The sequence below is a fragment of the Chrysiogenes arsenatis DSM 11915 genome (assembly GCF_000469585.1).
GTDB classification, from domain to species: domain Bacteria; phylum Chrysiogenota; class Chrysiogenetes; order Chrysiogenales; family Chrysiogenaceae; genus Chrysiogenes; species Chrysiogenes arsenatis.
In genome coordinates, this window is sequence record NZ_AWNK01000013.1 from 1 (window position 1) to 41772 (window position 41772).

Genomic DNA, 41772 nt, shown 5'->3' on the forward strand with positions numbered 1-41772 from the left:
ACTAACGGAGTTGGAATTACGCATCCGCTCCGAAAACAACGAGAAACGACGAATTAAAGAGGCGAAATTCCCTCTGCTCAAGACACTGGAAAATTTCGACTTTGAAGCTGTACCCGAACTCGACAAGCGTCTAATGCGAGATCTGGCCGTGGGAGACTACCTTAATGAATGCCGCAACGTGATCCTGATGGGTAAAAGCGGTGCAGGCAAAACGCACCTAGCAACCGCTCTCGGTATCGAGGCTTGCCGTCAAAGCAAGCGAGTACGCTTCGTTACCGGCTACACTCTTGCTAATGATCTTGTGGAAGCCCGCACCGAGAGAGATTTAAATCGCCTACTCGGTAAATATACCCGGCTTGACCTGCTCATTCTCGATGAACTCGGATACGTGCCGTTCTCAAAAGAAGGAGCGGAATTACTCTTCCAGATCCTCGCTGAACGCCATGAACGCGGTTCGGTGATCATTACCACCAACCTTGGCTTTGCTGATTGGACGCAGATATTTGGTGATCACAATATGACCGCTGCGCTCCTCGATCGGCTAACTCATCGCGCCCATATCATCGAATGCACTTGGGACAGCTATCGCCTCAAGCAGTCTCTGAAAGGAGGAAAAAAGAAAACCCTTTAGCTGTACGATTAATTTACTAACCACCGAGGGTGGTCAAAATTCGGTGATCACAGGTGGTCAATTTTCGGTTGTCATAACGACGGCTTAATGGTGCGCATAAGGGAGCGCCATGGCTTGACTCGTAGCACCAGCTGCAGGAGGCGGATCAGTTTTTTACTTCCTGCATGGAGAAATCCATACGATCTTGCTCGCCGGAATCTTCGGGGGAGTACGTGGAGCGTGAGTAGATAAAGAAAGTACTCGCCTTTGACGGTTCTGGTGCGGTCTTCTCCACTTTTTGCATGGCGATAGCGGAAGGTGATCATGCCGTTTTGGCTGTGCAGAATATCTTTTTCACGGATCACACCACGATACAAATAGCGGCCAAGGTAGATTAATGCTTTTTCGCCGTTGCCCGCATCTTTGCAGTCAACCACCCACTGTTTTGGGCAATCATATGGAACGGGTAGTTTGTTTTCGACCAAACTTTGAAGCAGCTTTGCTCGGAATACGTTGGCCAATGCTTTATGGCAAAAAAGGTAGTTCCCAGACTTCTTGTTCCTCCAGTTGATGTCTAAAGAGTTCGCGACGGAGTTGACAACCGTTCTGGTGTTGTTGGCTGTTGTGGCGGTCAAGTGGGTATATCTGGCAGTGGTTAGAATGCTGACATGGCCAAGAATCTGCTGCAGCTCGAGCAGGTCGACTCCAGCTTCCAGCATATGGGTGGCATAACTGTGGCGCAGGGAATGGCATGTGATCCTTTTTAGGCCAAGGTGCCGAACCACGCCTTGCATAGCGGTTTGGATGCCTCCCCTGTCCAGAGGCAAATCAACCAAGTGGGCATTCTTCAGGCCTCGTTTTCTACTGGGGAAAAGAAAGCGGGGATGCTGGTGCACCGCCCAGAACTCCCGCAACAGCTGCAATGTTTTATTAGGCAAAGGCACCAGTCGATCCTTGTTCCCCTTGGCATCGCGAATATGCACCCGCATATTGCCAGCGTCGATATCGTCTACTGTAAGCCGGATACCCTCACCAAGGCGTAAACCCATGCTATAGCAGGTAAAGAAGAAAACCTTGTAGCTCAAGATACTGGTTGCGGCGAATAATCGTCCAGCCTGCTCCACCGACAAAATATCAGGAATTCTTGATGCCTTGGGCGGTTTGATCAGGAGAATGTTATCCCAAGGCTTGCGCAACACTTCAGAGTAGAAGAATTTCAGCCCGTAGAGGTCAAGCTTGACCGCACTCCAAGAGTGCGTATCCAACAGCTCAGTGAAATAATCAAGCAACTGATCGGATGAGAGATCGCCAACATTGCCATCGAAATAATTGCCGATGCGCCGAATCGCCCGAGCATAAGCATCAATGGTCTTCGGTTGCAAACCGCCAAGTTTGAGGCATTTGAGATGTTTCTGATACAGTTTGCCAAAATTAGGATTTTGCAGCATGGTGGTGTTCATTGTAATCTCCTCGGCAATTGATAGAGAGCGGCAACCGCTCTGCTGCTACCTATTACCGAATAAATTGAGATTACAACTGGTTAATCGTGCTTAGATGGGTTTATTCTGGATTTTACCTGCCGCGTAGCGGCTTCGTCCAACGAGTCGTTGAACCCGACAAATTATTGCGGGTTAACTAAGCGTTCGATTTTAAAAATGAGGTGACTGTGACTGCTAGAATCGTCGAATTTCTCAGAAAAAAAGATCTCGTATTTGTCAAAGAGCTTGGCCAAGGCGCTTGCGGAAAAACAGTTATTTTGCATGACGAAGTTATTGACGAAAGATTTGTTTGCAAAAAATACGCTCCTATTTATGAGCCTCTGAAAGAGGAATTGTTCGAGAATTTTGTCAGAGAAATAAAGCTATTGCACTTACTTAACCATCCAAATGTTGTACGTGTATTTAATTATTATCTGTATCCGGATAGGCTTACTGGCTACATACTAATGGAATTGATCGAGGGAAATGATATCGAGGAGTATTTGCTGTTGAACCCTGAGAAAGCAAATCAAGTTTTTTTGCAAACAGTCGATGGCTTTCAACATCTTGAGAAAAATGGAATTTTACACAGAGACATCAGGCCACAGAATATCTTGGTTTCAGAAGATGGCGTAGTTAAAATCATCGACTTTGGCTTTGGCAAGCGAATAGCGACGAAAAGTGACTTCGATAAAAGCATTACACTGAACTGGTGGTGCGAACCCCCACTTGATTTTGTTAGTCACACATACAACTTTAAAACAGAAGTGTATTTCATTGGTAGATTGTTCGAAAAAATAATTTTGGAATCAGGTGTTGAGCAGTTTGCCTATAAAAATCTGCTATCGCGAATGTGTGCAAGCGATCCTTCACAGAGAATTGAATCATTTGACAAAATAAAGCAAGAAATCTTGGCTGGAAAATTTAATGAAATTAAGTTCTCCAATTATGAGCTTTCTGCATATAGATCTTTTGCAAATGATTTGTCGAGGGTTATCTCCAAAGTTGAGCAGAGTACGAAATATCATCGTGAAGCTCAAGATGTGGAACGTAAGTTAGAAGATGCTTACCGCCTTGTAATGCTTGAAGAGGTATTGCCTAACAACTCTCTTGTCATTCAATGTTTTCTCAATGGGGCCTATTATTACTCTAATAAAATATTTATTGAGGTAGAAAATCTTAGAAAATTTGTTGAGTTATTGAGGTCTAGTTCTCGGGAAAAGAAGAATATAATCTTAAGCAACATATATACTCGCCTAGATAATATTCAAAGGTATATGGAAAGCAACAACTTTGATGACGATATTCCATTTTAGCCAGTCGATGAAGTAGATGCATGTGGACCTCAGTAGAAAAGCAAAAATCGAACCAGCGCATCCACCGGACATGGGTACAGCAGTGGTTTTCGAAATATTTCTACTTGGCGTTTGGCCTCTACGCTGCCGGTGATGCTTTGCGTTATGTGCAAAAAAGGAGTCCTGAGCTTTGTCAGACAATGCATTGCTAGCGCTATACATCGGCTTTGGGACTGTCCTTGGCCTCTCATTGGTGCATTTATTTCAACCTTTCTTGGCCGTTCGCAAAAAATATCTACATTCAGGCAAGAATGGATAAATTCACTTCGAGACGTATTTTTGAACATTATTTTTCGGGCAGAGGTTTTTACCGACGTTGCGCACAAAGATGATGAGGAAGCATATCGGGAAAAAGTGAAGCTCCTTGAAGCAATATCCAAAGCAAAGGTTCTTCTGAATCTCAGAGAAGAAGAATCTCGAAATCTCGTTCAAGCCCTAGAAGTCATCCCCGCCGAATATATGGGGAAAACAGGCGGATCAAAAAAATTTAAGGCACTTCAACCACGGATTGAAGAAACCATGCGGGATATTTTGAAAGAAGAGTGGAATCGAGTTAGGGATGGCGAAGTTCTTTGGAAGTTTAAAAAGCTCTTTAAACCAGGTGGCTTTCTACAAGAGTTCCATTGCTCACGGCTGGCAACCATTTTGTTGCTTCTAGTTTCAATGGTCGTGTTTGTGAAGTGGGTGAAATGCTCATAACACGGCGCTCCAGCCGACGCGCCAAAGGCGCGCGCGGCTGAGCTCGGCGTTAGGTGTAAGGAGGATTACTATGAGCCGCAATATCAAACTGGTCTTAACTGGATGCACACTCGTCTTGTTGGCTGGGTGCGCGTCAAATCCATCTGTATCCTCCCTTTCCTCTCTTGAGAGGCAAAGGGTTGCTCAGATGGTGGTTTTCGAAGCCGGTTCTATTCCAAGAGACAGCTACCAAATACTTGGGGCAGTTGAAGGAATAGCCTGAAACACAATCTGTATGCAAGCGGTTCACCGAGCCTGGATGAAGCCAAACAAGGCATTCGCATCCGTGCAGCTCAATTAGGGGCTGATGCGGTAATAAATATGATTTGCGAGGACAAACAGGAAGTCGATTGGGGAAGGAATTGTTGGCAAACAGTGGTGTGTGTAGGAGATGCGATCGTTTTACATGATAAATCGTCGCTTTCCCGACCGCCGAGGCAATAATTTTGTATGCGAGCGAAAGAAATACCAATCACGGCTGGGCGCACCTAGCGAAAAGCGATGCTGGCATGCGCAATGGGGTCAATATTGCGTGGGAAGCCGTAACACATCACGCGGTGGCCGAAGCGTTCGGCCTGCCGTTTCTTCGGTGGAAGCGGTCGTCAATACGCTACTCCCTTTGGGGAGCTGAAGACCTGAAACGGCTTGCACCGCGAAGGGGGAGCATCAAAGCATTCTCTATTCTTTGACGAGATCCCGAATAACTTCTTTGGTTCCTTCAACGGCAGCGTTGACTTTTTGGCCAGCCTTCTCTGCGGCGCTTTCAAGCTTTTCATTGGTTTTTTCGGCAGCTTCCTGAATTGCCGCGCCGGTTTTTTTCGCGGCATCGTCAATCGCAGCACCGGTCTTTTCCAATGAGGCGTCAATTTTTTGCCCTGCCGTTTGGGCGGGGCCGGCTTTTTCAATGACGTTGTCAATTTTCTGACCGAGCTTTTCCGCAGGCCCTTTTTCGCTACAGCCAATGACACCGAAAGGGAGAGAAAAAAGAAACAGAAAGAGAGATATTTTTGCGGTAGACTTCATCATTCGCTCCTTGATACAAATTCATCAAACACGCTGCAGGGTACCATTCTCTTTGACCTTTTAACAATCTCTAACCGAACTCTAAGGAGGCCGCCCATGGAACGTGCAAACTTTCGCGCCACACTGACCGTTAATCAACAAGAGTATACGTATTACAGCCTTGAGCTTCTTCATCAGCGAGAAGGGTATTACCTTGACCGACTGCCGTTTTCGATTCGGATATTGGTGGAAAATGCGCTGCGCAAGTTGGATGGAAAAGCCGTAACGGCCGATACGGTGCGGGAAATTAGCAATTGGCAACCGCGCTATGAGCAACCTCAGGAAATTGCCTATTACCCCGCGCGGGTTTTGATGCAGGATTTCACCGGCGTTCCCGGCGTCGTCGACCTTGCTTCCATGCGCGATGCGGTGGCCGAAATGGGGCTTGACCCGAAAAAGATCAATCCCGTCGTTCCCGTCGACCTGGTCATCGACCACTCCGTGCAAATTGATTATTATGGCACCGCCGATGCGCTTGAAAAAAACGTGGCACTGGAATACGAGCGTAACAGTGAACGATATATGCTTCTCAAGTGGGCGCAGAAGGCTTTTCACAATATGCGGATTGTGCCGCCAAATTCCGGTATCTGCCATCAGGTTAACCTTGAGTATCTTTCGCAAGGGGTAATGACGCAAAGCGTTGGTGGCGAAACGGTGGCGTTCCCCGACACCCTCGTTGGCACTGATTCCCACACCACGATGATCAACGGCCTTGGTGTGATGGCGTGGGGTGTTGGTGGGATTGAAGCGGAAGCGGTGATGCTCGGCCAGCCGTATTATATGTCGATTCCTGAAGTTATCGGCGTGCATTTGACTGGACGTTTGCGCGAAGGGGTGACCGCAACCGACCTTGTGTTGACACTGACGCAACTCCTCCGCAAGCATAAAGTTGTCGAAAAATTCGTGGAGTTCTTTGGCCCCGGCATGAAAGAACTGCCGCTGACCGATCGCGCGACGATTGCCAATATGGCTCCCGAATACGGCGCGACGATGGGATTTTTCCCTGTGGACGAAAAAACTATCGAGTATCTGCGCAACACCAATCGCACTGAAGCTGCGGCATTGACCGAAGCCTACTGTAAGGCGCAGAAACTTTTCTACCATAGTGACGAAATGCCGGAATACACCGCAGTGCTGGACTTCAATTTGAGTTCGGTCGAGCCTTCACTCGCAGGGCCAGCACGTCCACAGGATCGCGTGGCGTTGGGCGATATGCGCACCGCATTTCAGGCCGCTTTCGGCGAAAGCGATGTGACAGGCATTCCTGTGGAAATCGGGGGAAAAGCGGAAACCATCCGCGACGGTTCGGTCGTCATTGCGGCGATTACGTCGTGTACCAACACATCGAACCCATTCGTGATGGTGGGTGCGGGGTTAATCGCCAAAAAGGCGGCTGCGCTGGGGATGCAGGTTCCAGGCTATGTCAAAACATCACTGGCACCCGGTTCACGTGTCGTGCAGGATTATTTAGAACGGGCGGGGCTTTTGGAGTCCTTTGAAAAGCTTCGTTTTCACCTTGCTGGTTTTGGCTGTACGACGTGCATTGGTAACAGCGGGCCTTTGCATCCGTCGATTGAAGAGGCGATTGAGCGTCATAAACTGGTGGTCGCATCTGTGTTGTCGGGCAACCGCAACTTTGAGGCGCGTATTCATGGCTCAATTCGCGCCAACTATCTGGCATCACCCATGCTTGTCGTCATTTTTGCCCTTGCTGGACGGGTGGATATCGACCTTTACCACGATCCGATTGGGAGCAATGCGTTCGGCATGCCGGTCTTCTTGAAGGATTTGTGGCCGTCAAGCGAGGAAATTTATACCACGCTGAAAACCGCGCTGACACCAGCGGCATTCGCGCAGGAGTACGGCCATATCCTTGACGGTGATACCTTTTGGCAGCAGCTGCCGGTTCCCGAGGGGGAAACCTTTGCATGGGATCCACAGTCGACGTACATTCGCCGTCCACCGTTTTTTGAAAACTTCTCACTGCAGGCCGACACCGTCACCGATCTGCGTAACGCACGGGCATTGTTAGTGTTAGGCGATTCGGTGACGACGGATCATATTTCACCTGCCGGTACTATCCCCAAGGCGTATCCCGCTGGGCAATACCTGCAAGGGCAGGGGGTAAAGCCGAGTGACTTTAATTCGTATGGTTCACGCCGTGGCAGTCACGAAGTAATGATGCGGGGAACCTTTGGCAATGTGCGGATCAAAAATGCGCTGTGCGCTCCAGCAGAAGGGGGTATTACGCGCAAACTCCCTGAGGGCGATACGTGTTATATCTACGATGCTTCTGTGGCGTATCGCCAGCAAAATACCCCGCTGATTATCCTTGCGGGCAAAGAGTACGGCACTGGCTCATCGCGTGACTGGGCGGCCAAAGGGACGGCTTTACTGGGCGTCAAAGGGGTGATTGCCGAGTCCTTTGAGCGGATTCACCGCAGTAATTTGATTGGCATGGGCGTGTTGCCGATGGTGTTCCAAGCGGGGCAAAGCTGGCGTCAACTTGGACTGACGGGGGAAGAAGAATTTAGTATCGAAGGGATCGCATCGTTGACACCGGGGAAACTCCTGAACATTATGGTGAAAACAACTGATGGTCAGGTGAAGTCATTTAAAGTTATTGCCAAGTTAAACACCGATATTGAAGTGGAGTACTTCCAGAGCGGGGGGATTCTGGCGCAGGTGTTGCGGCAGTTGGCAGCAGAGTAAGCGGAGTATGCCTGAAAGGGACAGAAATCGCATGTTCCTCTTAATATTTTCCGGTTAACGCCAAAAACGTATCCTCTAAACTGATCTCATAAGGCTGAATCGTTATTTCCCCTTGGGCATAACGGTTTAGCCTTTTCGTTGCTTCTCGCGCGTCCAAGGTGCAAATCACCTGATAGCCACTGGCTGTATGTGAGATATCTTGTACTGTGGGGTCGCATTCGATTTCTGCCAACGCTATTTTTCCCTGAATATAATAGCCGTACCATCCATCGTGCAGCTCCGTCAGCGGTGCATGTTTCACCACGCGTCCCTTATCGATAACCAGCGCTTCATCAATAAAACGCTCCAAGTCCTGCATAATATGGGAGGTTATCAGAACAGTTTTCTTCCGTTCGGTAACATACCGGTTGAGATACTCAAGGAAAAGGCGGCGATACCCCGCGTCCAGCCCCATCGAAAAGTCGTCAAGAATCAGCAGGTCGGCGTTCTGCGCCATCAACACCGCGAGCGCAATCTGCGAACGTTGTCCGCATGACATATGGCCTATTTTGTGCCGCAGCGACAAGCCGAGTTTGGCGACAAGCGTGTGGTAGGTCTCGCTTTCCCATTTCGGATAGAAGTGACGGTAGAAGGATTCGGTCTGTTGAATATCAAAAAATTCGTACGATAAATGCCCTTCATGTAGCAGCGCAATCCGCTGTTTTGTTGCTGGTAACAGCGCATGTGCCGGCTCGCCAAAGAGCGTACATTGACCGTGTTGCGGTTGTAAAAACCCCATGATGATATTGATGGCGGTGGTTTTCCCCGCGCCGTTTTTGCCAAGCAGACCAAAAATTTTCCCCGCCGTTACGGTAAAGGAAATATCGTGCAGCACGGTTTCTTGCTCGTAGGCATGGCAGAGATGGTCGGCGCGAATGATGACCTCAGAAGTCATAACTCACCCCCGCCCAGATCTGCCGCCCGAGCTCATAGGTTTCGGTCGCATTGGTGGTATTTTGCTGGTCATTGCCGATGCGGTTTTTGGCATTCAGCAGATTGAAAATATCCAGACGAAACGTGACACGATGCGTTGCTTTGATGGCCTGCTCCCACGCGAACGACAGGTCAAACGTGGTTGCGGGGGCATATTTGACCACACGGTACGCACTGGTGGTGTGGCGTTCATACTCGCCCGTTGCGGTATTGTAATCGCCAAACCCGAGGAAGTAGGCGTTGTCATACTGTTCGATATGGCGATAGCCGGAACGGTAGCGCACGGCGGGAGCAACTGTAAGGGCATCAAAGTAGCGTCCGACATACGCGAGGTTGACAATAATCGGGCGGTTAAAGTTCCCACGCGGCAATTCGCTGCGCCGGATTACGTTTCCTTCGTACACCACCCGCTGCTCCAACTCCTCCAATCCGAACGTGTCGCTGTAGTTTTCGTTTGTTGTCTTTGCGTGTTGCCACATGGCGTTGGTGATAACCGTGTGGCGATTCCATGAGCGTTCCCACTTGATCTGCGCTGAGCGGTACTCGCTCTCTCCCTGATTGTTCAGGTGATAGCTGACCGCGTTATTGGCAGCTACCGCGCGCACGGTGGCAAACTCATCGCGCCCTTCACGGATGATATATTTCAGGGTGAGGTTGCCGTCCAGCACGGTTTGATCGATCCCGACCATGTATTCATCACTATATGGCGTTGCTAAGTCCTGAAAATTGTACGTTATTTTGACGCCATCGGTGGTTGGTTGCCACGGCTGGACGACATTTTGAAACGTCCAGCGTTTTTCCACATAGGTAGGAAGTCGCCCTTCGCGGAGTTTGTTGCTTAGGAGATTGCTCCCGTAATAACGGTGATAGCCAGCGGAAAGCACGGTGTTATTCGTACCAAAGAGGTCAAACTGTGACAAAAGTCTTGGGGCAAGGGTATGATTTTGCATAAAATCGTCGTAGGTGTAGCGCAGGCCAAGTCGGAGGCGAAGACGTTCGAAACGATAATCATCTTCGACATACATGCCGTAGTCATTGACGGTTGCGCGTACGTCAGATGCTGGTGATACCGTGCGGCTGCTGAAGTACTGTTCACCATCAACGCAGGTGTCGTTGGCTCCGCCGCAGATGACATTGGTCGCGCTGCCGATCACGCCCATATACGAAACTGCATTGACTGGACGGTGGAAACGCCCTTCGTTCATCCCGATAGTTGCGCCGTAGCTCAGGCGATGTTTCCCAAAAGCGTCAAACACGCCCACGGTATGGTCGACAGCCAGAGTGATTGATTCTTCAGTTTTTTTCAAATCGCCCCAACCGCCTTCAAAGCTTTTCTGTGGTGAGCCGTCGGCCATTGCGGGGAGCGAATAGCCCCACGGTTTATTCGGGGACGCTTCCCAGGCACGAAAAATATGCGGTGCGCGGCGGCTGTTTTCGGAAAAGGCGTAATCGGCATGCAGGCGGAATTTGCTTTCGCCGTGTTCACGGTGGTAGTTAAGAGCGCCCAGATAGCCGCCGCCATCGATAGCAAAATTACTTCGTTCCGTGTTGCGCATAAAGTAGCGCCCTTCGTAGGGGCTGTAGGCGAGTGTGGCATCCACGTAGCTTGAGCCATCAATATTGTGAATCCCTTTTAAGGAAATCGTTTGCGCTAGGCGATACTGTTCTTTCCACTCGCCGAAATAGCGCAACGGAATGGTGGAATCTGTCTGTTGATAACTGGTCAGCAGTCGGGTATCCGCCGTAATTGGCACGTGGAGCGTGGCGCTATATTGATCTTTCTGGAAGCGCGGTTGCATCTCCGCATGGTCGGAGTTGGCGAAGGCGGTGTGCGTATCATCGTCGATATGAAACTCTGTCCATTGCGAACGGGTTGTACGGTAGCTGAGGTTGCCGCTCAGGGTAGTGGCGGGGAGTTTGGTTGTAACCTCAATAACGCCGCCGGTAAAGCGGTCGTAAGCGGCGGGAACCGTGCTGTCGTGCAGCACAATATCTTCTACCAGTGCGGTATTGAAAAAGAACTTCTGCGCGTGACCCGGTACGTCGGTGGCGCTGTACGGGTTGGTGAAGGCAGGGTCGATGAGGCTGCTGTTGTTCATGCCATCCAGTAAGAATAAATTCTGGTAGCTTTTGCCGCCGGAAATCGAAAGTTGTGGTGGAAGGATTTCGCCGCCGCTCAGTGAGCTGCGGAACGCTTCGTCCATTTGCACAGCGGGAGCGATGCGCAGCAGTTCGGTGATGTCACCCTGCCCTGTTGGAAGGTGGCGGATCACTTCGCGGGGTAGTGGCGTTTGCCCCGATTCGGCGCGGTCGTGAATTTTCCGTTTCACTTCGATTTCATCAAGTAAAAATACATTTTCGGCATCGCTTGTATCAACAAGCGTTGTCATTGATTGAGCGGGAAGAGTGAGTGCGATAGACACCAGTGCGAGCCGGATGGTTGCCATACGTGGTTTCATTCGTATTTTCCTGGGTCAGCGTACAAAGGGGTTGGATCATTCGCGTCAGGTTTGCCGTCGCCATCAGAGTCGTCGTCCAGCTCCAAGCCGCAGGCGGCAATATGGGCAGGTGTTGCCCACGGCAGGAAAAAGTCCGGTTTGCCATCTTTGTCGGTGTCGACGAATGCCACCGCACAAGAAGGGAAGGCGTCGCGCGTCGTCACAGCATGTGCCAGTTGCTTCAGGGCGCGGTTGCGTTCTGTGGACATGGAGAAGATCTCCCACGCCGCACGGTATCCCGCTTCAATCAAGTCGAGCTCTGCAAAGGCCTGAGCGATGTTTTCGTACGCGGCTATTTTTACGCTTTCCAGAACAATCGTTTGGGCATAATCGTAGGCCAGTGCAAGCAGTTCCTGACTTTTTTCGGCCTGCGGCGTGTGTTGGTACAAGTTGGCGATATGGCGCAAGGCGACAACTTGGTTGTTGTCGCTGTTCATGGCGCGAGCACTTTCGGTAGCGCGGGAAAGAAGGGTATCGGTAATGTGGAGTGTGTCACCGACGAGCAGATGATCATTGGCCTGCCCAATAATGAAGTTGGCAGCGTACAAAGGCTCTAGTCCTTCGATGGTCTGATGCGCTTTGCTGAAGAGTGTTCTGGCGCGTGCCGTATGATTCAGGGCAACGTGCTGCGCTCCCACGGCAGCATACGCTTTGGAGCGGGCAAATGAATGAGGCAGCGTGTCGAGATACGCTTCGGCACTGTCAAGTATGGCATCGGACTTTTCTGGTCGTCCGATCAGTCGATATTCTTTGGCGAGTTTTAAATACCCTTTTTCGAGGTAACGGTTGCTCAATAAGTGACTAAATTCAGTGATTAGTTCGTGAGGCGTAAGTTCTGTCTGCTGCCGCACTTGTTCGATTTGTGTTGCAAGGTAATCTAAGGCGGCTTCAGCGAGGGCAAAGTCACCCGACAGGCGGGCGTGGGATGCGATCCCTTGGGCGGTACTGTTAAAGTAGCTCCACGAACTGACGATTTCATCAAAGGTGAGTTGTCCTTTGATCGTGTCGTCGTTGTAGAACGTTTGCGCCGACTGGAATCCTTCGGTACTCCCTTTCGCAATAAGTATCCCTCGGATGGCGGCGGCGCGTCCGGCAGGGGTCAGGAGTGTCAGTATGTCAGTGGCGCTCGTTGTGTCGCCTGCCCAGTAGAGATGACCGGCCAACAGGCCATAGCCTGTCGCCCCTTGCCATGTGGTGCCGGTAGTGGCATTGCGCCACACTTCCAGTTGGGTGAACGCATCGAGAATCTTTTGTTTCATCGTGTTTCTATCGGCACCTTGTTCGGCCAAGGTGCGGTAAATAGCGACCGCCTGCACGGTCGATGAGATATGCGAGTTGTAGTTCGGCCCGGCGAGCGGGGAGAGTTGGTGAATCAGGGTGAAGTAGTAGTCAAGCGCTTGGAGCGCTTCTGGGAGTGCCCCTTCTGTTGCCAGTTGAGCCGCAAAATCGCGCTGCCCGTTGGCAATGCGTGCCCAGCGTGTCCATTTTGCAGTTTGATTAAAGCTTGGCGTATTGTCGATGGCGTGCCAAAGCTGATTGCGCAGGGCATGCGCTTCGTCAAGCCGAGCAATCTGGCTGTAGTTTTTAGAAAGCTCGATTAGCTCGCTGATGAGGAAATCCGTCAATGTCCCTTCGGCCCAGAAGAGCGATTCTGCTTCTTGAAGGTAGGTGAGCGCGGCAGCACTATCGGAAAGGCGAAGTGCCTGGCCGATAAGACGATACCCTTTGGCACGGTTGGCGCTCCCGATAATAGAGCTTCTGACGAGATTTTCTGCCCGCTGGTGTTGCCCTGCTGTGGCGTACGACGCGACAATCGACAAATAAATATCGTCATTGACACTATCATCCCGCACGCGGTTAATCAGCGTGCGAGCGACCATGTTGCGGTCAAGATCGGACGAAAAATAGTACGCGGCGCGGCGGGCATTATCATCGCCGGGCATGAGATCGGGATGAACCGGAAAGCGGCTCAGATGAATACGCCCTTCGCTGGCAAGGAGTCGAATCGCCTCGCGCTCGGTAGCGAAGGTGTTTGACGATGATAATGCCGTGAGTTGAGCTGCAAACACCTCATCGTTCAGGTAGCTATTGTAGTCAGCAAAGTACGTGGAATCGAGCCCATTGACATTGAACGTGATGTAGGTGATGTACCGTGCCAGCTGCATCACGCGAAAGGTATCGACGGGGATGTCGATACCGGTGGCAATGGTTTCGATGGCGTCGTAGAGTCGACTGACATTGGCGATATAGGCCGGAGCAAGTTCTGCGGCGGGATAATTATCCAGTAACCCTTCGAGTGCGTTGTGCAGCAACTGCAGTGTATTGGTACGGGCGATTTGCTTCATCGTCGCGGAACCGCTGAACTGCGTGACGTTTTTGAGCTGTTCCGCCGTTGCGTACGCTCGTGCGACCACGGCTGCGTCAATTCCCTGGAGCGCCGCAGCAACTAAGGTTCCGTTGCTCTCTAAAAGTATTTGCGTCCGTAAGGCGTTGCCAAGATCGCTCAGAATTTCCGTCCCTCCCCCTTGCGCACTCTGCTCACTGGCAATACGTACCAGAAGATAGGCCACTTTCAACAGTTCACTGGAGTGGGTCGGGTCGCTAAGGGGATCAACATGCGCGGGCAAACCCAGAACGTGGCGCGTACGTGCTTGCAGGGTAGGGATATCGGTAATGGTTTCTGAAAGGCTCTGCATAATGGTGGTCACGGGAGAAATAATGACGGTATCAAGACTGCCAGCATATGGTCGCAGTGGGCTTTTCAGCGTAATCGATTCGAAAGAGGTGCCATATACGGTATCTACTCCACCGAGGGTTGAGAGATGGTAGGCTGACATGTCAATAGTGCGCGGAAAGATGAACGTGAAGCGACCAGCTTCGTCACTCCACGTCGTGCACGACTGATTGCCACCGACGCCGCAAAAAGAAGCAAGAGTGTGATCGCTGTTATGACGGAGCCATACGGCAGCGTTTCGGATGGGTGGATCAACAACTATGCCGCTCAGTGTTACCGTTGTGCCGCTGGGGAGTGCCCCCGTTGTGCCACCCGTCGATGAGTCGCTGACCCAACTTGATCCGCCACCACCGCCACAACCAACTATTATAAGGAGCAGTACGGCAACGAGGGCACTACAGCGCCAGTAGTAGCGTATTCGCATTAGAAATCACCTCGTTTTATCGGAATGGTGCGTGCGATACGGAAACCGACAATGCGACTATTCGCATCTTCCGTTGCCGACCCACGATAGGCCGAACGAGCCATTTTCGGAAAGCTGCTCCACGCACCACCACGCGTTATCCGCTTGTTCAGCAGGCACTGTTCTGTGCCCCACACGCTGCCATCAGTCGGCGCACCAACGTAGTCGCTGTGCCAACAGTCGGCTACAAATTCCCATACGTTCCCATGAACATCGTACAGTCCCCACGGATTTGGCGGGTAACTGCCAACGGCTACGGTTCCCTGTGAGCACCCTCTCGCCATGCTTTCAGCTTCAGAATCAGACGCGGGATAGCAGAAGTTTGCTCGACTTGCCGTAATGACTCCGCCAAAACTGAAATGGCCGGTGGTGCCGGCGCGGGCGGCATATTCCCACTCTGCTTCGCTCAGAAGGCGATATTGGTAAGCGGCGGGAGCATCGGCCAGTCCCGCTACACGGTTGAGCCACGGGAGATATTCGGTGGTAATCTGAATCCAACTTGCTCCGATCAGCGGTTGATTGCCGCGACCCCACAGGTCTTCGAGGCGCTGAGTGCAGCCACCACTGGCGTAACACGCATCCCATTCGTCAAAAGTGATAGCATATTTGCCGACCAGTAACGGGTGGGCGATAGTGACGGTGTGTTGCGGACGTTCGGCATTGCTGCCCATTTCTGACGCAGGGGAACCCATGGTGTAGCTTCCTGTCGGTATAACGCGAACTTCAGGGCACTCAGGGCATTCGCGGATCTCTACCGGAATCCCCAATGCTTGCGCCGTTGCTTCTTGTCGCGCCCTGACATTCGTGCCGCTCCAGCCATCAATAACGGGAAATGTATTTGATTGAATCGTGACGAATGCCGCTTCGTCAGGCACATCACTCGATTCCACTCGTTCGGGAAAGGTAAATTGGATAGGTGTGACGGCTTCCGCTGTTGGAACACTATTGCGCCCCAATAAATAGCCTCCAAATGTGCTGACCACAGCAACAAGGACAAGTGTTGTCCAGTGGTAACGGTACGGTGCAGAGGTTTGACTCAAGCATCTTCTCCGGCAAGTGGCAGTGTCAGGATAAAGCAGGCACCTTCATGGGTATTCGTGGCAGCAATGGTGCCGTCCATGCGCGTGATGATTTGTTTGGCGAGCGAAAGGCCAATGCCGGTCCCTTTCTCCCCTTTGGTGGTTTCAAAAGGGTCAAAGAGTTTTTCAGGGAGGAGGTCTTCTGAAATACCGCCACCGTTATCACATACCATGACGCGTGCGGACGATGCGATGGCTTCAATGGTGACGCTCACCCGTGGGTCAGTGCATTTCCGCTCGCTTAGGGCGTCTCGCGCATTATTCAGGAGGTTGAGCACCACTTGTTTGACTTCATTCGGATAGCCGATAACGCGCACTTTTCGCGGACAGTGTACGTCGAGCGCTATATCGCGCAACTCAAACTCCTTCCCGATCAGTGCGATGATTTCCTGTACGCTTGTAAGAAGGTTGAAAACCACTTTTTCTTTGCTTGGTACAAGAAAACGGCGGAAGTCTTCTACGGTTTTTGCCATAAAGCGAATTTGTTGCAGAACGCTTTCCGTGGTCTCTTTCAGATATGCTTCATCAAGAAGCTTATTTTGGTGAGCGCAGAGCACCGATTCTGTCAGGATTGAAACGGTACACAGTGGCTGCTGCCACTGGTGAGCGATGGCACCAAGCATCGAACCCATTTCTGCCATTTTGCTTTGTTGAATAAGCAGTTGGCGACTTAGTTCGTGCTCTTGTTGCGCCGTCATGCGCAAGGCGACTTCCTGTTCAACCTGCTGCTTGAGTTGGCGATTGAGTTGTTGGAGTTTCAAATGGTTTTTGAGGCGCGAAAGGATAATTGCTGGATGAAATGGCTTGGTAATATAGTCAACGGCGCCAAGTTCAAGTCCACGCTGCTCGTCATCTTTTTCGTGCATAGCTGTTACAAAAACTATGGGAACGGAACGGGTCGCTTCGTCTGCCATGAGGCGGCGGCATACTTCGTAGCCGTCCATACCCGGCATTTGGATGTCGAGTAAGATAAGATCTGGCACAACAATGCGTACTACTTCAAGTGCTTCTTCACCGCTCAGGGCTACGCTCACTTCATAGGTGTCGCGAAGCATCTCGTCTAAAACGCGAATATTGAGCCGTTCATCATCGACGATAAGGATTTTCTGGCCTCTTTGGTGCATGGGAGCTCCTGAATGATTCAGCGTGCGTTTTGTGTTGGCAACCAATCCTGAATACGTCGCAACGCATCTTCTGCCTCTTTGAAAGCGAAGGTATTTACTGCTAACTCAAACCGGCGCACCAGTTCAGGAGCTTCACCGCCCAAGGCTTTGCGAAGTGCTGGAAGCAGTTCCGCAGCACGGGTACTGCGATGTTGTATATGAACTTTGAGCGATTCAAGCAACGGAACGAGCGCTTCAGCGTCAAGCGCCCCATATGGACGATAGGGAATACTATACTCAATTTTCTCAAGTGATGCTAGGGGGTGCATCACGAAGGCGATATTTTGTTCAAACTGGCGCAAGGCCTCGGGGGGCACTTCACCGCGCTTAAAATGATTTTCTATTTCCTTGGTCTGTTCCGCCAGGGTCTGCGCTCCAAGGTTGGCCGCAACACCACGAAAGGCATGCAACATTTTTTGTGCCCGCTCCAGATGGCCGCTCGTCATGGCATTTTTGATACGCAGAGCAATGTCACGGTGTTCCGTATAAAACTCAGCGAGCAACTGTAGATAGAGTGGACGATTCTGGCGTACTCGTGTCATACCGCTCTGCGTATCGATGCCGGGGAAGTTGAGCGGAGTTTCTTGATCATCTTTTTCGGATACCTCTGCGTGGCGCGGCGTGTCGGCGTGTGTGAGAGTCTGCGCGCGAGTATCACGTTCCAGCCATGTATCAAGCAATGTGTACAATGTCTTCGGAACAACTGGTTTCGCGAGATACTCATTCATGCCACATGCGAGACAGGTATCGCGATCTTGCGCGTGGGCGTTGGCGGTCATGGCAATGATCGGAATATCACGCCAAGCGGGTTGTTCGCGGATGGCTTTGGTTGCGGTATAGCCATCCATCACCGGCATTTGGATATCCATCAGGATAAGATGGAACGATTGCCGTGCGATACACTCCAGCGCCTCTTGACCATGATTCGCAATGGTGACGGTGGCGCCGGTGGCTTCTATTAACTCGCGTGAAACCTGTTGGTTAATCCAGTTATCTTCCACCACAAGCACATCTCCTTGCAGTCGAGGAACGGTGTCCTGAGTCGCCGGAGCCGTTGGTCGTGTCTTGGCTCCTGCTTCCATGGCAACGGGGAGAGTCACGTGAAACTCGCTGCCTGCGCCAAGTTTGCTACTCACAGTAACGGTACCGTCCATGAGCGTTGCCAAGTGCTGTGTGATGGCGAGTCCCAGACCCGTACCGCCAAAGCGGCGTGTTGTGGAACTATCGGCTTGAGAAAACGGCTGAAAGAGCAAAGCGACACTCTCTGACGTCATCCCGATTCCGGTATCCCGTACGGTGATGAAGAGGGTAGTATTGGAAGTGTTTTTCGCCAGCTCTCCGCATGAAAGCGTGACGGCTACCTCGCCCCATTCGGTGAATTTTAGGGCGTTGCCCGTTAGATTCGTTAAAATCTGTCCAATGCGTAATGGGTCGCCAATGAGCGTCTGGGGAATCGCTGGGTCGATCGTAATAGTGAGTCGTACCCCTTTGGCATCGGCTATAGCATCAAACAGGGTACGCAGGTTTTCTGTGAGCGTTTTTGGAGTAAAAGCAATCCGCTCCAATTCGAGTTTTCCCGCTTCGATTTTGGAAAAATCGAGAATATCGTTGATAGACTCCAGCAGTGTTTGCGACGAAAGTTGAATTTTACTCAGATAGTCGCGCTGTTTTTCCTGAAGCTCCGTGCGTGCCAGGAGATGGCTCATGCCCAAAATGGCATTCATGGGCGTCCGAATTTCATGGCTGACATTGGCCAGAAAAGTACTCTTTGCCTCGTTCGCTTGTTCGGCACTCTCTTTTGCCTGACGCAGTTCAGCGGTACGCAAGGCAACCGTTGTTTCGAGTATTTCGTGGTGGCTCTGCAATTCTTCGTCGCGTCGCTCGATTTCGCGTAGCATGTGATTGAAATTATCGACCAGAGCGCCGATTTCATCGCGACTCGTTTTCAGCACGCGAATCGCATAGTTGCGCGATTCGGCAATATCTCGCGTGGCGGTTGTCAGTTCCGAAATAGGTCGGGTGATGCGGGACGAAACCCGTACACTTACCATGAGACTGAGGAGCACGAAAGCAAGGGATACCGTGAAGGTCACAAAGAGCCCAGTCAGTATTTCTACCCATACCGAGGTGATATCCGCCGAGAGGGCAATGTGCCCAATGATATCACCCGAGAGCGTAATCGTGTGGTAAGCGTCGACGTTGACCGGGAATGTGTTGCGAACAAACGTGTCCAGTGCTGATGTGCCTAGGTAGCGCGATGGCGTTTGGGGGAAATCGGTGGCTTCGGCAAGCATCGTTCCGTCTGGAGCAATAAGGTGAGCCGAGTTCATATTCGGGTGGGCTTGCAAGGCGCCTAGAAGGATGGTGAGCTGTTGGCGATCGCGGAAAATCAGGGCGGTCTGGCTGCTTTGCCCGACAATCGCTGCCGTGGTGGAAAGTTGCGCGTGGGTGTCGTCATAGGCTCGCATTAACGATTGGGCGCTGAAGGTAATGCCAACAACGGTGAAGGTGAAGAAGGATGCGACTACCACTAGCAGAACAAGTTTTCGCGAAATCCCGAACGTCACCGTCGCCATGACTATTTCCACTGTCCATGGTCGTCCAAATAGCGGTCGATAAAGCGTTGTGGCAGAGGTTTGGCGGATTCGGGTACTTTGGGAGTATACATGTCGTGCACCCGTTTTGCGGTTTCACGCCCGATACGGTACGCCAGTTCTGACATGTTGGGAGCGGTTTCGCTGAGAGCGGGATAGATAGCATCAAAAAGACCAGCGTTAAATTGGCCAACCGCTGCGACATCGCCGTACCACAGTGTCATCCCGTCTGACGTGCGGATGAGGCGGATGGCGGTATCAATGAGCGCATCGTTATTCGCCTCTACAAAGGAACGGACGTGACCAACAATGATATATTTGAAACGCTCCTTGCGGGCATATTCAATCGCGTTGACCACTTCGCGTTCTTCGTTGGCATTCGGGGTGAGCGCAAACCAATCATTGTAGTCCAGCTCTTCGACGCGGAAAAATAACCGTTCTGTATGAAAGGCTTTTTCGACGGCCAAGGCCAGAAAACGACCGGAAAAACGGACTTCCCGTGAAGGTTTAAAGTTGATGATGGCGAGTGAATGCTCCTTGAAGTCGCGTGTCACCGAAGGGTACATCGAAATATACTCGTGCACGCGCACCTTGGCGTTATCGCCCGAGTATATTTTCCCGGCGCACCCACCAAGCACGGTGATACAGGCGAGACACATGAGCAATGCTATCGATTTCATGCGAGTCCTTTAGCGGCTTCCTGCCTGTTTAAGTGCCGTAATGGTTGCCGCATAATCCGGTGTTGAAAACACCGCATTGCCAGCGACAAAGATTTCTGCGCCAGCTTCCACCAATGTGCTGATGTTGTCCAGCGTAACACCGCCATCGACCTGAATTGGTATCCGCTTTCCCGTTGCCGCGATCATCTTTTGCAAGCGGCGAATTTTATCGAGTGAGCTGGGGATGAATTTCTGGCCGCCGAAACCGGGGTTGACGCTCATCAGCAGTACCATATCGAGCTCAGGGAGAATTTCTTCCAGCATAGTTAATGGTGTGGCGGGGTTGAGCGATACGGCGGCTTGTACGCCGTGAGCTTTAATCTGCTGCACAATACGGTGCAGGTGTGTCGCCGCTTCGGCGTGCACGGTCAGAATGCCCGCTCCGGCAGCAGCAAAAGCATCTATATATTTCTCCGGCTCGACAATCATCAAGTGCACATCGAGCGGGATCGAGGTGATTTTCTTGAGGGCTTGCACGACCAAAGGCCCAATCGTGATATTAGGGACAAAGCGGCCATCCATCACGTCGACGTGAATCAGGTCGGCACCGTGGCAGGCGTTAATCTCTTCGCCAAGACGGGCAAAGTCTGCCGAAAGGATACTGGGGGCAATTTGAATCATTCTTTCTCCTGTTTTTTCGTGTTTCCTTTATTCGCCAATCAGTGTGACGTCGCATTTGCTGGGTAAAAAGAGGGTAAATTCTGCGCCACCTTCCACATTTGCGGCCTGAATGGTGCCACACATATTGCGCTCGATAATCATTTTCGACATGTATAAACCAATGCCCGTCCCCTTCGCGGCCGACTTCGTGGTGAAATATGGGTTAAAAATGCGTGGGAGCACCGCTTCGGGAATCCCGCCGCCATTATCGCGAATGGTCATAATCGTATCGTTGTCGTGGCTTTGGCAGCGGATAGTGACCAGCCGTTCGCCGGCTTGTTTTTCTTCCAGTACATCACGTGAGTTATTCAAGATGTTCAGCAAGACTTGCATGAATTCCTGAGGATAGCCGTAGATAAAGCAGCCGGAATCACACTGGGCATCAATGGTAATATGGTGCATCTCAAATACGGGTTGTATGAGCGACAGCACCCGTTCGATACTATGCTTCAGTAAGAAGACGGTTTTTTCTTTTTCCGGCTTAAAAAAATTGGCGAAGTCGTCAATGGTTTTTGACATATAGCTCAGCTGGTTCGTAATTTTTTCGAGCGCGGCATCCAAGAAGGCATTCGTCACGGTTTTAGAATGAAAATTATCGACGACATCTTCGACCGTTAATCCGACAATATTCAGCGGTTGCCGCCATTGGTGGGCAATATTGCCAATCATTTCGCCCATTTCTGCCAATCGACTTTGGTGGATCACCATCTGATCTTTTTCCCAATTTTTCGCGACTTCCTGCTGCACCCGTTCTTCGAGTTGTTGGTTGATCTCGCGTAACTCCTGTTCGTGCTCAAGGCGCAGCACCATTTCGCAGTGCATTGCAAGGAGATTTCTGACCCGCGCCAGCAATTCAATAGCATTGATGATGGGCTTGCGCACGTAGTCGCTGGCACCAGCTTCAAAACCGCTGCGAAGCGTATCAAGGTCGGTTCTGGCAGTTGCCATGATCACCGGAATATCGCGCCACCGTTCATCCCCTTTAATCATCCGGCAGGCGGTAATACCATCAACCTCCGGCATCATGACATCGAGAATGATCAGGCTGACGGAATGCTTTTCAAGGATTTTCACCCCTTCGGCAAACGTAGAGGCTTTCTGAAGATTGGTATATCCTTGTTCATCAAGGAACGCTTCAATCAGGTCGGCATTGTCGAGATTATCGTCGATAATCAGAATGCAAAGATCGCTCAGGTGGGCGCTGTTCGGTGCAATGGAACTCATTCCTTCTTCCTCGCTAAGTAATTCCTGGCAAATTGTTTGATAAGGTTTTCCGCCGCAGGCCCTTTTTGCAGTACCCTCGCGCCAGCCAACCCGAGCACTTCAAGGTCGTTACGGGTCAAATCTTTCGCGGTCACGACGACCACGGGGAGTGTCAAAAACCGTGCATCTGCGCGCAGACGAATCAGGAAGTCAAACCCGTTCATCTCTGGCATCATCAGGTCTAAATAGATCACATCGGGCATAAAACCGCCAGCGAGGATTGCGAGTGCTTCGGTGCCGCTGGCCGCTTGACGAATATCTTCGGATTGCGCACTCAGCATATCGACCATAAGTTCGCGCATCTCTTTTTCGTCATCAACAATCAGCACGGAACCGAACGATCCCTGAATGTAACGCCCAAACGAGCGGAGGATATCTTCGCGCGAAAGGGGTTTTGACAGGCAATCAAGCGCGCCCAGTGCTTGGCCGCGCGAGTTGTCGGCAATATTGCTGACGACAACCACCGGAATAGCAGCGGTTTCAGGGTCTTTCTTCAGTCGTCGCAACACTTCCCAGCCATTCAAGCCAGGCATCATGATGTCGAGTGTAATGAGCGACGGGCGCAGCTCGCGCGCCATTTTCAGCCCTTTTTCGCCAGTTTCGGCGGTAAAAATTGTGAGCGAAAACTCTTGCAGGTAGTCACGGATCAACTCGCGGCTATCTTCCGTGTCGTCAATAATGAGCACGGAATCGACGCGGAAGTCGTCGTGGCTGATAGTTGTTTCGCGCGATACGTGCTCCTGTGGCAGGCTTGATTGCTTTGTTTCCCCGTCCACGTGCGTGGGAGCCGTCGGAAGCGCTACGGTAAAGCGTGAACCACGGCCAACTTCCGACGCCACGCGAATCGTGCCACCGAGCAGTTCAGCAAGATTACGCGAAATAGTCAGGCCAAGCCCCGTACCGCCATAGCGGCGCGTAGTGCTGCCATCACCCTGACGGAACGGCTGGAAAATCGTTTCGTGTTTTTCGGCGGGGATCCCGATGCCATTATCTTCAATAGTCATCAAAATATACCCTTCGGTGTTACGCGAAATATGGCAGACGGTTTTGCCATGCCCCGGCTCAACAAATTTGACCGCGTTGCCGACAAGGTTGAGTAAAATTTGTCGCAATTTATGCTCATCAGTCACAATTGTCGTCCCTTTCGGGAGCTGATTGTTGATTGAGAGCGTTATCCCTTTGGCGTTTGCCTGCGATGCAACCATATCAAGGGTCTGCTGCATCATCAATTCGGGATCAAGGGTCGCAAGGTGGACTTCCATCTTGCCGGCTTCAATTTTTGACAAGTCAAGAATATCATTGATCAAGTTAAGGAGATGATGGCCGTTACGGTTGATTTTTTCCATTTGGGAAAGCTCTTTTGCATCAAGGTGACCCTGACGGTTTTTGCCGAGAATATTCGAAAAACCGATGATGGAGTTGAGTGGCGTCCGCAGTTCGTGCGACATATTGGCGAGGAATTCGCTCTTCATGCGGTCGGCTTCGCGCAGCTGCATATTTGTCTCTTCGAGCTTCATGGATTGACGTTGGACAATGGCGTAGTTCATCGCGTTATTGAGCGAATGCGTGAGCGCGCTCATGTAGCCATCAAGATACTCCTGATCGCGCAGCGCGCCGACGCTGGCGAGCAAAATAACGCCAAGACGACTTTCCTGAAATATCAGGGGGATAGCGTGGATGTGGCGCATCGTAAGCGGCATCAGGCCAGTATCGATCACGGGAAATGCGGCCGGATCAATCCCTTCGATGCTCAGTGGCCGCCCCGCTTCGAGCGCCTGCAACGGCAAGCCGCGGCCAGAAGGTTCAAACAAGGCGTGTTGCAGTACCTGTTTATCGTAAGCGTGGCGATTAAGCGCTTTGAGGCGGCCTTCTTCCCAGATATAGAAAATGCCCAGTTGCGCCGCCGTGAGTTCGACGAGTTGCTTGATGGCCTTTCCCGCCAGATACGCTACGTCAACGGAATTAAGGCTTGAAAGGTAGCGGCTGAACATGGTGAGTTGCCGTTGGTCGGCAAGCAAGACGGAGTTTGCCTGTTCGAGAGCATCGGTTTTCTGGCGCACCCGTTCTTCAAGATTTTCGTTCAGCCGTTGCAGATCGCGCGTTTTTTGCTCCACAATCCCTTCGAGTTGCAACTGATGGTGTTCCAGCTGTCGTTTTGTGCGATTTAGCTCATCAGTTTGTTCACGGAGTTTTTCCACCATATCGAGTAGTTCGGCGGAGTATTTTTCTTCAATATACAGCCCGCACTCCATCCCTTTCATTCGCGTAATCAGCGGCGCAATCAGTGGGCGGCGGATAATGGAGCCGTGTTGGGGCGCAATCAGGTCGATATCCAGCGCTTCAATTTTACGCAAAGAGTAATTCAGGATGTCGCGGCTGGGCATGTAGGCCGAATGGAAGCTGACGATTTTTTCAAAGTACGTTTCGTCAGCGTAAAAGCTCCATGAAATATCGGCACCGCCGAAGAGATCACTCGAAAAGAGCACTTTCTCCCGTGTGGCGTAACTGACAAACGCGCCCGGTGAATGGCAATATGGGGTGGTGTGGAAGGTGAGTTCGAGACCACCAGCGTTAATGCCAAAACCTTCTTTATCGATGCAATAGTAGGGCGAGCGAATGCCGTAGTGCTTCAGGAGTACCGTCATACGGCTATGGGTAATGATGTGCAGATCTTCGCGACCGATCAATGTTTCAAGCTCCGGCACGAGCGAGCAGAGATCGGGATCTTGGTGGTGCAATATGATGAACTGAATGTGATCAAGTGGAACGAGTTGCTGCACTTTACGCAGCAGTGCTTCGCGCTCAAGGACACTGCCCGGATCGACCAGAATGGAGTGCGTGCCATTGACGATCAAATAGGGATGGCACTGGAAAGGATCGCCCGGCAGGTATTCGCCCACCCAGTAAATGCCGTTTGCGATTTCCACTGATCCGGAAAAATCGGGTTGATGCGAGGTGTCAAAGGTACGCATGATTCAGGACTCCTTTGCGGGGCGTAATGCTTCTATCGCGGCGATTAGTTCGTCATCGTCAACAATTGGTTTGGCGAGATAGCCGTTAAATCCCGTTGCTAAAAAACGCTCGCGGTCGCCAATCATCGCGTGAGCGGTAACGGCGATAACAGGAAGAGCGCTCAGAGCAGGGTGTTTGCGTATCTCCCGCAGCACATCAATGCCGTCCATACCGGGGAGGGAAATATCGAGCAGAACGAGGTCGACCGGCTCACTTTGCAGCAGCAACAGCGCTTCGGTTCCGTCAAACGCTTGTAAAAGTTCGTAGTGATCGCAGAGCAATTCGACCAATAAATCCATGTTGTCAGGATTGTCTTCAACTATAAGTAGGCGCATCGTCTGTAAACTCCTCATCTTAATGGTAACTGCGCGGTTTGCGGTTGTTGCTTATGCCGAGTACCATGGCGAGCATGGCGATAAGGCCGCCAGCGGCGGGAACAACCCACGGGTAGCTGGTAAACCAGGTTGGAGTGGAAATTGGCGCGATAAACGTGTCAACATACCCCGCCTGATTCCAGCCGATCAGCGCTATTTCTTCCCCGCGTGGCGTAAACACGGAAGTAATGCCGGTATTGGTGCTGCGTATCAAATATTTTCCATTTTCAATAGCGCGTGCCCGTGCCATCAGCCAATGTTGCAAAGGGCCAAGGGTATCACCCAGCCACGCGTCATTGGTGACATTCACTAAAAAGTCTGCTTCTGCAGCAATCAAGGCGACCGCAGCCGGAAAGATGGATTCATAACAGATAAAGGTGCCAATTTTTCCAAAACGTGAAAGGAGCGGCGCACTACTGTGCCCTGCGGAGTAATCCTCGCCCACTACGAATTTTTCGACAAACGGAAGCAGGCTCTCTTTCAGCGGCGTATATTCGCCAAACGGAACCAGGTGCTGTTTATGGTAAAACTGGGGCGTGCTCCCCGTATGTTCTAAAAGCATCACGCTGTTATAGTAGCGCGTGGTCATGTCGGTGTAGGCGCTCAGGACGCCCGTCACTAAATCACTGCCGGATTCTTGGACGAGGCGCAGCACATCATCCTTCAGCGGATCGTGGCTTGACCAGAAAAACGGTAGCGACGATTCCGGCCACACCAGCAGCCCACCGCGCCATCCCCCTTGACGGCTTAATGTTAGGTAGCGATTCAGGTTGTGTGTGGCATATTCCGCGTCCCACTTCACGTGTTGATCAATATTCCCCTGAACAATTCGCACCGGAATCGACCGCTCTGGCTCGGCGGGTGGTGTCACCATGTGCAGTTGCCAGAGCGAAAATCCAAGCAAAAGCGCGACGAAAAAAGCGTGCCGCACAAGAACGGAAAAGTGCGGACGGAGCCAGCACAGCGCCAGCGTGATGTTGACGAAGAGTACCAGAAAATCGAGCAGCCAGATGCCACCGTGTTGCAGGAGCGGAACGGCAATTTCGTATGTCGAAAGAGAATAACCGAAGGAGAGCCACGGAAAGCCGGTGAAAAGAACGCCACGCGACACTTCGGCCACAACTCCCCAGGCGGCGAGTTCCAAACCGCTCCACACGGTTGGCTTTTGTAGAACCTTGGCGGCGCGCCATCCCCAAATCGCAATATACAAGGCAAGGTAGAAGGAAAGAAGCGCCACGGCCGGTATGCCGAACCATTGACTCTCCAGTGCGTGTTCGCTGAATATCCCCCCTACCCAATAGAGAAGTGAACCGTGATAGAAAAAGCCAAACAACAGTGCCAACCGAAAGGGGTGCGCAGAGCGAGCCAGTATCACCAACCACGGTGCCAGAACAAACCAGCCCAGGAAAGGGAACCCTTCCGGGGCGAAGGCGTTGGACATGGCCAAGGCGCAGAGAATGGTGACAATGTAGGGCATGGGCGGCCGCTCCTCGTTGTGTATTCGCATTGCAGCCATCTCGAACGGAGTAAGAGAGATTTCTCGCTGCCGCTCGAAATGACAGAATTCATACTGTCATGGCTATCGGGAGGCTGTTTGTCATCTCGAACGAAGTGAGAGAGATTTCTCGCTGCCGCTCGAAATGACAGAATTCATACTGTCATGGCTATCGGGAAGCTGTTTGTCATCTCGAACGAAGTGAGAGATCTCAGCCTTTTTCCTTTAATCCAGTGAAAAAATTCGCAGGAAATTACTCTCCCCGTGTTTATTAAACGGATACGAGCTGGTGATTACCACCGTATCGCCACTACGAACAATTCCACGATACTCAGATAATGACCGAGCCTGCGTCGACAGTTCGTCAATCGTCGTCACAGGGTCAATCATAATTGGTTCTACGCCCCACAGCAGTGCCATTTTACGGTGCAAATGACGGTGCGGCGTAAAAGCCAAAACGGGAATACGTGGGCGATAACTGGCGATCAACCGCGTCGTGTTGCCGCGCTGCTGCGTGTAGACCCATACCGACTTCACCGACAGCGTCCGCGCAATCGCGTTGATAGCCGCGCCAACCGCTTGTGGCCCAGCGTCAATCGATGCAGGAGCAAAGTCCGCTGGCATTTCGTGCCCCAGTCGCGTCGGTGTGCGTCCCTCAATTTCCAGCGCAATACTCGTCATCATTGCCACGGCTTCTATTGGGTAGGCACCGCGCGCCGTTTCGCCGCTAAGCATCACCGCATCGGAACCATCAAGGATGGCGTTCGCCACGTCCGAAGCCTCTGCCCGTGTTGGGCGCGGATTGTAGATCATCGACTCCAGCATTTGCGTCGCTGTGATGACCGGAATGGCGCGGGCATTGGCTGCACGAATCAGCTCTTTTTGCACCAGTGGTACTTTTTCTGGCGGTAGTTCCACCCCAAGGTCGCCACGCGCTACCATAATGCCGTCGGCAACCGCTAAAATGGCATCAATATGATCGAGCGCTTCGGGCTTTTCGATTTTGGCGATGATCGGAATGCGCTTTCCTTTGGCAGCGATCATCGTTTTCAGCATTTCAATATCGCGCGCTGTCCGCACAAACGACAACGCGATATAATCGACTTCCATTTCCATACCGAAGAGCAAATCTTCGTAATCCTTTTCGGTGACCGCTGGCGCACTGACGTTGACGCCCGGTAGGTTGATCCCTTGTGAATTATTCAGCACGCCGCCATTAACAACGCGCGTCAAAACATCCGTTTCGTTGGACTCGATAACCCGCAGCTCAATCAATCCGTCGCACAGCAGAATCCGATCACCCGAACGGACATCGTGCGGCAGCGGCGTATACGTGGTGCTGACTTCAGTATCGGTTCCTTCGATTGGGCGATTGGTGATGGTAAATTTCTGTCCGCTTTTGAGGGTCACGGGAGCGTTGTTGAGCAGTTTGCCGGTGCGGATTTTCGGCCCCTGCAAATCTTGCAGAATAGCGACCGCCATCCCCAACTCGTCCGCTGCCGCCCGAATGCGATTGACGACTTCGCGGTGTTCTTCGTGCGAACCGTGCGAAAAATTCAGCCGTGCCACACTCATACCCGCGCGAATTAAATCACGAATCTGGTCATACGAACGGGTTGCCGGACCAATCGTAGCGACAATTTTAGTGCGCGCACGATCCATATTATCCAACCTTGGTGACATTCAAGACTGTCAACAGCTCCAACTCTTCCAGCATGCGGAACAAACGGGCATCGCGCACTTCCAAATGCAGCTTTATCTCTTTCAGGAAAATCAACTTAATCAAGTATCCGAGTACCGACGACGTAATGGTCGTGGAGTCGTGAATCAGGATCGTGACCACTTTATGGCTGGTAATCAGTGCATCGAATTGCCGCTTGAGTGAATCGTAATCTTCGATCGACTTAATCTCTCCGTAAATCGTCACTCTGTTTTCGTTGGTCTCCAAGCGCATACGTCCTCCATATGTTGATCGAAATAAGAAACATACTCCACACTGAACTAAGCAGAAAGCATACGGAATTCAGGAAATAGGCGCAAATTATTTCTGTATGGTTGAGAATTTCAAGGGGACAAAAATTGCGCACTCATGTGCTGTAATTATATGGCTAAAAAACCATACGCATAGAGGGTCGTCGATCATTGGCTTACCATGCGGAAATAAAAAAATACTTGTAAGGAAACTTGCCGCTAGAAAATTAACCGCGCGGAAGATTCATTCCGTCGTGATAAGCACAAAGAAAAGTTGTAGTTAAGTGGACTCATCGCAGTGTGAACCCCATTCGACGTGTCAAATGCAATGTAAAAAAAATAGTGTTTTGATGAAAAATTCACGTGACGCATATCGGCGTTTTATAATACACGACCCAAGTGTGAAATTTTTGCATTACATTCCCTCCGGTGTGCGCACTTTACGCACCTCACCGTGGTGTGTTTGCAGAAACAGTTGAGAAGGAGGATCCATGACATTCCGGCAACGCATGCTGCCCTGTACTCTGGCCGCCGCTCTAATGGCCTCCACTGCATCGGGAGCCAGCATTCATGGGCACCTGAGCAGTGTCGTAGAATACTATGACGAGCCTGATAATAAGACCGCTCTCCCCGTCTACCAGTATTTATTACTTCATGCCAACGATATTGCAGACAAAGGTTTCACCTTCCGTTTCTATGGCCGCGCCGCTACTGACCTGCACGATAACGATGAAGTGGGCAGTCACCTCTACTATGCCTATCTTGAAAAGCGTAACATGGCCGATAAAGTAGACTTCAAACTTGGCCGCCACTTTGTAGCCAGCACCGCTGGCGCTGCTATGATGGATGGGCTCTCTGTCGATGTTCGCAACCTTGGTCCAGTCAGCATTGGTTTTTTTGGCGGTGGAGACGTCAAGTACTACGAAGATTATAAAGCTGGCGATATGATAGCTGGGGCGAAAATTTCTACCGATGTGTGGAGTGACAGGCTTCATCTCGGCTTGTCGACTGTTCGTAAGTACGAAGAGAGCGAACTGAGCCATGAACTCTACGGCTTTAATGCTTACCTGAACTTTGACGATAAAGCCGAACTCTATACCGAAACGCAGTACGACTACCTCAGCGACACCATCAGCTACTTCCTTGCTGGAGCCAACTATCACGCTGCAGAAAAATGGACGCTGCGTGGCGAGTACCTCTACTCCCTTCCTGTTTTTTCCTCTAAGTCGCTCTATTCAGTATTTGCCGTTTCTGAATACAAAGAAATCATGACCAAAGCCACTTACCGCATTAACCTCGGCCTGAGCGCATTTGCCAAGTACACACATGAAATGTACGAGGATTTTTCGAATGCGAATGTTTACGAAGCTGGGCTGGAGCAAGTTCGTCTGAATAAGTTTTCTGGCTATTTTGCCGGTGTATGGCGCTCCCAAGATGAAGGACAAGACTTGAAAGGGGTGCGTGGCCGTGCGGCATGGCTCTTTACCCCAACCTTTCAGGCGGGAGTTGGTGCGAGCGTTGACGTTATGGAACGCTGGCTGGAAATTTATGAAGGGAGCGCGTACGGCGTGGATGAAACCACTTCGCACCGCATTTGGGTAGACAGCACGCTTTACCTTGGAAAGCGCGTAACGATGGAATTTAAGATAGAGCAGGCTAAAAGCGCCCTGTGGGATAAGTTCCACCTTGGCCGCGTACGCTTGAACTACTACTTCTAAGCAAAAGGAAGCGACATGAACCGATTTACCTTTGCCATATTTCTCTTATTTGGTTGCCTTCTCATGGGGGCGATAACCTATTCCATCGCGCAAACAGCGGTGGTTACCTATAACCACGACCGCCATGTCAACTACATGGGTGGCATGGAATGCACCACGTGCCACGGCACAACGCTGGAAATTCTTTCACCGCCGCGCAGTGCGTGTGTGCAGTGTCATGGCAATGCCTTCAATGAAACCGTCATTATCCCTGCGCTGAAAACCCACGGCCCCGCTTAGGCGCTGACACACGGCGCACATGCCAAAAGTAAGCGGAACGACTGTATGCAGTGCCACGACCAGCCGCGTACGCGCAACATTCCCGACTGCCTGAGTTGCCATATAGCCGACAAAGCTGACGAAATGGGGAAACTTGGCAATAACTTCAGCAACATCCATACCTCGGAATTCAGCATTACTCACCCCATAGCAGCGCGTACCAATCCGAACCTCTGTGCCAACTGTCACCGTGAAAACAGATTCTGCACCGACTGTCACGACAAATTCCGCCGTAACGACCTTGGGATGGAGTCGCACCGCCGTAACTTCAGTGCGCTCCAGACTGGGCCATTGGCACAAAGTCACGATCAATTCACTGAGGCTGATTGCAAGACCTGCCATGTGAATTCCATTATCCCGACTCACGAATGGTCAACTGCGCACGCGCGCGAAGCACGCAAGAACTTAGCGACGTGCCAGGCTTGCCATCCGAGCGGAGACACCTGTGTGAAATGCCACAGCGCACGGAGCGGACTTGGCATTAGCCCACATCCGAAAAACTGGAATAAAATTAAAGGTCGCCTCGAAAGAGCCAGCGGTGGCGCAACCTGTAGTCGCTGCCACTAAAACCTGAAGGAGTAATGAAGAATATGAAACGGAAAACTCTGTTACAGAGCACCATGGTTGGTGTTTTAAGCGCACTCCTACTGAGCGGTTGTGGTGGTGGAGGCAAGGGGAGCGGTGGAACTGCACCAGTTGGTCCCATCAGGACACCTGCTGGAGTAGTGATATCAGTTGATAATGCTACTGCAACACTTGATACGAACGATGAATTTATGCAGACATTTATGGATGCTGCCGATCCGCAGCCTGGTATTGCGACAACCATTACCTTGCAGAGTAACCCTGTGGCGGCCAGCGTTGCGGCTGTGTCGACCACAAACCCTTTTGCTGATATTGCCGCAAACGAAATCAGCTTTACCCTCGCACGGTTGGTAACGCACGCTGATGGAACAAAGCAATAGCGCAGTTATGTGAGCCGCACCGAAACTGCTGATACGAATGATTTTCCCAATGGCCTAAGCAGTGCACTGCAAGCAACGGCTGTTGCAGGTACAGCGGGGGCGCTGAGTGTTGAAAACAAAGGTGGTAATGCGGTTGCCATCAAATTCCAATTCCCCAAAACACTGAGTGAATATGACAACGTTGCATTTGATAAATATGCTGTTCATCGTATAGGCATTCAGATTAACACCAATGCTACCAAGGGGAGAACAAATGCGATCAATATCGCGTATGACTTTGTTCCTGCCGATCTCAGCACTCCAGCAGACAGTGCACGGCGCGAAGTAGCCAAAACTGCAACGTGCCTTGAGTGCCATGAAAAAGGGAGCTTCCGCATTCACGGTGGTAACCGCGTAGATGTGGCGTATTGCGTGACGTGTCACAACCCCTATACCACCGACGCCCAAAGCGGCAACAGCCTTGATATGACGCAGATGATTCACAAAATTCACATGGGGCATAAACTGCCGAGCCTCGTGGAGGACAGTAAAGAATATGCCATTTACGGCTACAATATGAGTAAGCACACCTACGCCACATTCGATTCACCTGAATGGGGAGGCGTGAAGTATGCCGGAGCTGAACCTGCTGGTGTCGTGTATCCGGCGTGGCCATATGGACATGGAACGGCACAGCCTATGAATTGTGCCAAGTGCCACCGTGGCGACACTGTCGAAGCTAACGACACGGGTGTTACTGCTGCGGGTAATAACTGGAAAACCAATCCCAGTTATCGCGCCTGCTTTAGCTGTCATGATGGGGAGTCAAGTCAGCAAAAGCCATTTGTCGCTGGTAGCACAACATTTCTCCATGGAAACTTTACTGAAGGCACTGCTGGTGGTGCCTGCATTGGTTGTCACAATGCGACAACAACCGATGTAAAGCTCAACATCACTACCGCTCACGCAACCCTTGGGAAAACACCACTGAACCCTACGCAAGGCTATAAAACCTCTGCTGGAGTGCAGCGCGACTTGTACTCGTTCGAGTATCGTATCCACGGCGTAACCACAGAATCAAATGACTCTGTACCCAAAATCCATTTTAGTATTCTCATCAACCGTGGCGATACAACCGACACGATGGACTTATTTGCCAATAATGCTGAACTAACTGGCGGCCCCACGTTCTTGGTAGCGTATGCCCAGCCAGATGCGTTAGCAACAACACCGGCTGATTGGAATCAGCAGGGCAAAAGACAGGGGCAACCGCAAACGGTAGCGCTCAGTAGTCTTGTGGCTGGTGCTGCTGGTGACACGCTCGAGCGTCAGGCAGATGGCACCTATATCGCAACCCTGAACTCCGCTCCGTTCCCCGCTGGCGCGACCATGAAAGCGATTGCCCTGCAAGGGTATTTCCAGCAGACAGTAGGCAGCGAGTCTGTCCGACTCGCTACCCGTTCCGTGGTGCATTTTGTTGACGGAATCACCGAGCGCCGCCGCGTTGTGGACGAAACCAAGTGTTTGAGCTGTCACGACACGATCGCTTTTCACGGCGGTAACCGTGTGGATAACCCGCAAGTATGTGTGATTTGCCACAACCCAGCACTCACCAGCAGCGGACACACTTTGCCGTTACTGGCAACCGATTCGTCGGATCGTGTGGGTATGTTCCGCACTGCCAGTGACCGCTTGCGTGCTGAAACCAGCAATAACTTCAAAGAGCTCATCCACGGTATTCACGCCGGAAATCTGCTTGGAGTCCGCAACCAGAACAACAACCCAACGCCATACGATTTCAACCACAACTTATTTGGAAATAGTGGGGTGGCGCAAATATTTGGCACCGATTGTACCAAGTGCCATATCACGGAAACGTACTACCCACGCGAAGGTCAGGGAGTATTGGCCACTGTCAATAACGTCCGTGCCGACACTACGGACGAAGACAGCTCCGACTCCTTGCGTGCCGCAATGGCAAGCATTACGAACAGTGCCGACCGTATGACGACCGCTTATGGTGCCAGTTGTGCTACCTGCCACATTTCCAGTGCAGCAAAAACGCATATGCAGCAGTATGGAGCACAATTTGCTGTACGGCGCGATGCGCTGAACCCCGCACTGGAGTCGTGTGCTCGTTGCCACGGCAAAGACGAGTATATGGATGTGCGCAGCGCACACCGCTTTTAGGCGGAAATTTCAGTAACAACGGGGTCTGCTTCCGGCAGATCCCGCTGATATACCTTGTAATTACCCTCATCAGGTATGGAGGTGCAACAGACCAGAGAGTATTGCTTGGGGTTTATGATGAGGCACTCGTGTGTGTTCATCATCGAGGAAGAGAAGGTATTTTAGTAACCACTCTGCCCTGTTTCAGGGAGAGTAAGAACCAAGGAGGATTCATGAGGACGAAACACAAGAACGCCGTCACCGCCTGCAAAGGAGCGCTTGCCGCTCTTGGAGCAGCAGCTCTGTTAGTAGGGTCGGCTCAAGCAGCAACGCAGTCAATTACTCTGAACAACGGTTGGACGCTTGCAGGGTCAGCATTGAGCAATGTAAATGTTGCGTCAACGTTTACCGATGTAAAAACTGTTTGGAAATGGGAAAATGGTCAGTGGAAGGCATTTTCACCACAGACGACAGTTCAGTCGCAGCTAACGGCTGCTGGCATTGGCGGGTTAACTACCCTGAATGCCGGTGATGGTTTTTGGGTAAATGCGGCATTGAGCAGCAGCACCACGAAAACACTTACTGGAGATACCGTAGAGTCACCGAACCTTTCAGTCAAGGCTGGCTGGAACCTCGTTTCTCCTATCACAAGTGAGTCAACCACGTTAAGTAGCAAATTTAGCGATGCGAATAGCTTTGCTTCTGCTTGGACGTGGAAAGGGACGTTCTGGGAAGCCTACTCACCAGACGCGAACATGCAGGCACGGATGAAAGCGGCGCTGATTCCGGTTGCCAGCAGTGTTGCTCAGGGGCAAGGATTTTGGGTAAATGCGAAGACCGCTAAAGGGGTTGCGTTTGACGGCACAACAACTCCGCCAAGTCTCCCCGTGTTTATCTCTGGCGTGACCATGAACGCAGAGAATAAATTAGTCGCTACCTTCCAAGTTATGGATCCGATATACCTTTCTGCCAATGGCAGCTTAGCGTTTGGCATGCTGCGTTTGGCTCGGGTTGGGGCTGATGACAATATGACAGTGCTTGGTAATGCTTCTAATACTATCACCCCTAAGGGTAATGGTCTTTATGAGGTAGTAGTCAATTCACCTGTGATTGTAGAAACTGCCGAAGGATTGGTACATCGCCTTGCGTTCCGCGTCAATGCTGATAGCGCTCTAGGACGTGAAGGGATTGATGGCTGGTATGATGTCGTTCCCGCTACTGGCGTAGCAACTCCAAGCCGCAACGTGGCTGAAACAGCAAGCTGCTATCAGTGCCACTCCAGATCAACCGGTGGCATTTATCACTCAAACCGCTTCTCGGTTGAAACTTGTGTAACGTGTCACTCTGAGCCGGCAAGAAGGAATAACAGTGCTGCTATAAGTGCCTATGGCAGCTTTAATGTGGTAAACAGTACTGCTGCGGGTCAAAACCGCACTCTTACGGAAATTGCTCACGCATTCCACAAAGATCTTGCTGGGCATAAAGTTGAAAGAGTACGTGAGTGTACGTCGTGCCACAGCTCAACTGGCGGCAGTGCGGACAACTGGAAAACGAAGCCAAGCTTCTTTGCCTGCTTCTCGTGTCACGACGTGAGTGCTAAGTTTGCTGATGGTCAGCAGCTTGCTACTTCGCACCGTCCAAGCGCAGGAGTTTCTGGTTGTGTAACATGTCACACTGGCACCACTATGCCTGATGTTGAGATTAGTAAAGTCCACCTTCCTGGCGCCAGAGGCGACGTAAGTGCTCTGCCAAATTACACGTACACCATTCACAGTGTAACTGACAGTACTGACGGCAGTGCACTGGTGAAATTCAGTGTCAAGAACAGCCTGACGCAGGCTCCTCTTGACGTAAGAACTACCAAACCTAATACCAGCTTGCAAGTGTACCTCGTGAGCAGCTTACCTGACACTGCCGCTGGTGTAACCCAGCCACGTGACTGGAACAATGCTCACCGTCCGAATGCACAGCCAAACGTTAACCTTACGATTGATAACGCTACAGATAGCCCTGATAGACTGACTTTTGACTCCGCGGATGGTACTTTCACAGCAATATTCCCAGCGGGTTCCTACCCTGCTGACGCCTACATGAAGGGTGCTTTCCTTCAGGGCTATGTTGGTAGTGTTGCGACTGTGGGTGGCGTGAGCTACATTCCAGCTCTTTCACAAGAGCGCCCGATTTCTGCCGTTGGCTTTGTTGGCACCGGCAATAGTGCGATCACGCATCCGCAAATTGCTACAGCGGCTAAGTGTCAAGCGTGCCACGCTGACTTTGGTATGCACGGTTCTGGATCGCGTATCAGTAACCCGAATATGTGTATTGGTTGCCACAACCCGAACCTGACCAGCAGTGGTAACACATTAAAGAGCGGTACTGCAGCGGCGGTTGCTATCGTGAATGGCAACAACCAAGCTCGCCTTCAGGCTGAAACCAGTAACAACCTGAAAGAACTGGCTCACGGTATTCACTCTGGGTACTTCACTGGGGAGAAGAAATTCATCCGTGGTGGCAACGTAACCACTGGCGCAAGCAGCGGACAGAGCAACGAGTTTGAATTTGCTATGGATGTTGTTGACCTTGTCATCGGTTCCGACTGTACCAAGTGTCATGCTGGAACTTCTTACTATCCACGCGCTACCGGTGCATTGCCAACGACTTCTAAGATTCGTAGCACTGACTCTACCGAAGCGGAACTCCTCGCTATGGACACGTCAGATCTTGCCGATGCAATGATTGCGGCGCGTAACACTGTAGGGGCAAATCCACAGGATTACGTTATCGGTCACATGGCAGCAAGCTGTAACCAGTGTCACTCTGATGCTACAGCTATTGCACACATGAACCAACATGGTGGGCAGATTGAAGTTCGCCGTAATACTTACAATCCAGCAGCTCAGGCTTGCCTCCTGTGTCACGGTGCAGGCAAAGTTGCTGACATTAAAGCGGTTCACAAACTGCCGTAATAGTCAGAAAAGACCCCTGCTTTAGATTACTTGCGGTTCACATTCTTCCTCCCGAGGTTTTCCTCTTACCCTCGGGAGGGGGTTCTCTTTCTACAGAACCTAATCGCTTCCCTCAGAGGGGGGAAGCCTTTTTTGTTTACCGCCTGAGTTGAAATGTTCAAACAACCAAGGAGATTCTATGAGTAGGAAATTTCTTGTATTTATGACGGCACTGGCGCTTGGTGGCGCCACGCTGGTTACCGGCTGCGGTGGCGGCGGCGGTGGGTCAACTCCGCCTGCATCGTCGTCGGTTTCCGTCTCCGGAAATGTTTCCGATGGATATATTTCGGGCGCAACTATCAAGGTGAACGGCGTTCCCCAACCTACCCTTACTGGTGCTACGGGAAATTACACCGTTGATGTGACGGGTAGTTCCCAGATTACTGCTGAAGGTGGAACTGACGTTGCGAACAATAAGCCATTTACTGGAATTTTGATCGCAGACTTCGTGAGTGGTGTCGATAGTCCAGAAGGACTCTATGTGACACCGCTTACTACCTTGTTGCACTTTGCGCCGACGGTTTTTGATGCAGGCGCAATCACTAAAGCTCAGGTAAAAAAGCTTGATATTGGTAATCCGAATGCTACCGGGAATAATATTCAAGTTGCTCGGAAAGCTGCGCTTGCTGTGCAGAATATTGTTGCTACGTTAAAGTCGGCTACCGGTAACAATCTTGGCTCGGATACCGCCGAAAGAGTGCGGGTAGCATTCTCTGCAGTGGGTGCGCATTTAGCATCTAATCCACTCGTAAACGACAGTGGTGAGACAGTTGTTTTTGATAGTGCAGATGTCCGCGAGATTGCTGGAAATGCAAAAGGGCTGGTTGATGCTGCACAAGCAAATCTTGTAGAAGCACAGATCAATGCTGCATCGAGTATTATTGAAACTCTGACGAATGAGATTCAATTACTCGATAGTGCTCTTTCCGCTGCGGCATTGCAGAATGCTATTGAGATAACGCGCGCTGCTTATCAGGCTCAGCTTGACAGTATCGAACAGACGCCGTCGGTGGACAGTGCTGAAGAGATTGCTACTGTAATTGCGGAGCAAGTTCAAGCGAAGGCAGCCGTCCTTGAGACGAACCGTGCACGTGCAGCGGCGTCGCTTGCTTACTATTCGGCACAGCCCGTTAATGGTGATACGCTGGAGGTTGACGTTGCCAGTGTACGCGATTCTATTGAGGCGCTGATTGTTGCAAATGATACAAAAGAAACTAGCGAGTTCGATGCTATTTACGGCCAAGCTAACCGTCTCCCTCGCTTAGTTTCTGCTTTGCCAGCACAGACGTTAGTGGTTGGTACTGCAATGACACCGCTTCAGCTTGGATCGTTTTTCAAAGATAACGGAACGCTGACGTATGCTGTTACGAGTGGTTCACTCCCGGCAGGTGTTGCTTTGGCTTCGGGCGTTATCAGTGGTACGGCGACGGCAGCGTCGGCGGTTAGTACTGTGGTAATTACCGCGACTGACACCAGTGATAAAGCTGTTTCCGGTAGTGTTACCTTCACGGTAAGCGCTACGCCTGTTGACCCTGATCCGATTGATCCGGCTGATTGTGCGGTTGATTATCCGCCAGTGCAAGGATTGCCAAGTGATTTCTATCCTCCTAAAGTAGTCGAAGCATGTTATCCTGATAACCTGTTCCCGCCTACTCCTGGATTATAAGCCATTTTCTGATCATGAAAAAACCCCTCCTTCTGCTTGCAGTGGGAGGGGTTTTTTATCTCGAACTTTTGTCATTTCGACGATCTCTACGAGGAGAAATCTGGATCTCTCACTTCGTTCGAGATGACGGGGGGTATGTTCGATGTGACGGGGGGGATATGTTCGATACGAGTGGTGAGAGAAGCTGTGCTTTTTGGACGCAAGAGGGTGCGCTGACAAGATGCACTCCTTTCTTGCAAAGCTCACTCCCTTCGGCCTATACTCGATACCTATGAGCCAAGCAAACAATACTAACCAGCACCAAGAACACGACAGTGGATATAAGCAGATCTTTAGCCACCCATGGCTGGTGCGCGATCTGCTGCTTGGCTTTGTGAAATACGACTGGGTACAAGAACTCGATTACGAGACCCTTGAACCTTACACCGAAACTCGTATTACCGACGACTACCGAGGCAAGTATAACGACTGTGTTTGGCGCTTGCGTTTTCGTGGTGAATGGCTCTATCTCTATCTATTCCTTGAATTTCAGTCGAGTGAAGACTATTTTATGAGCGTTCGGTTTCTAACATATGTAGGACTGCTCTACCAAGACATTATTAAAAGTGAAAAACTAGGTAAAGGAGATAAGTTGCCACCGATTATGCCGCTACTGATTTATAACGGCACCAAGGCGTGGCAGGCACCAACCGAAGTTAGTAGGTTAATTGATCCCGTACACCCCGTTCTGCGGAGGTTTACGCCACAATTGCAATATTTTTTACTTGACGAAGGACGGGTGCCTAGCAATGAACTAGAAACTGGTGCAACGAACTTGGTTGCCGAATTGATAAAACTCGAAATGACGCACCCTAAAGAACTAAGATTGCAGGTGTCGGCTCTAGCCCATGTGATAGCAGACCCAAAGTATGCAGAGATTCGTCGTACTTTTGCCATTTGGCTAAAACGCTTAATCCGTCGCCGCTACCCCGATATGGAGGTACCAGAAATCGACGAGATAACAGAGGAGAGTAGTGCCATGTTAGCAGAAAGACTCGATATGTGGTTGAAAGAGAAGAGGGATGAGGGTGTAAGAATTGGTGAAATGCGTGGGTTGCTTGCAGGTATTCAGCGCATCCGCAGCCTAAAGTACCAAACGATTCGTAAGCTCGTTCAGCGTAGTGCGCCAATCAATGATATTGCTGACTTGGTCGATATGCCTGCCGAAAAAGTTAAACAGGTGATCGACGCTGGCGAAGCTGGTATTGATCTGATCGAAGTGGATGAGAGTGAGCTTAGAGGATAAGTTTTCCCACCGATTCAGTTGAACCAGATTGTCAAGGGTAGTTATGCACGTTGTATCTTGGGGAGGATGTATGAGTTCTATTACTTTTGATACCCATAAATTTGTAAAGCGACTGTATGCCAGAGCCGCAGGCTGAAATTATTGCGGAGGAGCAAGCTCGCCTTATTGACGAGCGTTTGGCTGCTAAGGACGACCTGGATCGTCTGGAATTGCGTTTAACGTTGCGCCTAGGTACGATGCTGGCTGCTTCAATAGCTATTGTGGCTGCTCTGGTTAAGATATTGTAGCCGTTTTTGCGGTGATAAATTGCAAAAAAAGCACTTGGAATAGTGATAAATTTAGTGTCAAAAAAGAGGTGAAATATGCGACCTATTCTGTCGAGTTATACGGCAAGTATCACCGAGCTAAAAAAATCACCCTCGCAACTTCTCCAGCAAGCTGGAAACCATCCGATTGCAATTCTGAATCACAATGTTCCGAGTGCGTATTTAGTGCCGAGCAGTGTATATGAAGAAATGATGGATATTATTGATGATTATTATTTGGCGAAGGAAGCGGAACGAAGAATCAACGATGATGTAAAGCCTATCAAAGTAGATGTTGATGACTTACTCGCTTGAGTTTCACCCGAAGGCTCTGAAAGAGTGGCTGGCGCGTGAATCACGCTATCAAGTTGCAGTTGCACAAAAAACTTACTGAAAGACTTCAAAATCCTAAAGTGCCCAAAGATAAGCTCAGCGGATTTGAAAATGTCTATAAAATCAAGCTTAAAACGATAGGTTACCGTTTGGTTTATAAAGTGATTGATGATCGGCTTGTTGTGTACGTGGTAAGTATTGGAAGAAGAGAGAATCATAAAGTGTATGAGAGTCTTAACTCTCCTTTCCAGCACACTGGACTGGCCGTCGTTTTACAAGGTCTAGTCCGACCTAGACTCAGGGGTACCGAGCTCGAATTCTGGCGTAATAGCGAAGAGGCCCGCACCGATCGCCCTTCCCAACAGTTGCGCAGCCTGAATGGCGAATGGCGCCTGATGCGGTATTTTCTCCTTACGCATCTGTGCGGTATTTCACACCGCATATGGTGCACTCTCAGTACAATCTGCTCTGATGCCGCATAGTTAAGCCAGCCCCGACACCCGCCAACACCCGCTGACGCGCCCTGACGGGCTTGTCTGCTCCCGGCATCCGCTTACAGACAAGCTGTGACCGTCTCCGGGAGCTGCATGTGTCAGAGGTTTTCACCGTCATCACCGAAACGCGCGAGACGAAAGGGCCTCGTGATACGCCTATTTTTATAGGTTAATGTCATGATAATAATGGTTTCTTAGACGTCAGGTGGCACTTTTCGGGGAAATGTGCGCGGAACCCCTATTTGTTTATTTTTCTAAATACATTCAAATATGTATCCGCTCATGAGACAATAACCCTGATAAATGCTTCAATAATATTGAAAAAGGAAGAGTATGAGTATTCAACATTTCCGTGTCGCCCTTATTCCCTTTTTTGCGGCATTTTGCCTTCCTGTTTTTGCTCACCCAGAAACGCTGGTGAAAGTAAAAGATGCTGAAGATCAGTTGGGTGCACGAGTGGGTTACATCGAACTGGATCTCAACAGCGGTAAGATCCCTTGAGAGTTTCGCCCCGAAGAACGTTTTCCAATGATGAGCACTTTTAAAGTTCTGCTATGTGGCGCGGTATTATCCCGTATTGACG

At 50.9% G+C, this 41772-nt stretch carries 32 protein-coding genes and 4 pseudogenes; 18 read left to right on the forward strand and 18 right to left on the reverse strand.

Annotated features, from left to right (window positions below):
• On the forward strand, positions 1-631 hold a 631-nt coding region (gene istB / locus P304_RS0109930; RefSeq protein WP_027390423.1), incomplete at its 5' end, for an IS21-like element helper ATPase IstB.
• Between the two features lie 98 nt (positions 632-729).
• Here the strand turns inward: istB and P304_RS17695 are convergent.
• Both P304_RS17695 and P304_RS17700 read right to left on the reverse strand, forming a co-directional pair.
• Positions 730-1245, reverse strand: a pseudogene (locus P304_RS17695) (IS91 family transposase); the annotation flags it as partial.
• Positions 1246-1296: 51 nt separating this feature from the next.
• Positions 1297-2070 (reverse strand): annotated as a pseudogene (locus tag P304_RS17700) (tyrosine-type recombinase/integrase); the annotation flags it as partial.
• 206 nt (positions 2071-2276) lie between these two features.
• On the opposite strand from P304_RS17700, the gene P304_RS0109940 reads away from it, so the two are divergent.
• The 4 genes from P304_RS0109940 (at position 2277) to P304_RS0109955 (ending at position 4870) form a co-directional block, all read left to right on the forward strand.
• On the forward strand, positions 2277-3404 hold the full coding sequence (locus tag P304_RS0109940; RefSeq protein ID WP_027390424.1) for a protein kinase family protein: 1128 nt from the start codon (positions 2277-2279) through the stop codon (positions 3402-3404).
• Between the two features lie 318 nt (positions 3405-3722).
• The gene (locus tag P304_RS0109945) at positions 3723-4142 is read left to right on the forward strand and encodes a hypothetical protein (RefSeq protein ID WP_152514529.1); all 420 of its coding nucleotides are present in this window, start codon (positions 3723-3725) and stop codon (positions 4140-4142) included.
• A gap of 70 nt (positions 4143-4212) precedes the next feature.
• Positions 4213-4404, forward strand: coding sequence for a hypothetical protein (locus tag P304_RS0109950; protein WP_027390426.1), 192 nt, complete (start codon positions 4213-4215; stop codon positions 4402-4404).
• Positions 4405-4627: 223 nt separating this feature from the next.
• Positions 4628-4870: a hypothetical protein gene (locus tag P304_RS0109955; protein WP_027390427.1), complete on the forward strand. Its 243-nt coding sequence runs from the start codon at positions 4628-4630 to the stop codon at positions 4868-4870.
• Here P304_RS0109955 and P304_RS15040 read toward each other — a convergent pair.
• Positions 4860-5204: a hypothetical protein gene (locus P304_RS15040; protein WP_051321588.1), complete on the reverse strand. Its 345-nt coding sequence runs from the start codon at positions 5202-5204 to the stop codon at positions 4860-4862. The two genes, P304_RS0109955 and P304_RS15040, sit on opposite strands and share 11 nt — an antisense overlap.
• Positions 5205-5300: 96 nt before the next feature.
• On the opposite strand from P304_RS15040, the gene acnA reads away from it, so the two are divergent.
• Positions 5301-7955: an aconitate hydratase AcnA gene (gene acnA / locus P304_RS0109965; protein ID WP_027390428.1), complete on the forward strand. Its 2655-nt coding sequence runs from the start codon at positions 5301-5303 to the stop codon at positions 7953-7955.
• A gap of 40 nt (positions 7956-7995) precedes the next feature.
• On the opposite strand, the gene P304_RS0109970 is transcribed toward acnA, so the two are convergent.
• The 14 genes from P304_RS0109970 to P304_RS0110040 form a co-directional block, all read right to left on the reverse strand.
• Positions 7996-8889, reverse strand: coding sequence for an ABC transporter ATP-binding protein (locus P304_RS0109970; RefSeq protein WP_027390429.1), 894 nt, complete (start codon positions 8887-8889; stop codon positions 7996-7998).
• On the reverse strand, positions 8879-11386 hold the full coding sequence (locus tag P304_RS0109975) for a TonB-dependent receptor (RefSeq protein WP_027390430.1): 2508 nt from the start codon (positions 11384-11386) through the stop codon (positions 8879-8881). The genes P304_RS0109970 and P304_RS0109975 overlap by 11 nt, the downstream gene beginning before the upstream one ends.
• Positions 11383-14583 (reverse strand): hypothetical protein, encoded by a 3201-nt coding sequence (locus P304_RS0109980; RefSeq protein WP_027390431.1) that lies wholly within the window; start codon positions 14581-14583, stop codon positions 11383-11385. Before P304_RS0109980 ends, P304_RS0109975 begins: the two co-directional genes overlap by 4 nt.
• Complete coding sequence (locus tag P304_RS15045) at positions 14583-15662, reverse strand: formylglycine-generating enzyme family protein (RefSeq protein ID WP_051321589.1); 1080 nt, start codon at positions 15660-15662, stop codon at positions 14583-14585. Before P304_RS15045 ends, P304_RS0109980 begins: the two co-directional genes overlap by 1 nt.
• Positions 15659-16825, reverse strand: a complete 1167-nt coding sequence (locus P304_RS0109990; RefSeq protein ID WP_027390432.1) for a sensor histidine kinase — start codon at positions 16823-16825, stop codon at positions 15659-15661. Before P304_RS0109990 ends, P304_RS15045 begins: the two co-directional genes overlap by 4 nt.
• 17 nt (positions 16826-16842) lie before the next feature.
• A complete protein-coding gene (locus tag P304_RS15050; RefSeq protein ID WP_034765129.1) occupies positions 16843-19440 on the reverse strand; it encodes a hybrid sensor histidine kinase/response regulator in 2598 nt (865 codons plus the stop codon).
• A gap of 2 nt (positions 19441-19442) precedes the next feature.
• Positions 19443-20138: a hypothetical protein gene (locus P304_RS0110000; protein WP_027390433.1), complete on the reverse strand. Its 696-nt coding sequence runs from the start codon at positions 20136-20138 to the stop codon at positions 19443-19445.
• A gap of 9 nt (positions 20139-20147) precedes the next feature.
• A complete protein-coding gene (gene rpe, locus P304_RS0110005; RefSeq protein WP_027390434.1) occupies positions 20148-20798 on the reverse strand; it encodes a ribulose-phosphate 3-epimerase in 651 nt (216 codons plus the stop codon).
• A 27-nt stretch (positions 20799-20825) separates the two neighbouring features.
• Entirely contained in the window at positions 20826-22061 is a 1236-nt protein-coding gene (locus P304_RS15055; protein WP_051321590.1) for a hybrid sensor histidine kinase/response regulator, read from the reverse strand.
• Positions 22058-25072, reverse strand: a complete 3015-nt coding sequence (locus P304_RS16290; protein WP_051321591.1) for an oxygen-binding di-iron domain-containing protein — start codon at positions 25070-25072, stop codon at positions 22058-22060. Before P304_RS16290 ends, P304_RS15055 begins: the two co-directional genes overlap by 4 nt.
• A 3-nt stretch (positions 25073-25075) precedes the next feature.
• The gene (locus P304_RS0110025) at positions 25076-25447 is read right to left on the reverse strand and encodes a response regulator (protein WP_034765132.1); all 372 of its coding nucleotides are present in this window, start codon (positions 25445-25447) and stop codon (positions 25076-25078) included.
• A gap of 19 nt (positions 25448-25466) precedes the next feature.
• On the reverse strand, positions 25467-26963 hold the full coding sequence (lnt, locus tag P304_RS16295; RefSeq protein WP_051321592.1) for an apolipoprotein N-acyltransferase: 1497 nt from the start codon (positions 26961-26963) through the stop codon (positions 25467-25469).
• Positions 26964-27206: 243 nt separating this feature from the next.
• Positions 27207-28643, reverse strand: a complete 1437-nt coding sequence (gene pyk, locus P304_RS0110035; protein ID WP_034765134.1) for a pyruvate kinase — start codon at positions 28641-28643, stop codon at positions 27207-27209.
• A 1-nt stretch (position 28644) separates the two neighbouring features.
• A complete protein-coding gene (locus P304_RS0110040) occupies positions 28645-28935 on the reverse strand; it encodes a hypothetical protein (protein WP_027390437.1) in 291 nt (96 codons plus the stop codon).
• A gap of 508 nt (positions 28936-29443) precedes the next feature.
• On the opposite strand from P304_RS0110040, the gene P304_RS0110045 reads away from it, so the two are divergent.
• The 11 genes and pseudogenes from P304_RS0110045 to P304_RS17625 all read left to right on the forward strand — a co-directional run.
• On the forward strand, positions 29444-30670 hold the full coding sequence (locus P304_RS0110045) for a hypothetical protein (protein WP_027390438.1): 1227 nt from the start codon (positions 29444-29446) through the stop codon (positions 30668-30670).
• 15 nt (positions 30671-30685) lie between these two features.
• Positions 30686-30949, forward strand: coding sequence for a cytochrome c3 family protein (locus P304_RS16950; RefSeq protein WP_152514531.1), 264 nt, complete (start codon positions 30686-30688; stop codon positions 30947-30949).
• A gap of 45 nt (positions 30950-30994) precedes the next feature.
• On the forward strand, positions 30995-31555 hold the full coding sequence (locus tag P304_RS16955) for a cytochrome c3 family protein (RefSeq protein WP_152514532.1): 561 nt from the start codon (positions 30995-30997) through the stop codon (positions 31553-31555).
• A gap of 23 nt (positions 31556-31578) precedes the next feature.
• Entirely contained in the window at positions 31579-31953 is a 375-nt protein-coding gene (locus P304_RS0110055) for a hypothetical protein (RefSeq protein WP_027390440.1), read from the forward strand.
• A gap of 9 nt (positions 31954-31962) precedes the next feature.
• Entirely contained in the window at positions 31963-34122 is a 2160-nt protein-coding gene (locus tag P304_RS0110060) for an OmcA/MtrC family decaheme c-type cytochrome (protein WP_027390441.1), read from the forward strand.
• Positions 34123-34334: 212 nt separating this feature from the next.
• The gene (locus P304_RS0110065; protein ID WP_027390442.1) at positions 34335-37067 is read left to right on the forward strand and encodes a multiheme c-type cytochrome; all 2733 of its coding nucleotides are present in this window, start codon (positions 34335-34337) and stop codon (positions 37065-37067) included.
• 178 nt (positions 37068-37245) lie between these two features.
• Positions 37246-38772 carry an Ig domain-containing protein gene (locus tag P304_RS0110070; RefSeq protein ID WP_027390443.1) on the forward strand — a complete coding sequence of 509 codons (1527 nt, stop codon included), beginning with the start codon at positions 37246-37248 and terminating at the stop codon, positions 38770-38772.
• Between the two features lie 271 nt (positions 38773-39043).
• Complete coding sequence (locus P304_RS15075; protein ID WP_160165053.1) at positions 39044-40057, forward strand: Rpn family recombination-promoting nuclease/putative transposase; 1014 nt, start codon at positions 39044-39046, stop codon at positions 40055-40057.
• A gap of 116 nt (positions 40058-40173) precedes the next feature.
• A complete protein-coding gene (locus P304_RS16960) occupies positions 40174-40344 on the forward strand; it encodes a hypothetical protein (RefSeq protein WP_201766952.1) in 171 nt (56 codons plus the stop codon).
• Between the two features lie 75 nt (positions 40345-40419).
• Positions 40420-40677 carry a type II toxin-antitoxin system Phd/YefM family antitoxin gene (locus tag P304_RS0110085; RefSeq protein ID WP_027390444.1) on the forward strand — a complete coding sequence of 86 codons (258 nt, stop codon included), beginning with the start codon at positions 40420-40422 and terminating at the stop codon, positions 40675-40677.
• Positions 40661-40943, forward strand: a pseudogene (locus tag P304_RS17625) (type II toxin-antitoxin system RelE family toxin); the annotation flags it as partial. The gene P304_RS0110085 and the pseudogene P304_RS17625, both read left to right, overlap by 17 nt.
• Here the strand turns inward: P304_RS17625 and P304_RS17630 are convergent.
• Positions 40910-41146, reverse strand: a complete 237-nt coding sequence (locus P304_RS17630; protein WP_343123120.1) for a hypothetical protein — start codon at positions 41144-41146, stop codon at positions 40910-40912. The pseudogene P304_RS17625 and the gene P304_RS17630 sit on opposite strands and share 34 nt — an antisense overlap.
• Positions 41147-41522: 376 nt before the next feature.
• Between P304_RS17630 and P304_RS15090 the strand changes: the two are divergent.
• Positions 41523-41772 (forward strand): annotated as a pseudogene (locus P304_RS15090) (class A beta-lactamase); the annotation flags it as partial.

What these genes read in the sequence shown, in the direction of transcription:
- P304_RS0109970 (WP_027390429.1), bottom strand. Translation starts at nt 8,889, where the DNA reads ATGACTTCTGAGGTCATCATTCGCGCCGACCATCTCTGCCATGCCTAC.
- P304_RS15040 (WP_051321588.1), bottom strand. Translation starts at nt 5,204, where the DNA reads ATGAAGTCTACCGCAAAAATATCTCTCTTTCTGTTTCTTTTTTCTCTC.
- P304_RS15075 (WP_160165053.1), top strand. Translation starts at nt 39,044, where the DNA reads ATGAGCCAAGCAAACAATACTAACCAGCACCAAGAACACGACAGTGGA.
- acnA (WP_027390428.1), top strand. Translation starts at nt 5,301, where the DNA reads ATGGAACGTGCAAACTTTCGCGCCACACTGACCGTTAATCAACAAGAG.
- P304_RS0109980 (WP_027390431.1), bottom strand. Translation starts at nt 14,583, where the DNA reads ATGCGAATACGCTACTACTGGCGCTGTAGTGCCCTCGTTGCCGTACTG.
- P304_RS16290 (WP_051321591.1), bottom strand. Translation starts at nt 25,072, where the DNA reads ATGCGTACCTTTGACACCTCGCATCAACCCGATTTTTCCGGATCAGTG.
- P304_RS0110040 (WP_027390437.1), bottom strand. Translation starts at nt 28,935, where the DNA reads ATGCGCTTGGAGACCAACGAAAACAGAGTGACGATTTACGGAGAGATT.
- P304_RS0110055 (WP_027390440.1), top strand. Translation starts at nt 31,579, where the DNA reads ATGAAACGGAAAACTCTGTTACAGAGCACCATGGTTGGTGTTTTAAGC.
- P304_RS0109990 (WP_027390432.1), bottom strand. Translation starts at nt 16,825, where the DNA reads ATGCACCAAAGAGGCCAGAAAATCCTTATCGTCGATGATGAACGGCTC.
- P304_RS0110070 (WP_027390443.1), top strand. Translation starts at nt 37,246, where the DNA reads ATGAGTAGGAAATTTCTTGTATTTATGACGGCACTGGCGCTTGGTGGC.
- P304_RS0110065 (WP_027390442.1), top strand. Translation starts at nt 34,335, where the DNA reads ATGAGGACGAAACACAAGAACGCCGTCACCGCCTGCAAAGGAGCGCTT.
- P304_RS15050 (WP_034765129.1), bottom strand. Translation starts at nt 19,440, where the DNA reads ATGGCGACGGTGACGTTCGGGATTTCGCGAAAACTTGTTCTGCTAGTG.
- P304_RS0110025 (WP_034765132.1), bottom strand. Translation starts at nt 25,447, where the DNA reads ATGCGCCTACTTATAGTTGAAGACAATCCTGACAACATGGATTTATTG.
- P304_RS0110000 (WP_027390433.1), bottom strand. Translation starts at nt 20,138, where the DNA reads ATGAAATCGATAGCATTGCTCATGTGTCTCGCCTGTATCACCGTGCTT.
- P304_RS0110085 (WP_027390444.1), top strand. Translation starts at nt 40,420, where the DNA reads ATGCGACCTATTCTGTCGAGTTATACGGCAAGTATCACCGAGCTAAAA.
- P304_RS0109975 (WP_027390430.1), bottom strand. Translation starts at nt 11,386, where the DNA reads ATGAAACCACGTATGGCAACCATCCGGCTCGCACTGGTGTCTATCGCA.
- lnt (WP_051321592.1), bottom strand. Translation starts at nt 26,963, where the DNA reads ATGCCCTACATTGTCACCATTCTCTGCGCCTTGGCCATGTCCAACGCC.
- P304_RS16960 (WP_201766952.1), top strand. Translation starts at nt 40,174, where the DNA reads ATGCCAGAGCCGCAGGCTGAAATTATTGCGGAGGAGCAAGCTCGCCTT.
- pyk (WP_034765134.1), bottom strand. Translation starts at nt 28,643, where the DNA reads ATGGATCGTGCGCGCACTAAAATTGTCGCTACGATTGGTCCGGCAACC.
- P304_RS0110045 (WP_027390438.1), top strand. Translation starts at nt 29,444, where the DNA reads ATGACATTCCGGCAACGCATGCTGCCCTGTACTCTGGCCGCCGCTCTA.
- P304_RS16950 (WP_152514531.1), top strand. Translation starts at nt 30,686, where the DNA reads ATGAACCGATTTACCTTTGCCATATTTCTCTTATTTGGTTGCCTTCTC.
- P304_RS15055 (WP_051321590.1), bottom strand. Translation starts at nt 22,061, where the DNA reads ATGAGTTCCATTGCACCGAACAGCGCCCACCTGAGCGATCTTTGCATT.
- P304_RS16955 (WP_152514532.1), top strand. Translation starts at nt 30,995, where the DNA reads ATGCAGTGCCACGACCAGCCGCGTACGCGCAACATTCCCGACTGCCTG.
- P304_RS0109950 (WP_027390426.1), top strand. Translation starts at nt 4,213, where the DNA reads ATGAGCCGCAATATCAAACTGGTCTTAACTGGATGCACACTCGTCTTG.
- rpe (WP_027390434.1), bottom strand. Translation starts at nt 20,798, where the DNA reads ATGATTCAAATTGCCCCCAGTATCCTTTCGGCAGACTTTGCCCGTCTT.